We start from the raw sequence: 51,121 nt of genomic DNA, 5'->3' as shown, positions 1-51,121 counted from the left end.
TGCCCATCAGGAGAGAGATATACACCCGTCCTCCTGACCTTTGCAAGGCAAGCCCCGCCTCGGTTGACGTGGCCTGGGCCCCGTGTTATCTTGACCGCAAACAAAGCGGGAAGGAGGCGAACATGAAGCGCAGGGAGTTTTTGCGGAAAGTCGGTGTGGGTTCTTTGGCGGCCCTGGGCATGCCCTACATCGCCCTGGCCCAGGCCAGGCCGGTGAAGCTCGCCACCCTCTTGCCCCTCACGGGGCCTTTCGCCTTCGCCGGCAACGCCGGGCGGGAAGGCTTCGTGGACGGGGTGGACTACGTGAACGAGGTCCTGGGCGGCATCGGGGGCCGCAGGCTGGAGCTCATCGTGGAGGACACGGGCTACGACGTGGCCAAGGGCACCGCCGCCTTCAACCGCGTCCTCTCCCGGGAGCGGCCCGAGGAGCTCCTCTTCGTCTACGGGGATTCCACCGGGCTCTCCAAGGCCTTGGCCCCCGAGATCGCCCGCCTAGGCCTCCCCTACTCCGCCACCAGCTTCGCCAACGAGCTCGCCGACCCCAAGACCTACCCCACCATCTTCGTCTTCGGCCCCACCTACAACGACATGATGGAAGCGCTCTTGCGCCAAATCCGCCTGGAGAAGGCCCGGGCCCGCATCGCCCTGGTCTACTCCAACACGGAGTTCGGGCGCGACCCCATCCCCTACGTGAAGGAGCGGGCCAAGGCCTTGGGCATGGAGGTGGTGCACGAGGAGGTGACCCCCGCCGCCTTCACCGACGCCACCCCCGTGGTCCTGAACCTGCGCCGGGCCAACCCCGACCACGTGATCCTCCAGGGCTACGCCCTTTCCGCCGAACCCCTCATCCTGCGCACCGCCCGGGAGCAGGGCCTGCAGGCCCGCTTCATGGGCACCTACTACTCGGCGGAGCTCGCCCTCATCCAGCGGGCGGGTCCGGCGGCGGAGGGCTTCACCGTCACCTACCACAACGCCTACTGGTACGACACCCTGGTGCCCGCAGTGGAGGAAATGCGCAAGTTCCGCCAGCGAAAGGGGCGGGACACCTCTTACCGCCCCACCTACTATATGGGCAGCCTGGCCGTGGCGTTGGCGGTGGCGGAGGCCATGCGCCGGGCAGCGGCTGCGGGGAAGCTCACCCGGGCTGGGGTGGTGGAGTACCTGGAAAAGCTTGGGGACTATAACGGCTTGGGCCTGCAGCGGACCTACCAGTTCGTGAACCACCGCCTGCCCTACACCAAGCTCTACCGGGCAAGCACCCGGGACGGGCGCTTTAACGCCATCACCGACTGGATCAAGCTGGCCTAAAGGCCCGCACCCTTTTGGGCCCGCCTTCTTGGAGGAGCTGTGTCCGACCTCCTGCCCTACCTCATCGGCGGCCTGGCCAACGGCGCCCTCTACGGCCTGTTGGCCCTGGGCTTCGTCTTGGTCTACCGGGCCACCAGCGTGGTCAACTTCGCCATTGGGGAGTTTCTCCTGGTGGGGGCCTACCTCACCTACACCTTCGCCCTATTCCTGCCCCTAGGGCTTGCCATCCTGGCTGCCTTGCCCTTCGCCTTCCTCTTCGGCGTGCTGGTGGAGCGGGGCTTCGTGCGCCCCCTCTTGGGAAGGAACGTGGTGGCGGTGATCATGGCCACCATCGGCCTAGCGGCGGCCCTGGACGGCGCGGTGCAGCTCCTTTGGGGGCCGGACCTCAAGTACCTCTCGGGAAGCCTCCCCGACCTGGGCTTCCATGCGGGGGAGGTATTCGTTTCCTCCCGGGCGGTCTGGAACCTCCTCCTGGCCCTCCCCTTAGGCCTCGGCCTCCTTTGGCTCCTTAGGCGGAGCAAGTACGGCGTCCTGGTGCGGGCCATCTCGGAGCGGGAGGTGGCCGCCTTGGCCCTGGGCATCCCCACCGCCCGGGTCCTGGCCGGGGTCTGGGGGGTTTCCGCCCTCTTGGCCACCTTGGCCGGGGCGCTTTTGGCGGTGGCGAGCGGGGTGGGGCATAATCTGGTCTTTTTCGGCATGAAGGTCTTCCCCGTGGCCATCCTGGGGGGGCTGGACTCCGTGGGCGGGGCGCTTTTGGCCGGGTTTTTGCTCGGGGTGTTGGAGGCCCTATCCCAGCGCTACCTGGAGCCCCTCCTCCCCGGCTTCACCGAGGCGCTGCCCTTCTTGGTGGTGCTTTTGGTCCTCCTGGTCCGGCCCTATGGGCTTTTGGGCGAGCGGCAGATTGAGAGGGTGTGATGCTTTCCGTGGAGAACCTCAAGGTGGTCTACCGCGGGGTGATCCTGGCCCTGGACGGGGTTTCCCTGGAGGTGGGGGCGAAGGAAGCGGTGGCCCTCTTGGGCCCCAACGGGGCCGGGAAGAGCTCCTTGGTGCGGGCCGTGGCCGGGCTTCTCCCCAAGTTTGAGGGACGGGTGCTGGACGGGCACATCCGCTTCCTGGGCCAGGACACCACCCACCTGGACCCCGTGCGCCTTTCCCGCATGGGCCTCACCGCCGTCTTGGAAGGAAGGCCCCTTTTTCGCTACCTCACCCCGGTGGAGAACCTGGTGGCGGCAGGCCACCGCCTAAGCCCCAAGGAGCTCAAGGAGGGGATGGAGGAGGTCTTCGCCCGCTTTCCCCGCCTTTACGAGCGCCGCCACGAGCAGGCGGGCTACCTTTCCGGGGGGGAGCAGCAGATGCTCCTTCTGGGCATGGCCCTCCTCACCCGGCCGAAGCTCTTGGTGGTGGATGAGCCTTCCTTGGGCCTCGCCCCCAAGCTGGTGGAGGAGGTGATGGCCATCCTAGACGCCCTGCGGCGCGAAAAGGGGCTAAGCCTCCTCTTGGTGGAGCAAAACGCCCGGGCCGCCCTCAACATCGTGGACCGAGTCTACGTCCTGGAGCGGGGCCGGGTGGTCTTTGAAGGGGACGCCAGGGCCGCGAAGGAGGACCAGGACGTGATGGAGTTCTACCTGGGCAAGGAGGAGGTGGGCTTCCGCCAAGCCCGCCGCTACCGCAGGCGGAAGAGGTGGGTGTGATGGGGATGATCCTCGAGGCCAAGAACCTGCACCTTTCCTTCAAAGGGGTCAAGGCCCTGGCCGGGGTGGAGTTCGCCGTGAACGAGGGGGAGTTCTTTGCCGTCATCGGCCCCAACGGGGCGGGCAAGACCACCCTCCTTAACGTCCTTTCCGGGGTGTACGAGCCGGAAAAGGGGGAGGTGGCCTTCCTCGGGCAAAGCCTGAAGGGGAAAAGCCCCCAAGAAAGGGCCCGCATGGGCCTGGGGCGCACCTTCCAGGGCCTGGAGATCTTTCGGGGCATGAGCGTGCTGGACAACGTGAAGCTGGGGGCGGAGCTCGCCTCGCCCACCTACCCCCTGGGCCTGCCCCGGGCGGAGCGGGAGTGGCGGCTTCGGGCCTGGGCGGAGGAGGTGCTGGACTACCTCCACCTCGCCCCCTTCCGCCACGCCCCTGCGGGGATGCTCCCCTACGGTCTCCAAAAGCGGGTGGAGGTGGCCCGGGCCCTGGCGGGCCGCCCCAAGCTCCTCCTCCTGGACGAGCCCATGGCGGGGCTTGCCCTGGAGGAGAAGCAAGACCTGGCCCGCTTCCTCCTGGACGCCCGGGAGGAGTGGGGCGTCACCCTGCTTTGGGTGGAGCACGACCTGAGGGCGGTGCTGGAGCTTTCCGACCGGGTCTTGGTCCTCTCCTACGGGGAGGTCCTCTACTACGGCCCCCCGGAGGGGGTGCGCCAAGACCCCAAGGTGGTGGAGGCCTACTTGGGCCATGCCTGAGGTGCCATGGAAGGAACCCTTTTAGCACACCTGTACCGCCACGCCAAGGAGCGCCCCGAGGCCCCGGCCCTAAGAGTGAAGCGGCTTGGGGTGTGGCAGAAGACCTCCTGGCGGGAACTTTGGGAAAAGGTCTTGCGCCTGGCGGGGGGGCTCCACGCCCTGGGCCTCCGGGAAGGCGAGGTCCTCGCCATCTTAGGGCACAACGCTCCAGAGTGGGTGGAGGCGGAGCTCGCTGCCCAGGCCCTGGGCGCTTTGCCCATGGGCATCTACGCCGACGCCATGCCCGAGGAGGTGGGCTACTTTTTGCAGTTCACCGGGGCCAAGGGCATCGCGGTGTCCGACGAGGAGCAGCTGGACAAAGTCTACCCCCACCTGCACCTGGTGGACTTCGTCCTGGTATGGGAGGAGGCGGGCATGAGCCGCCACTTCCGCGGCAAGGTGCGCCGCTTTAGCCAGGCCTTTGGCGACAAGCGTCTGGGGGAGGAGGCGGTAAGGAAGCGCCGCCCGGAGGAGGTGGCCCTCCTCGCCCCCACCTCGGGCACCACGGGGCGGAGCAAGCTGGCCATGCTCTCCCACCGCAACCTCCTGGCGGGCCACGAGGCCGTGGGCCAGGCCCTGGGCTTCCAGAAGGGGGCCTGGGTCTTCAGCTACCTCCCCTTGCCCTGGATCGGCGAGCAGATGCTCACCGTGGTCCAGGGCCTGGTGGAGGGCTCCACGGTCCACTTCCCCGAGGACCCCACCACGCTTCGGGAAGACCTCAAGGAGGTGCAGCCCGATTTCTTCCTGGCCCCTCCCCGGCTTTGGGAGGACATGGCGAGCCTGATCCAAAGCCGCATGCAGGACGCGGACTTCCTGAAGGCCTTTATTTACCGGGTGGGGATGGACGCCTTGCTGGAAGGGGCGAGCCGGGAGTTTAGGGGCGAGCCCGTGGGCCTTTGGCTCAACCTCAAGCGGGCCCTTTTCTATCCCCTGGTGGCAAGGCCCCTAAGGGCGCGGCTGGGCCTCGCCGCCTGCCGCATTGCCGTCACCGGGGGGGCGCCTTTGGGAAACGAGGTCTTCACCTTCTTCCGCGCCCTGGGCCTGGACATCCGCCAGGTTTACGGCCAGTCGGAAACCGCCGCCGCCACCACCGCCCACACAAGCGGGGACGCCCCCCCGGAGACCGTGGGCCCCCCCTTGCCGGGCACGGAGGTGCGCCTAAGCCCGGAGGGCGAAATCCAGGTGCGGGGGCCGCAGGTCTTTTTGGGCTATTTCAAGCAAGAGGAGGCCACCCGGGAAAGCTTCACTGAGGACGGCTTCTTCCGCACCGGGGACGCCGGCTTCTTTGACGAGCGGGGGCACCTGGTGATCCTGGGGCGGGTGAAGGAGGTGGGGGCCTTGGTGGACGGCACCCGCTTCGCCCCACAGTTCCTGGAAAACCGCCTGAAGTACTCCCCCTACATCCGCGAGGCCGTGGTCCTGGGCCACGGGAAGCCCTTTGTGACCGCCTTGGTGGAGCTGGACCCCGAGAACGTGCAGAACTGGGCCCGCAGGCGGGGCATCCCCTTCACCACCCACCTCTCCCTCACGGAGCGCCCCGAGGTGCGGGCCCTCATCGCCGAGGAGATCCGCATGGTGAACAGGACCCTGCCGGAAAAGCTCCGCATCCAGCGCTTCGCCATTTTGCCCAAGGAACTTCACCCCGACGACGAGGAGATCACACGCACCCGCAAGGTGCGCCGCCAGGTGGTGGAAAGCCGCTACGCCCCCGTGATCCAGGCCCTTTACGGGGAGGGGGGGCGGGTGGAGGTGAGCCTCCCCATCCGCTACCTCGAGGGCGAGGGGCGGCTGGAGGCGGTCCTCGAGGTCCAGGAGGTCTAAGGTGTACGCCCTTTCCAAACGCCTCACCGACGCCTATAGCCGCCGCTTCGCCCGGGCGGTGCGGGAAACCTACCGGGAGGACGAGGCTTACGCCAGCACGCCGCTGGGGCGGCTCGCCCTTTGGGCCTTCCTCCTTTTGCTCCTTCTTCTCCCCTTCCTCCTCGGGCCCTACCCCATGTACGTGGCCACCCTGGTGGCCATCGGGGCCCTTTCCGCCTTGGGCCTCCACCTCTTGGTGGGCGGGGCGGGGCAGATCTCCTTGGGCCACGCCGCCTTCATGGGGGTCGGGGCCTACGCCGCAAGCCACCTCTTCGGCCCCTTGGCCCCCTTGGGCATCCTCCTGGGTGGCCTTATCGCCGCCCTCTTGGGCCTGGTCCTCGCCCTCCCCTCCTTGCGCATCAAGGGGGTGTATCTAGCCATCGCCACCTTGGCCTTCCAGTTCCTGGCGGACTACGTGTTCAAGAACTGGGAGGCGGTGACCGGGGGGATCCGGGGCCGGACCCTGCCCCCGCCCCAGGTCCTCGGCCTAAGCCTGGACACCCCGGAAAGGCTATGGTACCTGGTCCTCCTCTTCGCCCTTCCCCTCTTCTTCTACGGCAAGCGCCTCCTCATGACCCGGGCCGGGCGGGCCTTCAACGCTGTGCGGGACAACGACCTCTCCGCCCGGGTGGCGGGGGTGGACCTGACCCGGGTGAAGCTTTTCGCCTTCGCCCTTTCCGCCTTTTACGCCGGGGTGGCCGGGGGGCTTTTGGCCCAGCTTTACAAGGCGGTGACCCCGGAGTACTTCCCCTTGAGCGTGAGCATCCAGTACCTGGCCATGGTCATCGTGGGCGGGGCGGGGACGGTATTGGGGGCGGTCTTGGGGGCCTTCTTCGTCCTCCTCATCCCCGAAGTCCTAAATAGCTTCGTGGGGGCCCTGGGGCCGGAGTACGCGGCCACCTTGGCCGCCTGGCGCAACGTGGCCTTTGGCTTCCTCATCCTCCTTTTCCTCATCCTGGAGCCCCTGGGCTTGGTGGGGTTGTGGGGCCGGATACGGAACTACTTCCGCACCTGGCCCCTCCCCTACTAGCGGTCCCAGTCCTTGAGGTGGCGCAAGGCCACGGGAAGGCCCACCCCGAGGCCGAACAGGAGGTGGGTCGGGGTCTTGCCAAAGAAGGCGGCCAGAAGGGGCAAGGCCAGGGCCACGGCCAAGGCGGCCCGGTAGGGCCTTCGGCTTAGGGCCCAAAGCAGGGCGAAGAGCAAAAGGGCCCCCAGGAAGAGCCTGGGGTCCACGGCAAAGAGCACCCCCACCCCTGGGGCTATGGCCTTGCCCCCGCGAAAGAGAAGCCACGGGGAAAAAGCGTGCCCCCACACCGCCCCCATGCCCCCCAAAAGCCCCCCCACCGGGTTCCCCGTGATCCCCTCGCCGAGGGCCACGGCAAGGACCCCCTTGAAGAGGTCCAGAAGGAGGACCAAAAGGCCGGGGACGGGGCCCAAGACCCGGTAAGCGTTTAAGGCCCCCGGGTTGCCCGAGCCCTCCACAAGAAGGTTCTTCCCCCGCAGGGCCCCAAACCAGTAAGCCACGGGAAGCCCGCCAACGGCGTAGCCGAGGAGGAAGGCCCAAAGCATCAGAGCGCCCGGCGCACCTGCTCCTGCAGGCGCAAAAGCGCCGCCTCCAGGCCCCGAAGCCTAAGGGGGGTGAGGATCTCCTCAAGCCCCGCCCCCCGGTAGAAGGACGGGGGCACGGCCAGGACGGCCTCGGGGGGTTCGCCCTCGAGGCCCTCCTTCAGGATCCCGGCGAAGGCCTTCACCGTGGGGGCCTCGTCGGGGACCATGAAGTGGAGGCGCACCTTCCCCCCCTCCACCTCGGCCTTAAGGAAAAAGGGGGTCTGGCACTCGTGCACCCGCTCCAGCTCCACCCCCTGGGGGGGTGGAGGGACCTTCTTGGCGTAGTCCAAGAGGACCTCGGTCTTGAGCTCCTTGGGGAGGGAACGGATGAGGTCCAAGGCCGCTTGAAGCTTGGAAGGCAGCATGCCCTAAGCTTATCCTCCCTTGGCGGGGGGCTGGGTGGGCCTAAGCTCTATCTCGCTCACCAGGGCCCTTTCCGGCATCTCCAGGGCGAAGAGGATGGCCTTTGCCACGTCCTCGGGAGCGAGCTTCCAGGCCGCACCCGGGGTATTCCCGGCGAAGCCCGTGTCCACCGAGCCCGGCAGGACGTTCACCACCCGCACCCCCTCTTCCCTGAGCTCCAGCATGGCCGCCCCCATGAGGCCCAGAAGCCCGAACTTGCTGGCGTTATAGGCCGCACCCCCCTTGAAGGGGTTCTTCCCCGCCAGGCTCCCCACGTTCACCACCACGCCCCGCGCGCGCTTGAGGGCGGGAAGGGCGGCCTTGAGGCCCAAAAAGGGCCCCACGAGGTTCACATCCAAGACCTCCCGCACCTCCGCCTCGGAAAGCTCGGCGAGGGGCTTCAGGATGCCGATGCCGGCGTTGTTGACGAGGGCAGAAACCCCGCCGAAGGCCTCCTCCAAAGCGGCCACCGCCCTTTCCCAGTCCCCAAGCCGCCGCACGTCCCCGGGAAGGGGCAAGGCCCCTTCCCCAAGCTCTCGGGCCAAGGCCGAAAGCCTCGCTTCGTCCCGGGCGAAAAGCCCCACCCGGTAGCCCTGGGCGTGGAGGAGGCGGGCCGTGGCCTCGCCAATGCCCCGGCTCGCCCCCGAGATGAGCGCCACCCGCATGCCCCTACCTTACCCCAAAGCGCCCCTGGATGTCGGCGAGAACCCCCCTTAGGGACCGCTCCAGGTCCTCCAGGCTTCCCGCGTTCTCCACCACCCAGGTGGCCCGCCTGCGCTTTTCCGCTTCGGGCATCTGCGCCCGCTCCCGGGCCAAAACCTCCTCTGGGCTTAGCCCCGAGCGGGCCACCACCCGCCTAAGGCGCTCCTCCCAAGGGGCCGCCACCAGGAGGGTGCCGTCCAGGCGCGCCTCCCACCCCTTTTCAAAGAGGAGGGGGATTTCCAGGAAAACCAAGGGCGCCTCCAGGCGGGCGAGCTCCGCCTCGAGGAGGCGGCGGATCTCGGGGTGGAGGAGGTCCTCCAGGGCCTTTAACCGCTCGGGGTCGCTGAAGACGAGCCTGCCCAAGGCCCTCCGGTCCAGTTCCTCCCCAAGGAAGGCCTCGGGGAAAAGCCGCTTGAGCTCCTCCTTCTTGTTCTCCCTGGCCCGTTCCGCCAGGAGGTCCAGGTCCAAGACGGGGTAGCCCCATGCCCTAAGGAGGCGGGCCACGGTGCTTTTGCCGCTCCCGATATTGCCGGTAATGCCGATAATGATGGGGTGCTTCGCCTGGTGCGCCATATGGACTTCCCCTTTTATACCCCCGAGGGGGCCTTCCCCGTGGGGGGGGCGGTGCGGGACCTCCTTATGGGCCTGAGGCCCAAGGACCTGGACTACGTGGCCTTGGACCCGGAAAGGGCAGCGAAAGAAGCCCAAGGCCGCCTTGGGGGAAGCCTCTTCCCCTTGGATGCCGCCCGGAGCCACCACCGCCTGGTGGCGGGGGGGCTCACCCTGGACTTCACGCCCTTGGAGGGAGGCCTCGAGGCCGACCTCCTCCGACGGGACTACCGCCTGAACGCCCTCCTTTGGAAGGAGGGCAGGGTCTTTGGCCTCCCCGGGGTGGAGGAGGACCTAAGGAAGCGGGTTTTGGTCCCGGTGCGGGAGGAAAACCTCTACCTGGACCCCTTGCGGAGCCTAAGGGGGGTGCGCCTGGCGGCGAGCCTGGGCCTCGGCCTGCCCCAGGCCACCCGGGAGGCCCTAAGCCGCCACGCCCATTACCTCCAGGCCCATCCCGAGGCCCTCCCGGCGCGGGAAAGGGTGCGGGAGGAGCTGGAAAAACTCCTCCTCTCCCCCTGGGCCGCCTTCGGCCTGGACCTCCTGGCCCGGCTCGGGCTCCTTGCGGTTTACCTCCCCGAGCTCTTCTTCCTCCTGGGCCTCGTCCAGGGGGGCGTCCACCACCTGGACGCCTGGCGGCACACCCTCTCCGTCCTCTCCCACCTCCTTTGGCTCTGGCCCGAGGCCCCCCTCGAGGCCCGCCTCGCCGCCCTCTACCATGACGTGGGGAAGCCCCTCACCCGTCGCCACGATCCCGAGGTGGGGCGGTACCGCTTCCTGGGCCACGCGGAGGTGGGGGCGGAGGTGGCCAAGGCCGCCCTCGCCTGGCTCCGCTTCCCCAAGGCGGTCCAGGAGAAGGCAAGCGCCCTGGTGCGCCGCCACATGGACCGCCCCCCGGAGGAGAAGGGCGCCCTCCGCCGCTTCCTCCTAAAGCGCCAGGACCTCCTCCCCCACCTCCTCTACCTCATGGCGGCGGACCGCCTGGGGGCCAAGGGGGTGGAGGGGGAGGCTTGGGAACTCCTAAGGCGCTTCCAAGAAGCCCTGGCGGAGCCCCTGCCGCAGAGGCCCCTCCTCTCGGGAAAGGAGGTCATGGCCCTCCTGGGCCTGAAGCCTGGGCCCGAGGTGGGGAGGGCCCTCGAGGCCCTCCTCCTGGCCCAGGCGGAGGGAAAGGTGGGCACCCGGGAGGAGGCGGAGGCGTTTCTCCTATATTGGAAGGAGCATGGAAGGCCGGCTTAGGTTGCGCACCCCCGAGATCACCCCCGTGGAGGGAGGCTTCCTCCTCCGCGACCCCTACGGGGTCTACGAAAAGCCCTTGGCCCTCACGGAAGGGGGGCTTCTCCTCCTCTCCCTCATGGAGGGCAGGACCCTGGAGGAGGTGCGGGAGGAGGTGTTCAAGACCCATGGGGTCATCGTGCCCCTAAAGGAGTTGGAGGACCTGGCCAAGGCCCTGGAGGAAGCGGGCCTCCTCCTCACGCCCCAGGTGGAAGCGAGGCTCAAGGAGGAGGAGGAAAAGCTCAAGCGGGAAAGGCCCATGCGCCTCGCCGGGCTTTCTTACCCGCAGGGCGAAAGGGAAGCCCGAGCCTTTTTGGATGCCTTCCGGGCAAGCTTCTTTGGGGAAGCCCCTCCCGCCCAAGTGCTCCTCCTTCCCCACCTGGAGCCGAGCCGGGTGCCCGAGGCCTACGGGGCCGCCCTGGCCGCCCTGGAGAAGACCCCGCCCCCGGAAAGGGTCTACGTGGTGGGAGTGGCCCACAGGCCCCTCATGGAAGGGGCCGCCGCCCTCCCCGTGCCCTTCCACACCCCTTTCGGCCCGGCGGAGCCCGACCTCCCCGCCCTTCAGGCCCTGGACGCCCTCCTGCCCTTTGAGCTCTTCAACACCCCCCTGGCTTTCCGGGAGGAGCACAGCCTGGAGCTTCCCCTCTTCTTCCTCAAGGGGACCTACCCAAAGGCCCGCTTCATCCCCCTCCTGGTGGGGCGGAGGACTTCGGCCTTGGGGGAGGCGCTCCGGGTGGTCCTGGCGGAGCACCCCGGGCTTTTGGCCCTGGCGGTGGACCTCTCCCACGTGGGGCCTAGGTTTGGGGACCCACCCTTTTCCCGCCCCCTGGCGGAGGAGGCGCGGCGGAGGGATGTGGGCTTTTTGGAGCGCCTGGCCCAAGGGGAGCCCCAAGCCGCCCTGGCCCACCTGGGGGCCAACCCCACCCGGGTGGACGCCACCGAGGTGGTGGCGAGCCTAAGCCCCTTGCTCCAGGGGAAAAAGGGCGAGGTCCTGGCCTACCGCCTGGACCTCGAGGCCCCCACCTTAAGCGCCGTGGGGGCGGGCACCTTGGCCTATCCCTAGCGGCGCCGGCGCCGCCTTCTGGCCCGGCTGTCTAGGGGGCGGGCTTCCCGGCCTTCCTTGGGCGCCCACTCCCCGAAGTACACCGTTTCCACCGTGGCCCGCTCAGGCCGCGTGTCCCGCGCCTTTTCCTTGGGTGGTCCTACCACTTTGCGCATATCCACCTCCTTTCCCATAGCCCCCTTCTTGGGGGCCTCCTCTTCCCGGTAGGGCAGCAGGTCAATCTGCCGAAGCCTGGGGTTGGCGGCGGCGATCACCACCTCCATCTCGTCCGCCAGGCGAATGCGCTTCCCCTTGGGGCCCACAAGGGCGAGGGCCTCCTCGCTATAGGTGTAGGGCCCAAGGGCCTCGAGGCGCACCAGCCCCTCCACCCCATTCTTCAGCATCACGAAGGCCCCGAAGTTCGCCACCCCCGTCACCTTGCCCAAAAAGCGCTCCCCCACATGGAGCTCCGCCCACTTGGCCATGTAGTACTTGGTGAGTTCCCTTTCCGCCGCCTCCGCCTTCCGTTCCATCTCCGAGGCGTGCTCGGCGATGGCGGGAAAGGTTTCCAGCCAGCGGGCCTTCCTGGCCGGGGTGAGGGTGCGGCGAAGGGCCGCCTTCAGCACCCGGTGGACCACCAGGTCGGGATAGCGGCGGATGGGGCTCGTGAAGTGGAGGTAGTGCTCCATGGCCAGGCCGAAGTGGCCCAGGTTCTCCGCGGCGTAGCGGGCCAAGCGCAAGGACCTGAGGACCAGGTTCGCCACCACCGGCTCCTCCGGGCGGCCCTTGGCCTGGAGCAAGGCCCGCTGCAAGGCCTGGGAGGACACCTCCTCGGGCAAGGCGTACCCAAGCCGGGCCAAGGCCAGGCGGAGCTTGCCGTAGGCCTCCTCCAAGGGCTCCTCGTGCACCCGGAAAAGGCCCGGAAGGCCCTTTTTCACCAGGTGCTCCGCCACGGCTTGGTTGGCGAGGAGCATGAGCTCTTCAATGAGGCTCCGCGCCCGGGGCTCCTCCTGGGGGATGAGGTGGGGGGTGCCCGCTTCCACCTCCACCTTCACCTCGGGAAAGCTAAAGTCTAGGGCCCCAGCGGCCAGGCGCTTTTCCCTAAGCCGCCCCGTGAGGTCCAAGAGAAGCCTGAGGTCCTCCGCCAAAAAGGCGTGCGCCTCCGGCAGGCCAAACCCCTCGGCGAAGGCCTCCACCTCCGTGTAGGTGAGGCGGGCCACGCTCCGGATCACCCCCTCGGCGAAGCGGACCCTTCGCACCTTTAAGTCCTCCGTGAGGTCAAAGAGGACGGAAAGGGTGAGGCGGTCCTCCCCTGGCCTCAACGAGCAGACCCCGTTGGAAAGCCTCTCGGGAAGCATGGGCAGGACCCGCCCGGGCAGGTAGACGCTCGTTCCCCGAAGGAAGGCCTCCTGGTCCAGGGCGCTTCCCTCCTTCACGTAGTGGGAAACGTCGGCGATGTGGACGCCCACCCGGTAGCCCCGGGGAAGCCTTTCTATGTGGATGGCGTCGTCAAAGTCCTTGGCGTCCACCCCGTCTATGGTGAAGACCCGAAGGGCGCGGAAGTCCTGCCGCCTTTCAAGCTCCGCCTCGGGGATCTCCAGGGGAATGGCCTCCGCCTCCTTTAAGACCTCCTCGGGGAACTCGGCCCGCAGGCCGTACTTGGCGATCACCGCCTCGGTTTCCGTTTCCGGGGTGTCCCCTTCCCCCAGATATTCCAAAAACGTCCCGTAAGGGCGCTTCTCGTAGTGGACCTGGGCCACGATGCGGCTACCCCGCTTGAGGCCCTCTAGCCCCTCGGGAAGAAGCCTAAGCTCGGGCAGGCCCGGCTCGTCGGGAACGAGGACGGCGTAGCCCCGCCGGAAGTCCAAGGTCCCCACCACCCGGTCCCGCGCCCGCTTGATCACCCGCTCCACCACGCCAAAGGGCCTCCCGTCCCGCCCCGGGGGCATGAGGCGGGCCTCCACCACGTCCTCGGGCCAGGCGTCAAGGGTGTACCCAGGGGGGATGAAGAGGTCCTTCTCCGGCAAGCGCACGAAGCCGTACCCGTCCCGGTGAAGGCTAATGGGGCCCACCACCTTGGGGGGGAGAAAGTACTGGCTTCCCCTTTTCTCCAAAAGCCCTTCCCGCACCAAGGCCTTGAGGTAGGCCTTGGCCTCGCGCTTTTCCAGGCCGAAACGCCTGAGGATCTCTTCCAAGCGGTGAGGTTTGCCCGTCTTTTTGAAAAACTCCAGGAGCGTTTCGCGCATTCTAACCCAGGAGGCCCTCCAGGGCCTTCTCCGTGGCCTTTAGGCTCTCGGAGAGGGCGGATAAGGCCTCGTCCACGTGTTCCTTGCCAATGATAAGGGGGGGTTCCAAGCGCACCACCTTGGGGTTGTTGAGGCCAAAGGCGGTGATGACGCCCCGCTCCGCCAGCTCCGCCACCACCAGGGCGCCGATATCGGCGTCGGTGAACTCTATCCCGAGCATGAGCCCCCGGCCCCGCACGTCCTCTATGAGGTGGGGGAACGCCCCTTGCAGGGCCTTGAGGCCTTCCATGAGGTAGCTTCCCACCTCCAGGGCCCTTTGCGGCAGGTTCTCCTCCAGGGTCACCTCAATGGCCGCCAAGGCCGCCGCCGCCGCCAAGGGGTTGCCGCCGAAGGTGGAGGAGTGGTAGAGGGGATTTTGCTTGAAGACCTCAAAGACCTCCCGCCGGCCCACGCAGGCCCCGATGGGCATAACCCCGCCCCCCAAGGCCTTGGCCAGGGTCATGAGGTCGGGGGAAACCCCCTCCCAGTCCACCCCGAAGAGCTTCCCCGTGCGGCCGAGGCCCGTCTGCACCTCGTCGGCGATCATGAGGACCCCCTTCGTGCGGGTGATCTCCCGCACGCCCCTCAGATACCCCTCCGGGGGCACCCGGATCCCCCCTTCCCCCTGGATGGGCTCCACGATGACCGCGGCGGTGTCCTCGTCTATGGCCGCCTCCAGGGCTTGTAGGTCCCCGTAGGGGACCACCTTGACCCCGGGCACGAGGGGCTTGGCGGGGTCCTGGTACTCCGGCTTGGGGGTGAGGGAAAGCGCCCCCAGGGTCTTACCGTGGAAGCCCCCTTGGGTGGTGACGATCCCGGGCTTGCCCGTGTAGGCCCGGGCCAGCTTGATGGCCGCCTCCACCGCCTCGGCCCCGGAGTTGCCGAAGAAGACCATCTCCAGACCCTCCGGGGTGATCTCGGCGAGCCTGGCGGCCAGGCGGGCGGTGGGCTCCGACACCAGGACGCGCACGGACATCGGCATGCGCTTAAGCTGCTCCTCCACCGCCGCCACCACCTTGGGGTGGCGGTGGCCTAGGTTCAGGGTCCCGTAAAGCCCCAAAAAGTCCAGGTAGCGCTTGCCCGTGGTGTCCCAGACGTAGGGGCCTTCGGCGTGGGATTCCACCCGGTCTAGCCCGGTGAAGCGGAGAAGCCCAGCGAGCCCAGGGTTGATGTGGCGTTCAAAGAGGGTGAAGGGGTCCATGCCCAAAATGCTACCCTAAGTGTAGCACACTCAAGGCTTGGTAGAGGTCTTCCGGAATCCGCGCCGCCTTCTCCCCCACCTGGCAGAGGTGCCGGGTGTAGCCTTCCGCCAGGAGGAAGCCTTCCCGCTCCACCCGGTAGACGAATCGGAGGTCGCGCCGGCTTAGGCCCGCAAGCCGGGTCCTCACCTCCACCACCTCGCCAAAGCGGGCGGGGGCGCGGAAGGTGAGGCCAAGCTCCACCACGGGGAAGTAAACGCCCCGGGCCTCCACCTGGTGGTAGGGAAGGCCGGCCGCCTCTAAAAAGTCCACCCGCGCCGCCTCCAGGTAGACGGCGTACACGGAGTGGTGCACCACCCCCATCTGGTCGGTTTCGGCGTAGCGGACCTTTAGGCGGGTCGTGGTCTCCATGGCAAGAACTCCAGCCGGGGCAGGCGACGCAGGCGCACCCTACCCGCCAAGGCGGCAAGGAGCCTATTTTTGGCGTGCTCCAGAGCGGCCAAGGCCTTTTCCTCCTCGGCGAAGGCCTCCACGTAGATGGTGAGGACCCGCCCGTCGGGGGAAAGCCGCACCGCCTCCACGGTGAGGAGGAAGAGCCTGGGGTCCTCGAGGCCCTGGATGGCCTCCGCCAAGACCCGCTTTAGGCGCTCTTCCAGGTGAGCCCTGCCGTACATGCGCTTAGCTTACTTCCCAGGCGCTTGCCAAAAGGGAGGCTAGCGCCCAAAGAGAGGGCATCCGGGCGCATCCCTTAGTCCAGCATGGAGATGCCAAAAAAGCAAGGACGAGCCCCACGCCCTACCCCTGGTCCAGGGCCCGGACCAGGGTGGCGAGCTCCTCGGCCAAGCCCTCCGCCCCCTCTTCCGCCTCCACCATGACCCGCACCAAGGGCTCGGTGCCGGAGGGGCGCACGTTCACCCGGCCCTTGCCCAAAAGCCTGGCCTCCACCTGGGTCAAGGCCTCCTGGAGCCGGGGGTGGCCCACCACCCTGGCCTTGTCCGTCACCTTCACGTTGCGGAGGACCTGGGGGTACAGGGGAAGGGCCTCGTACCAGTCGGCCAGGTCCCCGCCCATGGCCTTCAGGGCCTTCAGCACCATGAGGGCGGTGAAGAGCCCATCCCCCGTGGTGTGGTGGCGGCGGAAGATCACGTGGCCCGAGGGCTCCCCCCCGAGGTGGAGGTCCTTCTCCTTGAGCATCTCCAGCACGTAGCGGTCCCCCACCGCCGCCCGGTGGAAGGCGATGCCCTTTTGCCGCAGGGCCACCTCGAGGCCCATGTTGCTCATTACCGTGCCCACCACCCCCTTCTCCCCAAAGGCCAAGGCCGCCAGGTAAAGGACGTGGTCCCCGTGGAAAAGCCGCCCCTTTCGGTCCACGAAGAGGGCCCGGTCCCCGTCCCCGTCAAAGGCCACCCCCAGGTCCAGCCCGAGCTCCACCACGAAGCGGCTTAGGGCCTCCGGGTGGGTGGAGCCGCACCCCTTGTTGATGTTGCGGCCATCGGGGGTGTTGAAGAAAGCCATGACCTCGGCCCCCGCCCTCTGGAAGAGCTTCGGCCCCACCCGGTACGTGGCCCCGTGGGCCAAGTCCAAGCCCACCTTGAGGCCCGAGAGGTCCGGGGCGTGCTCCAGGAGGAAGTCCAGGTACATCCTTTCCGCCTCGCGGAAGTCCCCCACGGTGCCGATGCCCCGGGTGGGGTGGACTTCCTCCAAAAGGGCCTCTATGGCCTCCTCCGCCTCGTCGGGAAGCTTCTCCCCGGTGGGGCCGAAGAACTTGATGCCGTTGTCCTGGTAAGGGTTGTGGCTCGCCGAGATCATGGCCCCGGCGGTGGCCCCAAGCCGCCTCGTGAGGTGGGCCACCCCCGGGGTGGGAAGCACCCCCAGGTGCTCCACCCGCACCCCTTGGGAGAGGAGCCCCGCCGCCAGGGCCGCCTCCAGGAGGTCGGAGGACTCCCGGGTGTCCTTGGCGAGGAGGACCACCGGCCTCTCCGCCTCCCGGCGGAAGTAGGCCCCCGCCGCCTGGCCTAGCCTCAGGACGAACTCCGGGGTAAGGGGGGGCTTCCCCGCCTCCCCCCGCACCCCGTCGGTGCCGAAGTAGCGCCTCATCCGGCCCACTATACCCCATCCTCTTTATAATCCCCCCATGGCCGCTCTTCCCTCGCCCACGCCAAGCCCCCTGCGCCAGGGGCTCCTCGCCGCCTGGCCCGTGGCCTTGGGCTACTTCCCCGTGGCCGTGGCCTTCGGCATGGCCGGGACGGGCGCGGGGCTTGCCCCTTTGGCCGTGCAGCTCCTTTCCCTCCTGGTCTTCGCCGGGGCGAGTCAGTTCGCCTTCCTCGGCCTCCTGGCGGAAGGCGCCTCGCCCTGGCTCGCCGCAGGGGTGGCCCTTCTCCTCAACCTGCGCCATGCCTTTTACGGACCCGCCCTAAGGCCTTACCTGAAGGGCCATCCCCTCCTGGCCTTCTTCCTCACCGACGAGGTCTTCGCCGTAGCCTTAAAGTCCCTTCCCGGCCTGCCCCAAGCCGCCCGCGCCGGGTTTTTCCTGGGCCTGGGCCTCGGCGCTTACCTGGCCTGGAACCTGGGAACCTCCTTGGGCGCCTTCGGCGCCGCGCGGCTCAAGGGGCTTCCCGGGGCGGGGGAGGCCCTTTCCTTCGCCTTGCCCGCCCTCTTTTTGCTCCTCGCCCTGCCCCATTTGCGAAACCCCGTGGCCCTGGGGGCTGGGCTCTTGGCCTTCGCCCTCCACCTCCTGGGCCAGACCGCCTGGGGGCTTGTCCTGGCGGGGGTCTTGGGCTTCTTGTGGAGGCGGCCTTGACCCCCATCCTGGTTCTGGCCCTGGGCACCTTTCTCCTCCGCTACCTGCCCTGGCTGGGGGAAAGGGGCCCTTCCCCGGGCCAGGCGGGGCCCGCCTTGGTGGTGGCGCTCTTTTTGGTTTCCGCCTTCGGGCCGCCCCCTTCTTGGCTGTGGGCCAAGACCCTGGCCGCCCTGTGGGTGGTCTTCCTCACCTGGCGGCTTTCCCGCCACCTGGGGCTTAGCGTCCTCCTGGGGATGGCGGCCTACGCCCTTTTCTAGCCCTTGGCGGCAAGCCAATCCTCCCCGATGCCCACCTCCACCTCCAAGGGCACCGCCAGGGGCCAAACGCCCTCCATCACCTCCTTGGCCAAGGCGGCCACCTCCTCCGCCCGCTCCTTGGGGGCCTCCAGCAGGAGCTCGTCGTGCACCTGGAGGAGCATCCTGGCCCCCGCCTCCCTAAGTTGCGGGAAAAGCCGCACCATGGCCAGCTTCATCAGGTCGGCGGCGGTGCCCTGCACGGGCATGTTGAAGGCCATGCGCTCCGCCGCCTCCCGCACGCTCTTCACCCGGGCGTTGAGGTCGGGCACGTAGCGCCTGCGGCCGAAAAGGGTTTCCACGTAGCCCCGGGTCCGGCCCTCCTCTAAGGTCCTTTCAATCCAGGCCTTCACCTTGGGGTAGCTTTGGAAGTAGCGCTGAATGAAGGCCGCCGCCTCCTCGTAAGGGATCCCCAGCTCCTGCGAAAGGCGGTGGGCGGACATGCCGTAAAGGACGCCGAAGTTGATGGTCTTGGCCGCCCGGCGCATGAGGGGGTCTATGGCCTCCGCCGACAGGCCGAACATCCAGCTGGCCGTTTGGGTGTGGATGTCCCGGCCCTCCTGGAAGACGCGGATGAGGTTCTCGTCCCCCGAGAGGTGGGCGAGGACCCTAAGCTCAATCTGGCTGTAATCCAAGGCCACCAGGCGCCAGCCCTCCTCCGCCACGAAGGCCTTGCGGATCTTCTGGCCAAGGGGGGTGCGCACGGGGATGTTCTGCAGGTTGGGGTCGGAGCTGGAAAGGCGGCCCGTGGCCGTGGCCGTCTGGTTGAAGCGGGTGTGGAGCCGCCCCGTCTTGGGGTGGACCAAGGCGGGCAGGGGGTCAATGTAGGTACCCTTGAGCTTGGCCAGCTCCCGGTACTGAAGGATCTTGTCCACGATGGGGTGGACCTCCCGCAGGGCCTCCAGCACCGCGGCGCTGGTGGAGCGCTTTCCCGTCTTCTCCGTCTTGCCGATGGGGGGAAGCCCGAGCTCGTCAAAGAGAACCCTTTCCAGCTGGTCGCGGGAGTTCAGGTTGAAGGAATGGCCCGCCAGGCGGAAGACCTCCTCCTCCAGCCGACGCATCTCCGCCGCCACCTCCAGGGAAAGGGCCTCCAGGTAGGCCACGTCCAGCTTGACCCCCGTGGCCTCCATGTGGGCCAGGACCCGGGAGAGGGGCTTTTCCACCTCCTCGTAGAGCCAAAGGAGCTTTTGCTCGCCCTGGAGGCGCTCAAGGAGGTTGGCGTGAAGCCGCTCCGCCAGAAGGGCCCGCTCCCCGGCGTCCTCCGTCCACTCCCCCCCGTAGCGCCGGGCCACGCCCTCGGGGGTGGTGTTGGAGGGGTCCAGGAGGTAGGCGAGGAGCATGGGGTCGTCCGTGGGGGGAAGGTCCAAGCCCTCCCGCAGGGCCACGACGGCGAGGTCCTTAGCCAAAAGCCCCCGCACCTCCTTTAGGCCCCGCAAGGCCCCGTGAGGGTCCTCCGCCCGGTAGACCCGGCCTTGGGCGCTGGCGGCCAGGGCTAAAAGCTCCGCCCACATGGGCTCGGGCCGGGAAAGGCGGTAGCCCAGGAAGGCCCCTTCCGGGGGGGGCCATGGGGCCTCCTCCGCCGGGAGAGGGCTTTCTAAGAGGCCGAACTCGTGGAGGAGGCTTCCAAACTCCAGCCGCTCCAGAAAAGCCTTGAGCCCTTCCCAATCCGGCTCCCGCCGACCTCTGAAGTCCACCTCCAAGGGGAGGTCCGTGCGCACCCGGGAAAGCTCCCGGGAAAGCTTCAGGTCCTCCAGATGGGCCAGGATCTTCTCCCGCACGGAGGCGGGCTTCACCTGGTCCAGGTTCTTGAGGAGATTTTCCAGGCTTCCCCACTCCTTAAGGAGCTTAAGGGCGGTCTTCTCGCCGATCCCCTTCACCCCGGGGATGTTGTCGGACGGGTCGCCGGCCAGGGCGCGGAAGTCCACCCACTGCTCCGGGCGCAGGCCGTACTTCTCCCAAAGCCACTCCGGGGTGATGCGGTGGCCCTCGGGGTGGAGGACGGAGATCCGCGGGGAAAGGAGCTGGAAGAGGTCGCGGTCGGCGGTGAGGATCTGGACCTCGTAGCCTTCCCGTTCCGCTTTTTTGGCCAAGGTGGCCAGGACGTCGTCCGCCTCAAAGCCCGGGACCTCGAGGCGCTCCAAACCCAAAAGGTCCACCAGCTCCTTCATGAGGGCGAGCTGCCGGGGAAAGTCCTCCGGGGTGGGGGCCCGGCCCGCCTTGTAGGCCTCGTAAGCCTCGTGGCGGAAGGAAGGGGCCTTGGCGTCAAAGACCACGATCACCACGTCCCCATCCTCCTTGAGCGCCTTGAGGAGGCTTTTGGCGAAGCCGTAAACCCCTTGCACCGGCTCGCCCCGGCTCGTGGTGAGCCCTTTTAGGGCGAAGAAATTGCGGTAGGCCAGGTGGTGCCCGTCCACCAGGAGCACCCGGCCCTTGGGCTCAAAGAGGGGAAGCATCCCTCACATTCTACGGGCCTTCCCCCGGGTGGCCTCCCGAAGCGCCTCCTCCAGGGAAGGGAGGGCCTCCTTGGGAAGCCGGAGGCGAAGGAGGACCCCTTCGGGGGCGTGGCTTTCCCCCACCACCTTGTCCCGCACCAAGGGGTAGGCCCGGCCGAGCTCGGGGAAGGGGACGAGGAAGGTGGCCTCCACCCACTCCACCCAGGGCACCTTCGTCCCCCGCCTGAGCGCCTCCGCCGCCACCCCCCCGTAGGCCCGCACCAATCCCCCGGCCCCCAGCTTTACACCCCCGAAGTAGCGCACCACCAAGACCACCACCCCGTCTAGCCCTTGGGCCTCGAGGGCGTGGAGGATGGGCTTTCCCGCCGTTCCCGCGGGCTCCCCGTCATCGGAAAAGCGGTAAAGGGGGCCGATTTTGTAGGCGAAGCAGTTGTGGGTGGCCGCCTCTTCCTGGTTCCTTTCTAAGAACGCCCGGGCCTCCGCCTCCGATGCCACCGGGGCCGCCTTGGCGATGAAGCGGCTTTTCTGTATGGTTTCCTCGTACACCACGGGTTCAGCCAGGGTCAGGCGCACGGCTCCCCCAAGGCCCTCAAGGCCGCCTCCTCCATCCCCTTGGGGTCGGGGAGGAGGCCGGTCCAGATGTGGAAGGCCAGGGCCCCCTGCCAGGCCAGCATGGGAAGCCCGGTCTGCACCTGTAGCCCCCGGGCCTGGGCCTCCTTTAAAAAGCGGGTCCAAAGGGGCCGGTAGACCAGGTCCACCGCCGCCCCCTCCTCGGGGAGGTACTCCGGGGGCAGGGGGGAAGCCTCGGGCTCGTCCAGGCCCACCCGGGTGGCGTTCACGAGAAGCCTCGCCTTCTTGGCCCACGCCAGGGGCACCGCCTTCAGGCCGAAGGCCTCCGCCAAGGCCTCGGCCCGCTCCGGGGTTCGGTTCCAAACCCAGACCTCCAGGCCCGCCTCCTTTAGCGCCCAGGCCACCCCTCGCCCCGCGCCCCCCGCCCCCAGGACCAGGGCGGGACCCTTTAGGGGGATCCCCCCCGCCTCCAAGGCGGCGAGGAAGCCGGGGGCGTCGGTGTTGAAGCCGAAAAGCCGCCCCTGAAGGTTCAGCACCGTGTTCACCGCCCCGATGGCGCGGGCCTCCGGCGAAACCCAGTCCAAAAGGCCCAAAGCCGCTTCCTTAAGCGGAATGGTGACGTTCACCCCGCGAAAGTCCCGCCGCACCTCCTCCAAGCGGCGGGGCAAGGCCTCCAAGGGGGTGTCCAGGGCCTCGTAACTCCCCCTTAGCCCCAGGCTTTCCAGGGCGTGGCGGTGCATGGCCGGGGAGAGGGAGTGGGCCACGGGGTGGCCCAGGACAGAGAAGCGCAGCATCCTTTTTAGGATAGCCCACACCCGCCCGCCAAGCCCGTATAGAATGAGGGCGGTGAAAAGGCTTTTGGCCCTAGCCTTACTGCTCCCCCTGGCCCTGGGGAAGACCTACCTCATCCCCATCCAGGGGGAGATTGACCCGGCCTTGGCGGTCTTCGTGGAAGAGGCCCTCTCCCGGGCGGAGCGGGAAGGGGCGAGCGGGGTAGCCTTCCTCATAGACACCCCCGGCGGGCGGGTGGACGCCGCCATCCGCATGGCCGACCGCATCCTGCAAACCCCCCTTCCCACCCTGGCCGTGGTGCAAAACGCCTTCTCCGCCGGGGCCCTCATCGCCCTCGCCTGCCGCCAGATGGCCATGCTCCCCGGCTCGGAGATCGGGGCCGCTTTGCCCCTGATGGCCCCACCCCTGGGCCAGCCCCAGGCGGCGGACCAGAAGGTGATTTCCGCCCTCAAGGGCAAGTTCCGCGCCGTGGCCGAGGCCAGGGGGCGGCCCGTGGAGCTGGCCGAGGCCATGGTGGACCCAAGCGTGGAGGTCCCGGGGCTTGCCGCCAAGGGCGAGCCCCTCACCCTCTCCGCCGACAAGGCGGTGGAGCTCAAGGTGGCGGACTTCAAGGCGGCAGGCCTGGCGGAAGCCCTCAGCCAAGCGGGTTTCAGCCGGGAAGTGGAGCACCTGGAACCAGGGCCCAGGGTGCAGGTGGCCCGCTTCCTCACGAGTTCCACCGTGGCGGGGCTCCTCCTCGCCCTAGGGCTTCTTCTCCTCCTCCTGGAGCTTTTCACCCCGGGGTTTGGCGTCATGGGGGCCTTGGGCCTGGCCTTCTTGGCCCTCTACTTCGCCGGGGGGTGGCTGGCGGGGCTTTCCGGGGCCTTTGAGCTCCTCCTCTTCTTCCTGGGGGTGGCCCTCCTTCTGGCGGAGGCCTTCCTCTTCCCCGGCTTCGGCCTGGCCGGGGCCTTGGGGGTGGGGTCCATCCTGGCCTCCGTCTACTTCACCTTCGGGGAAAACGCCCTATTGGTCATCGCCATCGCCGTGATCGCCCTGGGGCTTGGCCTTCTGGTGGTCTTCCGCTACCTGCCGAGGACCCGGCCCGCCCGGGCCTTGGTCTTGGAGAGCGCCATCGCCGAGCACGCCACGGAGGAGGTGGTGGAGGTGGGCTCGGTGGGAATCGCCCTCACCGACCTCCGCCCGGGGGGCGTGGGGCGGTTTGGCGTTAAGCGGGTGGACGTGGTGGCCCACCGCGGCTTCATCCCCAAGGGGACGAGCATCCGGGTGGTGGAGGTGCGGGGGCCCACGGTGCTGGTGGAGCCATTGGAGGAATAGCATGGAAGGACTCGGCGTGCTCTTTCTGGCCTTTCTGGTCCTCGTCTTCGTCTTTTTGTTCTTTAGCTTCATCCCGGTAGGGCTTTGGATCTCGGCTTGGGCGGCGGGGGTGCGGGTGCCCCTTTTGACCCTGGTGGCCATGCGCCTGAGGCGGGTGCCCCCGGCCAAGATCATCTATCCCCTCATCAAGGCCACCAAGGCGGGGCTGGACGTGCGGTTGGACCGCCTCGAGGCCCACTACCTGGCGGGGGGCAACGTGGACCGGGTGGTGGACGCCCTCATCGCCGCCGACAAGGCGGGCATCAAGCTCACCTTTGACCGGGCGGCGGCCATAGACCTGGCGGGGCGGGACGTGCTGGAGGCGGTGCGGGTTTCCGTGAACCCCAAGGTGATCCAGACCCCCATGGTGGCCGCCGTGGCCAAGGACGGCATCCAACTCCTGGCCACCGCCCGGGTCACGGTGCGGGCCAACATTGACCGCCTGGTGGGCGGGGCCGGGGAGGAAACCATCATCGCCCGGGTGGGGGAAGGCATCGTCACCACCATCGGCAGCGCCAACTCCCACAAGGAGGTCCTGGAAAACCCCGACCGGATCTCCAAAACCGTCCTGGAAAAGGGCCTGGACGCCGGCACCGCCTTTGAGATCCTCTCCGTGGACATCGCCGATGTGGACGTGGGCAAGAACATCGGGGCGCAACTCCAGATTGACCAGGCGGAGGCGGACAAGAAGATCGCCCAGGCCAAGGCGGAGGAGCGCCGGGCCATGGCCGTGGCGGCGGAACAGGAAAACCGGGCCCTGGTGGAGGCCATGCGGGCCAAGCTGGTGGAGGCCCAAGCCCAGGTGCCCTTGGCCCTGGCGGAGGCCCTGCGCAAGGGCAACCTGGGGGTCATGGACTACTACCGCCTGAAGAACATTGAGGCGGACACGGACATGCGGGAGTCCATCAGCCGCGCCGCCAAACCCGAGGGTGAGGAATGAGCCTGGACGACCTTCTGGGCCTCCTTTTCCTCCTCTTCTTCGTCGTGATCCCCGCCCTGCAGGGCTTGAGGCGCGCCCCCGCCACCCCCCCAAGCTTCCCCGAGGACCTGCCCCTGCCCGAGCCCCTTCCCCGACCCAAGGCCAGGCCCAAACCCAAGCCGAAGCCCAAACCCGCCCTCCCCCCAAGCCCCCCTCCTTCCCAGGAAGGGCAAAGCCTGGAACGGGCCCCAAGCCCCGAACGGGAGCGCCTGGAAGCCCGCTTCCGCGAGGAGGTGGGGGAGGCAGCCAAGGCAAAACCCGCGAAGAAACGCCTTCTTACCACGGACCGCGAGAGCTTGCTCAAAGGGGTGATATGGCACGAAATCCTGAAGAAGCCCAAAGGCTTGTAGTTCCCCTAAAACCCGAGGAAACCCTGGCCTTCCTGGGCCAAGCGGACAGGAACTTGAAAAAGTTAAGGGCCCTTTTCCGGGAGGCCTTTGGCGACCGGCTCAAGCTCGTGGCGCGGGGGGAGCAGGTGGAGCTCTCCGGCGACCCCGAGGCGGTGGCGGTGGCGGAGCGGGTCGTAAGGGACCTCTTGGCCCTCCTTCGGCAAGGGGCCGAGCTGGACGAGCCCACCCTGGAACAGGCGGTGGCCCTGGCGCAAGGGGGGGAGGGCCTTTACCAGGCCACCACCCCGGAAACCGAGCTCGCCCTCCCGGGGCGCCTCCGCCCCAAGACCCCGGGACAAAAGCGCTACGTGGAGGCCATCGCCACGCACGACATCACCTTCGGCATTGGGCCTGCGGGCACGGGCAAGACCTATCTGGCGGTGGCCATGGCGGTGAGCCACCTCAAGGCGCGGCGGGTGAAGCGCATCGTCCTCACCCGGCCGGCGGTGGAGGCGGGGGAAAAGCTCGGCTTTTTGCCGGGGGACATCCAGGCCAAGGTGGACCCCTACCTCAGGCCCCTATACGACGCCCTCTTTGACATGATCGATGCCGAGCGCTTTGAGCAGTACCTGCAGGCCGGCATCATTGAGGTGGCCCCTTTGGCCTTCATGAGAGGGCGTACCCTGAACGACGCCTTCATCATCCTGGACGAGGCGCAAAACACCACCCCGGAGCAGATGAAGATGTTCCTCACCCGCATGGGCTTCTCCTCCAAGATGGTCATCACCGGGGACGTGACCCAGATTGACCTGCCCAAGCACCAAAAGTCGGGCCTCATTGAGGCCACCCGCATCCTCCGGGGGATTGAGGGCATCGCCTTCATCTACTTCAAGGAATCCGACGTGGTGCGCCACCCCCTGGTGGCCCGCATCATCAAGGCGTACGAGGAAGCCGAGCGTGGTGGAGATCGTAGCCAATAAGCGTCCCCCCAAGGGCCTTAGGCCCAGGCTCCGCCGCGCCCTCGCCGCCCTCATGGAGGAGCTCGGTGTGGGGGACAAGGCGGTGACGGTAATCCTCTCCGGGGACCGCCGCCTTAGGGCGCTCAAGCGCACCTGGTGGGGGGAAGACGAGGCCACGGACGTCCTCTCCTTCCCCCACTACGAGCCCGGGGACCCCTTCATCCCTCCCCACCTGGGGGATATCTGGATCAGCCTGGACACCGCCAGGCGTCAGGCGGAGACCCGGGGCGCCCCCCTGGAGGAGGAGGTCTTGGTCCTGGCGGCCCATGGGCTATGGCACCTTTTGGGCCACGACCACCAGAAGGAGGAGGATTGGGAAGGGTTCCGCCGCGTCCAAGAGAGGATCCTCGCCCTCTAAAGGGGGTGGTGCGCTCCTTTCGCTACGCCTGGGAGGGCCTGGCCTACGCCTGGCGGGTGCAGCGGAACTTCCGCATTGAGGTCCTCTTGGGCCTTTTGGCGGTGGGCTTGGCCCTCTGGCTTGGGGTGAACCCAGTGCCCGTCCTCCTCCTCGTGGCCCTGGTCCTCTCCTTGGAGCTCGTGAACACCGCCCTCGAGGCCCTCACCGACCTGGCAAGCCCCGTCTACCACCCCTTGGCCAAGCGGGCCAAGGACACGGCGGCGGCGGCGGTCCTCCTGGCCAGCCTCCTCGCCCTCCTCGTGGGGCTATGGCTCTTCCTGCCCCCCCTCCTCGCCCGCCTTGGGCTAAGCTAAGGCCATGGACCACGAAGAGCGGGAGATGATCCTGGAGCTCTTCCCGGGCACCTCCCCTGAACTCCTCCCCTTGGGGGAGATCCTCTACTACCGGGACGCGGAGGGCCGGGTGGTGATCCTGGAAAAGGGCCCCCCGGAGCTCCGCCTGGAACTGGAACCCCTCCCCGGCGCCGCCCACGGCCCCCAGGTGTGCGAGGCCTGCCACCGCCACCTCTCGGGAAGCGCTTTGGGCTTCTTCCGCCACCCGGTGGGGGGCAAGGACACCCATTTGCGCTACCTGGTCCTCTGCCTGGACACCGCCTCCTGCGCCAGCCACGCCGAACCGGAGCGTTTGAGGGAAATCCTCCTTCGCGGTATACTCACCTGAGAAGGGGGCCCTTGGGCCAAGGAGGTCGGCTTTGGCCGGCCTCCATGACTTACGAGGTGAGCTATGGCGCGCGAGGTGAAGCTAACCAAGGCCGGCTACGAGCGGCTCATGAAGCAGCTGGAGCAAGAGCGACAGCGCCTGCAGGAGGCCACCAAGATCCTGCAAGAGCTCATGGAATCCTCCGACGATTACGACGACTCTGGCCTCGAGGCGGCCAAGCAGGAGAAGGCCCGCATAGAGGCCCGCATTGACTCCCTGGAGGACGTCCTTTCCCGGGCGGTGATCCTTGAGGAGGCCACCACCGAGGTCATCGGCCTGGGCTCCGTGGTGGAGCTGGAAGACCCCGTGACCGGGGAGCGCCTGGAGGTGCAGGTGGTCTCCCCCGCCGAGGCCAGCGTCCTGGAAACCCCCATGAAGATCTCCGACGCCTCCCCCATGGGCAGGGCCCTCCTGGGCCACCGGGTGGGGGACGTGCTGGCGCTGGAAACCCCCAAGGGCAAGAAGGAGTTCCGCGTGGTGGCGGTACACGCATGAACGAGCAGACGCGTCAGCGCCTTCTCAACCTGGAAGCCCTGGTGGAGGCGGGCTTCGCCCCCTACCCTTACCGCTACCCCAAAACCCACAGCGCCCAGGAAATCCTAAAGGCCAAGACCGGGGCTCCCCCGGAAACGGAGTGGCCGGAAGAGGTCTCCCTGGCGGGGCGCCTCGTGGCCCTGAGGCGGATGGGCAAGGTCACCTTCGCCCACCTCCTGGACGAAACCGGAAAGATCCAGCTCTACTTCCAAAAAGACCTCACTCCCCAGTACGAGCTTTTGAAGAAGCTGGACGTGGGGGATATCCTGGGAGTGAAGGGCACCCTCTTCACCACCAAAACGGGGGAGGTCACGGTCAAGGTCCACTCCTGGACCCCCCTGGTGAAAAGCCTCCACCCCCTCCCGGACAAGTGGCACGGCATAAGGGACAAGGAGGTGCGCTACCGCCAGCGCTACCTGGACCTCATCGTGAACCCCGAGGTGCGGGAGGTCTTCCGGCGGCGCACCGCCATGGTGCGCTACATCCGCCGCTTCTTTGAGGAAAGGGGCTTCCTGGAGGTGGAAACCCCCATCCTCCAGCCCACCACGGGGGGCGCCGAGGCCAGGCCCTTCAAGACCTACCACAACGCCCTAGACCACGAGTTCTACCTGCGCATCTCCCTGGAGCTCTACCTCAAGCGGCTTCTGGTGGGAGGCTTTGAAAAGGTCTTTGAGATCGGCCGCAACTTCCGCAACGAGGGGATTGACCACAACCACAACCCCGAGTTCACCATGCTGGAGGCCTACTGGGCCTACGCCGACTACCAGGACATGGCCAAGCTGGTGGAGGAACTCCTTTCCGGCCTGGTCCTCCACCTCTTCGGCAGCTACCAGGTCCCCTACCAGGGGCGGGTGCTGGACTTTACCCCGCCCTTTAGACGCATCTCCTTCGTGGAGGCCTTGAAGGAAAAGGCCGGCCTGCCCTTTGACCCCTTGGACCTGGAAAGGCTTAGGATCTTCGCCGACGCCCACCACCCCGAGCTCGCCCAGGTTCCCAGTTACAAGCTTCTGGACAAGCTTTTTGGCATCTACGTGGAGCCCGAACTCCAGAACCCCACCTTCGTCTTCGACTTCCCCCTGGCCATCAGCCCCTTAGCCAAGCGGCATCGGGAAAAGCCCGGGCTCACGGAGCGCTGGGACCTCTACGCCGGGGGGATGGAGCTTGCCCCCTGTTACTCCGAGCTCAACGACCCCCTGGACCAGAGGGAACGCTTTTTGGAGCAGGCCAGGCGCAGACGGGAAGGGGACGAGGAGGCCCCCGAGCCCGACGAGGACTTCCTCCTGGCCCTGGAGTACGGGATGCCTCCGGCGGCGGGGCTTGGCCTCGGCTTGGACCGCCTCGCCATGCTCCTCACCGACCAGCCCTCTCTAAGGGACGTCCTCCTCTTCCCCCTCCTCAAGCCCAAGAAGGAGGCGGTGGAAGGAGGGGTTTAGATGGCCGAAAACGCCGCCCGGTTGAGCCTCGTCGTCGCCCTCCTCGTCTTGGGGATCAAGGCCTTCGCCTACCTTCTCACGGGCTCGGTGGCCCTGCTCTCGGACGCCCTCGAGTCCCTGGTGAACGTGGCCGGGGCGCTTCTCGCCCTCCTGGCCATCCGCTTCGCCCAGCGTCCTCCCGACGAAACCCACCCCTTCGGCCACAGCAAGGCCGAATACTTCTCCGCGGTGCTGGAGGGAGTCCTGGTGGTGCTGGCCGCCTTTCTCATCGCCAAGGAATCCATCCCCCGCCTCCTTCATCCCAGGCCCCTAGGGGACCTGGGACCGGGCCTCCTGGTCAGCCTCTTGGCCTCCCTGATCAACGGCCTTCTCGCCTGGCACCTCCTCCGCCAGGGGAGGCGCCTGCGCTCCCCCGCCCTCACCGCCGACGGCTACCACGTGCTTTCCGACGTGCTCACCTCCGTGGGGGTTCTCGCCGGGGTAAGCCTTGCGTGGGCCACGGGGTTATGGGTGCTGGATCCCTTGCTGGCCCTTTTGGTGGCGGGGGACATCCTCCTCATGGGCTTCCGCCTGGTGCGCCAGTCCGTGGGAGGGCTTATGGATGAGGGGCTCTCCCCGGCGGAGGTGAGCCGGATCCGAAAAACCATCGCCGAGGCCTTGGGGGGAAGGGCCCTCGAGGTCCACGACCTCAAAACCCGCAAGGCGGGAAACCGGGCCTTTTTGGAGTTCCACCTGGTGGTGCCGGGGTCCATGACCGTGGAGGAAGCCCACCGGCTCTGCGACGAGCTGGAACGGGCCCTGGAAAAGGAGTTCCCCGGCCTGGTGGTCACCATCCACGTGGAGCCCGAAAAGGAGCGCAAAGAGTTGGGCAACTAAGGGCCCGTCCCCCAGCGCCCCCGCCCTTTGGCAGGGGTTCATGACGCTCTTTTCCAAAGGCGCATAAAAGCGTAAACTATGGCCCAAGGGAGGACCCATGCGCAAGAAGCACGACTGGCTCAGGGAGACCTACCGGAAGAGCCTGGAGAAGATGCCCGAAAGGCCCATCGCCCACCGCACCCTTTCGGACATCGCCCCAGAACCCCTCTACACCCCCGAGGACATCGGGGTCCTGGACCCGGAGTACGAGGAAAAGCGGGGCTACCCCGGGGAGTACCCCTACACCCGCGGGGTCTACGGCTCCATGTACCGGTCCAAGCTCTGGACCATGCGCATGTTCGCCGGCTTCGGCACCGCCGAGCAGACCAACGAGCGCTTCAAGAAGCTCCTGAAGGCGGGCCAGACCGGGCTTTCCGTGGCCTTTGACCTCCCCACCCTCATGGGGTACGACTCCGACCACCCCCTCGCCAAGGGGGAGGTGGGGAAGTGCGGGGTGGCGGTCTCCAGCCTGGCGGACATGGAGATCCTCTTTGACGGGATCAACCTCGAGGAGGTCACCACCTCCATGACCATCAACAGCCCCGCCAACGCCATCTGGGCCATGTACCTGGCGGTGGCCAAGAAGAAGGGCTACGACTGGAAGAAGCTCGGGGGGACCATCCAAAACGACATCCTCAAGGAGTTCATCGCCCAGAAGGAGTTCATCTTCCCTCCCGAGCCCAGCGTGAAGCTGGTCATTGACACCTTTGAGTGGGGGCCCAAGAACGTCCCCAAGTGGAACTTCATCTCCGTTTCCGGCTACCACATCCGGGAGGCGGGGAGCACCGCCGTGCAGGAGCTGGCCTGGACCCTGGCGGATGGCTTTGCGTACGTGGAGGCGGCTATTCAGCGGGGCCTGGACGTGGACGAGTTCGCCCCCAGGATCAGCTTCTTCTTTGACGTCCACAACGACTTCTTTGAGGAGATCGCCAAGTTCCGCGCCGCCCGGCGCATCTGGGCCAAGGAGATGCGCCACCGCTACGGGGCCAAGAACCCGCAAAGCTGGATGCTCCGCACCCACGCCCAGACGGCGGGCGTCTCCCTCACCGCCCAGCAACCCCTGAACAACATCGCCCGGGTGGCCATCCAGGCTCTGGCGGCGGTCCTTGGGGGGACCAATAGCCTCCACACCGACGCCTACGACGAGGCCCTGGCCCTGCCCACGGAGGAGAGCGCCACCATCGCCCTAAGGACCCAGCAGATCATCGCTTACGAAACGGGGGTCACCCACACCATTGACCCCTTGGCGGGAAGCTACTACGTGGAGTGGCTCACCGACGAGATGGAGCGCCAGGCCATGGCCATCATTGAGGAGATCCGGCGCATGGGCGGCGTGGTGCGGGCCATTGAGGAGGGGTACTTCCTTAGGGAGCTCGCCGAGGCCAGCTACCGCTACCAGCAGGAGGTGGAGCGCAAGGAGCGGATCATCGTGGGGGTGAACGCCTTCACGGACGAGATCCCCCTCAAGGTTCCCATCCAGCTGGTGGACCCGGAGGTGGAAAGGGTGCAAGCGGAGCGCCTGGCCCGGGTGCGGCGGGAACGGGACCCCAAGCGGGTGGAGGAGGCCTTGGCGGGGTTGCGTCGGGCGGCGGTGGAGGGGCAAAACACCATGCCCCACTTCGTGGAGTGCGCCCTGGCCTACTGCACCCTGGGGGAGATGATGGACGTGCTAAGGGAGGTCTACGGCACCTACCAGGAGCCCGCTTACGTGTAGGAGGCTTGCCATGCAGGGAATGGACAGGCGTATACGGGTACTCATCGCCAAACCGGGCCTGGACGGGCACGACCGGGGGGCCAAGGTGGTGGCCCGGGCCCTTAGGGACGCGGGGATGGAGGTGATCTACACCGGGCTTCGCCAAACCCCCGAGATGATCGTCTCCGCCGCCATCCAGGAGGACGTGGACGCCATCGGGCTCTCCATCCTGTCCGGGGCGCACATGCACTACTTCCGCGAGGTGAAGCGCCTTTTGGACGAGGCTGGGGCTTCGGACATCCTCCTTTTCGGAGGGGGCATCATCCCCGACGAGGACGTGCCCAAGCTCAAGGAGCTCGGGGTGGCGGCGGTCTTCGGCCCCGGCACCAGCACCCAGGACATCGTGGATTTCCTGAAGCAAAGGGTGCCCGAGCGCTGGCGGGCCCAGGGGTTCGCATGAAGGCCATCCAGCTCTACTACCCTCCGGAGTGGGCGCACTGCTACGGGTGCGGCTACCTGAACGCCCACGGCCTCCACATCAAGACGTACTGGCAGGCGGAGCGCGGGGAAGGCGAAACCCGCTTCACCCCAAGCCCCCACCACACCGCCATCCCCGGCTTCGTCTACGGGGGGCTTCTCGCCTCCTTGGTGGACTGCCACTCCACCGCCACCGCCGCGGCGGCCAAGGCGGCGGCGGAAGGCCTTAGCCTCGAGGCCCACCCCTTGCGCTTCGTCACCGCAAGCCTCAAGGTGGACTACCTGAAGCCCACCCCCTTAGGCCCCGAGCTCCTCCTGGTGGGCAGGCCCATGGAGGTCAAGGGCAAGAAGGTGGTGGTGGCCACCGAGCTCTACGCCGAGGGCGTCCTCACGGTTCGGGGGGAGGCGGTTTTGATATTGATCGGCGAGGATTTCGGGCGTTCCAAATCCGCTCCAGGTGGTGGATGAGCTGGCTCACCTCGGAGGCCCGCTCGGAGCCCATGAGGCTAAGTTCCAACCAGGCCTCCTCCAGCACCCTTTTGGCCCAAAGGAGTTCCTTCTCCGGGAAGGCCTGCCCGAGCAGGTACTCCCGCACCTGCCAATGGAGAGCTTCCTTGTCCTTCTGGAGATGCTGCACCAACTGCTTTAGCCGCCACACCTCCAGCTGAAGTTTGTGAATCTCTTCCCTCAAGGGCTTCTCCCAGGCCTCCCGCCGCGCCAACTCGGCCCGCATCCGGCGCTCCAGCTCGTCGTCCCAGTGAAGCATGGCCTAAGGTTAAACCCCTTCCGTTTTGGGCCGTGTGAAATCTGCACACCGCCTAGAACTCAAAGAAGACGGGGACGAAGGTGTACCCCTCCCCTTCCCGCCGGAGGTGGCCCACGGCGGGCCAGGGGAAGTGGTAGGCGGTGATGAGGGTCTTCTCCTCGCTCACCTTCTGGAACAGCCGGGCCCGGGTGCGCACCACCAGCTCCTTGTCCATGTCAAAGCCCAGGTAGGCCTGGGGGAAGCGCAGGGAGAGGAGGTAGTGCCCAGCGGCGTCGCCGAAGATGAAAAGCTTCTTCCCCTCCGAGAGGGCCTCGAGGCTCATGTGCCCCGGGGTATGCCCGTAGGAGGCCACGGCCCTCACCCCGGGCAGGACCTCCTCCCCGTCCTCCACGGGGCGGATGCGGTCCCGTAGGGGCAGGAGGGCTCGCTCCACCGCGGGGGTGGGGTTTTTGAGCCAGTAGTCCAGGTCCACCCGGCCCATGAGGTGGGCCGCCCGGGGGAAGACCGGCCTTCCCTGGCCATCCACCAGCCCCCCGATGTGGTCGGGGTGGCCGTGGGTGAGGAAGACGTGGGTGATGTCCTCGGGGGCGTAGCCCGCAAGCTCCAGGTGGGCCAGCAGCCTCCCCCCCGCCGCCGCCCCTCGGCCCGTGTCCACCAAGAGCCTAGCCTCCCCCAGGTCCAGGAGAACGGGGTTGAAGTTGTTGCGGGTGGCATCCGGGTTGAGGAAGTTTTCCTCCAGGGTGCGGCGGAAGGTTTCCTGGAGCTCGGGGTTCGCCCCCCAGTTGGGGAGAAGGGGCCCCGGGGCCGACTGGCCGTCGGAGAGGACGGTGACCGCCATGCGCCCCAGGGCGAAGCGGTAAAACCCGCCCCCGTTCACCCCCTTGGGGGAGCGGCCCTGCCCCCAAGCGGGGGAAAGCCCGGCCATAAGAAGCCCGGCCGAAACCCCAATAAACCGCCTGCGGTCCATACTGACCTCCTTCCCTGTCAGGCTAAGGGAGGCTTCCCTAAGGGAGTGTGGCCCGGCTCACCCGGGCCTCCCAAACCCGCTCCAGGAGGAAGAGGAGGAGGGCGGCAAGGAGGAGGTAGGGCCTTAGGGGAAGGGGCCTTTTGGGCGGGAGGGCGAGGTCTTCCGCGCCAAGAAGCCTTCCCCCGCTCGCCTCCGCCATGGCCCTCAAGGTGGCCTCCCCGTCCCGAGGGGTCCACTCCCCGGGCAGGGGAAGGGCCAGGGGAATGCGCCGCTTGCCGTCCAGGAGGACCCCGGGAGCTTCCACATGGGCCTCAAAGCGCAGGGCCCCCGTGGGCACCATGGGCACCTCCATCCCCTCCACCAAAAGCCTGGGGGCTTCCAGCCGCCCCAAGGCCACCACCCGCACCCCCTCCCCCTCGGGGTAGGTGTGAAGGGCCAGGACCCGCCCCACCCCCATGAGGTAGCGGGCAAGCCCCCCGAGGAAGGCGGAGGCTTCCTCAAAGTCCCGCCAGGAGCGGGAGAGGTCCGTGGCCAGGGCCGCCACCCGCCCCTCGCCCCTTTCCCCCACGGCCAACACCACCCGCTCCCCGCTTTTTAAGAGCACCTCGGCCCACGGCTCGGCCCGGGCTGGGAGGAGCACGGAAAGGGGCGGGAAGGCGAAGCCCTCCGTGAGGGGGTGGGGAAGGGCCTCCAGGGGAAACCGCCCCTCCACCGCCCCCTTCCCGAAGACCTCCTGCCCCTCCCGGAGGAAAAGGCGGGGAAGCTCCCGGGCCGTGGCCGCCCGGTAGAAGCGGCCCCCGCCCCGTGTGGCGAGGTCCTCCAGGAAGGGGGCGTCGGCGTCGGCCCCGAGGGCGATGGCGGAGACCTCGAGGCCAGCCCTTTCCGCCAGGGCCAAGATGGGCTCCTTGGGGTCGGAGAGGAGGCCGTCCGTGAGGACCAAAACCCCCTTGCGCCCCACGGGCACCCCCTCTAGAAGCCGCACCGCCTCCCGGAAGGCCCCGCCGAGCACGGTGCCCCCGCCCGCCCTCAAGGAGAGGAGGAGGCTTTCCGCCTCCTTCTTGGCCCGGTCGGTCATGGGCCTGGGGGGGAAGAGGACCCTGTGTCCCGAGGCGAAGACCACCACCCCCAGGTAGTCCTCGGGGGCGGCGCTTTTCACCAGCTCCAAGGCCGCCGCCACCGCCAGGGCCAGCTTCTCCCCCTCCATGCTCCCCGAGGTGTCCAGGACCAGGACCAAGGCTGCCCCTTGCCGCCCTAGGGGCTTCAGGGGAAGCTCGTCGGGCAGGGCCCGGTCCCAGCCCCCGAAGAAAAGCCCCCTAGGGGTGGCGGTGAAGAGGAGGCCCCCGCCCCGCCGCAGGTAGTCCCGAAGGGCCTCAGGCGCCCCCTCGGGCAGGTCCAAGACCCCGAGGCCCACCGCCACCAGGTCCGCCTCCAGGGGAAGGCGAAACGGGCCCTCCGAAACCTGGAAGCCCTGGGCCCGGAGGCGGCGGGCCAGGGCCGGGTCCCCCAGGACCAGGGCCCGGGCCTGATCAGCGGGCACCACCCCCACCCGGGCCTCGCTCCTCCCCCAAGGGCCCTCCGCCTCCGCCCGCACCTCCGCCCTTTCCCAGAGGGGAAAGGTGTAGGTGAGGACCCGCACCCCCTCCACCCGCACCTCCCGTTCCCACACCCCCCCGGGCCCCTCCACAAGGAGGCGGGCCGCCGCCGGGACGGGCGCCTCGAGGACCACCCGCACCCCCACGGTCTCCCCCAGGAGGGGAAAGGGGGGCGGAAGGAGGCTTACCGCCACGAAGGGCTTTGGGGGAACGTAAAGGGCGTCCAGGGGAAGGGGGGAGGGCACCGGGGGGAAAAGCCCGTCGGACACCAGAACCACCCGGTCCACCCCCAGGCGGAGAGCCGCCTCCAGGGCCCGGCGCACGTCCGTCCCCTCCCCCAGGTCCAGCCGCCGGGCCAAGGGCGAGGGAAGCCGGGCCACCTCCCCGGCGAAGGCCAGGTAGACCCCATCCTTGGGAAGCCTGGGGGCCAGGGCGAAGACCCCTTCCCGGGCCGAGGGGGAGAAGTCCAAAAGGTACGCCACCCGCCCCCTTAGGGGCAGGCGTGGGTCTAGGAAGGCAAGGAGGAGCAGGAGGATAACGGAAACCCTTAAGAGGAGCACCCCCCGGGGCATCCTAGTCCATCCAGTGGCCCAACTTCTCCTTTTTGGCCTGCAGGTAGCGCTCGTTGAAGGGGTTATCCCCAGCCCGCAAGGGCAGGCGCTCCACGATCTCTATGCCGAAGCCGGAGAGGGCCTTTACCTTGCGGGGGTTGTTGGTTAAAAGGCGCATCTTCCGCACCCCAAGGTCATAGAGGATCTGCGCCCCCACCCCGTAGTCGCGGAGGTCCGGGGGAAAGCCCAGGGCCAGGTTGGCCTCCACCGTGTCCAGGCCCTGGTCCTGAAGGTGGTAGGCCCGGATCTTGTTGATGAGGCCAATCCCCCGCCCCTCCTGGCGCAGGTAGACCAAGACCCCCTTCCCCTCCTGGGCGATGCGCTCCAGGGCCAGGTCCCGTTGAAAGCCGCAGTCGCACCGCAGGGAGTGGAGGGCGTCCCCCGTGAGGCACTCGGAGTGCATGCGCACCAAGACGGGCTCCTCCGGCTCCCAGCTCCCCATCACCAAGGCGGCGTGTTCCTCCCCCGTGAGGGTGTCCCGGTACCCCAGAATGCGGAACTCCCCGAAGCGGGTGGGAAGAAGGGCCTCCGCCTCCCGGCGCACGTACAGGTCCCCCTTCTCCAAGCGGTAGCGGATGAGGTCGGCGATGGTGCCCACCTTGAGGCCGTGCGCTTGGGCGAAGCGGAGCAGGTCCGGAAGCCGGGCCATGGTGCCGTCCTCCTTGAGGACCTCAATGAGGCTCCCCACCGGGGTGAGCCCGGCGAGGCGCAGGAGGTCCACCGTGGCCTCGGTGTGCCCGGCGCGGCGCAACACTCCGCCGGGGCGGGCCACCAGGGGAAAGATGTGCCCCGGGCGGCGGAAGTCCTGGGCCGTGGCCTCAGGGTCGGCCAAAAGCCTTATGGTGGCCGCCCGCTCGTGGGCGGAGATGCCGGTGGTGGTGCCCCGGGCGTCCACGCTCACCGTGAAGCGGGTGCCCTGGGGGTCTTGGTTCTTCTCCACCATGAGGGGCAGGTCCAGGGCCTTGGCCCTTTCCTCCGTGAGGGCCACGCAAAGGAGGCCCCGGCACTCCCGAAGCATGAAGTTTACCCACTCCGGGGTCACGTGCTCCGCCGCCATGATGAGGTCGCCCTCGTTCTCCCGGTCCTCGTCGTCCACCAGGATCACCGGGCGGCCCTTTCGGAGTTCTTCCAGAAGCTCTTTGACGCTTGCCAGCCCTTCCATCACGCCCTCCCAAGAAGCCGCTCCACGTAGCGGGCGATGAGGTCCACCTCCAGGTTCACCTTGTCCCCCACCCGAAGGCTTCCCAGGTTGGTCACCTTAAGGGTGTGGGGGATGAGGGTGACCCAAAAGGCTTCCCCCTCGAGGCCCGCCACGGTGAGGGAAACGCCATTTAAGGCCACGCTCCCCTTTTCCGCGATGTACCGGGCGAGGGGCCCAGGGGGACGGAAGAAGAAGTCCTTAGCCCCCGGGGCCTCCCGCACCCCTACCAGCTCCGCCACCCCGTCCACGTGCCCGGTGACGAAGTGCCCCCCAAGCCGGTCCCCCACCCTTAGGGCCCTTTCCAGGTTGGGCCGATGCCCCACCCGCCAGGTGGGGGCGGTGCGGCGCAGGGTCTCCTGGGCGAGCTCCACCCAAAACCCCTCCCCATCCACCGCCACCGCGGTGAGGCAGACCCCGTCCACCGCCACCGAGTCCCCCACCTTCAAATCGGTGAGGACCTCCCGGGCGGCCACCCGGACCCGGAGGAAAGGGCCTTCCTCCACCCGCACGATCTCGCCAGTTTCCTCCACCAGTCCCGTGAACACTCACACCTCCAGGTAGCCTTCCAGCCAAAGGTCTTCCCCAAGCCACTCCCGCCGCGCCAAGCGGAGCCGAAGGGCCTCCTCCACCCTGGAGGCGGCCACCCCTTCCAAAAGGCCCCTCCCCTCCCCCAGGAGCTTGGGGGCCAGGAAGAGGGCCACCTTGTCCACCAGGCCCCGGGCGAGGAAGGCCCCGGCGAGCCTCGGCCCCCCCTCCAGGAGGACCCCGTCTATCCCCTCCTCCCACAAGAAGGCCAAGGCGGCCTCCAGGCTCACCCGGCCCCCTTCCCGGGGAAGCTCCGCCACCCGCGCCCCCGCCCGCTCCAAGGCCATGACCCGCTCCTTGGGGGCGCCTTGGCCCACCAGGACCAGGACCCGGGCGGGCTCGCCTCGAGGGCCCGGGGCGAAGAGGCGGGCGGTGGGGGGGGTGCGGGCCTCCGTGTCCAGGACCACTTTTAAGGGGTCCCGAAGGGGCGGGGGCTCCAGCATGTGGGGGAAGGGGCGGAAGTCGGGGTGGCGCACGGTGAGGGCGGGGTCGTCTTGGAGCACGGTGCCCACCCCCACCGCCACTGCGGGGAGCCACTGGCGGTAGGCGTGGGCCACCCGGCGGCTCGCCTCGGAGGAAACGTAGCGGGCGTCCCCGGACAGGGCCGCCACCTTCCCGTCCAAGGTCAAGGCCGCCTTTAGGAGGACAAAGGGCCTCCCCTTCCTCTGCCCGGTAAAGAAGGCCTCGTTTTGGAGGCGGGCCTCCTCCGCCAAAAGGCCCTCCTCCACCTGGACGCCGGCTTGCCTTAACCGCTCCACCCCCCCCCGGGCGATGGGGTTCTCGTCCCGCGCCGCCACCACCACCCGGGCCACCCCCGCCTGCAGTAGGGCCAAGGAACAAGGGGGGGTGCGGCCGAAGTGGTCGCAGGGCTCGAGGGTCACGTAGGCCGTGGCCCCCCGGGCAAACTCCCCCGCCTGCCGTAGGGCGAAGACCTCGGCGTGGGGCTCCCCCGCCTTGGGGTGGTACCCCTCGCCCACGATCCGGCCTTCCCGCACCAGCACCGCCCCCACCAAAGGGTTAGGGCTGGTGTGGCCGCGGGCCCGTTCCGCCAGTTGCAAGGCTCTACGGAGAAAGCGCTCGTCCAGTTCGCGCAAACGGCCCTCCTTCTCCCATCCGGACTTTCACCGTCGGCCCCGGAATTCCACCGGGTCGGGCCCCAAGGGGGCTTCGCGGGCTTTCACCGCCGGTGGGGACTTCCACCCCGCCCCGAAGGAGGTGCCCAAGGCACCCCCCTCACTTTAGCAAGACCCGCCGGTAGGCGTGTCCTCTGCCACCCAATAAGGATGGGGCGCCCCTTGGGGCGCCCCCTTTGGTGGAGGTGGGGGGAGTTGAACCCCCGTCCGAAGGTCCCTACGGCGGGCGTCTACGCGCGTAGTCCGCGCTTTAGATGTCCTCCTGGCTTGGCCCGCGGACGGGCGGCCAGGAGCGAGCCCCGTTAAAGTTCGCCTCGGGCTACGGGGCCTTGCCCTCGGCTAGCCGGGTTTCGTGTCCCCGCTTCCGGCGAGCCCCCGGCGGGGCTTCCGGGCGAGGTCGCGGTCATTAAGCCGCGAGGGCGTAAGCAGGCTTGTTGGCCTTTATTCTTTTGCGGGTTTTTACGAGGCCACCCGCACCTCGGCGCGCAGCCACGCCCTCGGCGACCCCCGTCGAGACCGTTCACCCCCACGATGGGCCGGGTTCGGACCGGCAACCTTGAGTGTACCAGGCTAAAGGGGTTGTAGTCAAGCGCCCCTTGGGTGTAAACTGAGCCCAGTGCTCCCAAGGGAGGGGGGTGGGTGTAAGCCCACCCTTCCTTTGTGAAGGGAGGTGGGGAGGTGCCTGTGGACCTTTGGCGGTTGGTGGAAGAGGCGGTGGAGGCCTTGGGCCTCCAGGTCCTGGAGGTGAGGGAAGCCCCGGGGGAGGTCCTGGTGCGCCTGGAACGCCTGGACGAGAAGCCCATCACCGTGGCCGACCTGGAACGGGCAAGCCGCCACATTGAGGCCGCCTTGGACCGGGAAGACCCCATCCCTGGAAGCTACCGGCTTTTGGTGGAGTCCCCCGGGCCCAAGCGCCCCCTCTTCACCCGCCGCCACTTTGAGCGCTTCCAGGGCCTGAAGGCCAAGGTGCCCGGGCCCGAGGGCTTCGTGGGGCGGATCCTCAGGGTGGAGGGGGAAGAGGTGGTCTTCCAGGTGGGCCCGGAGGAAAAGCGCCTCAAGATCGGCACCTTCCGCGCCAACCTTGCCGAGTGGCCCGAGGAGCCCAGGTAACAGCCGAGATTCAGGGAGGAGAGATGAACCGGGAATTCATAGACGCCATGCAGCAGCTGGCCTTGGAGCGGGGGGTCACCACCGAGGAGGTCCTCGAGGCCTTCAAGGAAGCCCTGCGCAAGGCCTACATCAAGCGGCAGAAGGGCTACCGCAAGGAAGAGGTGGACGCCGGCAAGGGCCCCGAGGTGGACGTGTACATTGACCCCCAGACGGGGCGCATTGAGATGGTGGAGGTCCGCAAGGTGGTGGAGAAGGTGGAGGACCCGGACAAGGAAATCGCCCTTTCCGAGGCCCTCCAGTACGACCCCGAGGTCCAGGTGGGGGACGAGATGGAGTTCCCCATTGACCCCGAGGGGCTTTCCCGCATGGCCATCCAGGACCTGCGGCAGATCCTCACCCAGCGCCTCAAGGAGTCCGAGCGCAACCGCATCTACAACGAGTACAAGGACAAGGAGGGCCAGGTGCTCACCGGGGTGGTGACCCGGGTGGACAACCGGGGCAACGTCTTCGTGGAGCTGGGCCGGGGCGAGGCCTACCTGCCCAAAAGCGAGCAGATCCCCACGGAGAAGTACTACCCCGGGCAACGCCTCAAGGTCTACTTGAAGAAGGTGGACCGCTCCGCCAAGGGGCCTTCCCTCATCGTGAGCAGGGCCCACGAGAAGCTGCTGGAGCACATCCTGAAGCAGGAGGTGCCCGAGATCGCCGAAGGCATCGTGGAGATCAAGGCCATCGCCCGGGAGCCGGGCCGCCGCAGCAAGGTGGCGGTGATGAGCCACAACCCCAACGTGGACCCCATCGGGGCCTGCATCGGCCACAAGGGGCAGCGGATCCAGGCGGTTTCCGCGGAGCTGGGCCGGGAAAAGGTGGACATCATCCTTTGGTCCAAGGACCCCAAGGAGTTCATCCGCAACGCCCTCTCCCCCGCCGAGGTGGGCTCCATTGAGCTGGACCCCGAGGCCAAGAAGGCCCGGGTGAAGGTGACCAAGGACCAGCACTCCCTGGCCATCGGCACCGGCGGCCAGAACGTGCGCCTGGCCTCCAAGCTCACCGGCTACGACATCCACTTTGAGGAGGCGGAGATCTCCGACCTGGACGAGGCCATTCGCCGGGCGGCGGAGGAGGAAGCGGCGGCCCCAAGCCGAGCCCGGGAGGAGTTTGAGAAGCTCTTCAAGGACCTTTCCGAGTGATGCGGCACGTCCCCTTGCGCATGTGCGTGGCCTGCCGCAGGAGGCGGCCTAAAGGGGAGCTTTTGCGCATCCTCATGACCCCCGAGGGGTTCCAGCTGGACCCCACGGGCAAGCTCCCGGGCCGGGGAGCCTACGTCTGCCCCGACAACCCGGACTGCTGGACGGAAAAGAAGCTCCGGCGCTTCGCCGGGGCCCGGGCTAAGGCGCTTGCCGAAGCCCTTTGGGCCCGTTTAGGAGGTAAAGATGGCCAAAGTACGCATCTACCAGCTGGCTAAAGAGCTGGGCATGGAAAACGAGGAGCTTTTGGAGCTCCTGGACCAGATGGGGGTGCCCTACAAGTCCCACGCCTCCACCTTGAGCGAGGAAGACGCCGAGGCGGTGCGGGAGCTGGTGCGGGAACAACGGGGACTCCAGGAAAAGCTGGCGGAGGAGGAGCGCAGGAAAAGCCTCCCCAAACGCCCCCCCGTGGTGGTCATCATGGGCCACGTGGACCACGGGAAGACCACCCTCCTGGACTACCTGCGCAAAAGCCGCATCGCCGAAAAGGAGGCGGGGGGGATCACCCAGCACGTGGGCGCCTTTGAGGTCAAGACCCCCCAGGGCACCGTGGTCTTCATTGACACCCCGGGCCACGAGGCCTTCACCACCATCCGGCAACGGGGGGCCAAGGTGGCGGACATCGCCATCATCGTCATCGCCGCGGACGACGGCATCATGCCCCAGACCGAGGAGGCCATCGCCCACGCCAAGGCCGCCGGGGCGAAAATCATCTTCGCCCTGAACAAGATGGACCTGCCCCAGGCGGACCCCGAAAAGGTGAAGCGCCAGCTCATGGAGCGGGGCTTCGTCCCCGAGGAATATGGCGGGGACGCCATCATCGTCCCCATCAGCGCCAAGACGGGGCAGGGGGTGCAGGACCTCTTGGAGATGATCCTGCTCCTGGCCGAGCTGGAGGATTACCGGGCCGATCCCAACGCCGAGCCCAAGGGGGTGATCCTGGAGTCCAAGCTGGACAAGCAGGCGGGGATCATCGCCAACATGCTGGTCCAAGAAGGCACCTTCCGCGTAGGGGACTACGTGGTGGCCGGGGAGGTCTACGGGCGCATCCGGGCCATGATGGACGCCGACGGCAACCAGCGCAAGGAGGCGGGCCCGGGAAGCGCGGTGCAGGTTCTGGGCTTCCAGGAACTCCCCCACGCCGGGGACGTGGTGGAGTGGGTGCCGGACCTCGAGGCCGCCAAGGAGATCGCCGAGGAGCGGAAAGAGGAGCGCCGGGCCCGGGAAGAGGCGGAGAAGGAGCGCCGCCCCAAGACCATGGCCGACCTCCTGCGGGCCTTGCAGGAGGAGGGCAAAAAGGAGGTCAACCTCATCCTGCGAGCGGACACCCAAGGCTCCTTGGAGGCTATCCAGCACATCCTGGCTAAGGAGAGCACTGAGGACGTGAAGATCAACGTCCTCCTGGCCCAGGTAGGCGCCCCCACGGAGTCGGACGTCCTCCTGGCCCAGACGGCGGGGGCCGCCATCCTGGCCTTTGGCGTCAATCCCCCGGGCTCGGTGAAGAAGGCGGCGGAGCAAAAGGGCGTCCTCCTCAAAACCTTCCGCATCATCTACGACCTCATTGACGAGGTCCGGGCCATGGTCAAGGGGCAGAAGGAGCCCCAATACAAGGAAGAAGTCCTGGGCCGGGCCGAGGTGCGCGCCGTCTTCCGCCTGCCCACGGGCAAGCAGGTGGCGGGGTGCATGGTGACCCAGGGCAAGATCCCTCGGAACGCCGAGGTGAGGGTCCTGCGCAAGGGGCAAGAGATCTGGAAGGGCCGCATCGCCAGCCTCAAGCGCTTCAAGGAGGACGTGCGGGAGGTGGCCCAGGGGTACGAGTGCGGGATGGGCCTCGAGGGCTTTGACGATTTCCAGGAAGGGGACATCATAGAGGCCTTCCAGATGGTGGAGGTGCCCGCCTAAGCCATGCGAGGCCTGAGGCTTCTGGCCGCCCTAGGCCTCCTCTTGCCGGGGTTCGCCCTCTCCCCTTCCCCGGGCAAGGGGGAGGCGGGGCTTTTGGCCAAGGGCCCGGTGCTGGTGCTGAAGGAGGACCGGGGCGGGGGCTATGCACCGCCCCTTTGGGGGGGCGTCAACCGACCCACCCCGCCCCGCCCGTCCCGCACCCACCACCATCCCCTTCCCCCTTTAGGGGAAGTCCTTCCCCGGCCAGGCCTCTACCTCCTTTACGGGAAGCTCCAGCTGGAAGGTGGCTAAGCCCCACCACCCCACCTTGGCGCCTTACGGGAAGGGGGTGCCAAGATTAGGGGCTTCTAGGCCTTCCCCCGGCTACAGGAGCCTTGTCGTAGGCTGAAGGAGTAGGCATGAACCGCAAACTACTTAACGGACTTTTCCACCTCTCCCTTTTCCTCCTTTCCTTGCTCTTTGTCTGGAAGCCTTGGGCCCCAAACGAACCCAAGATCAAGCTAGGCCTGGACCTCAAAGGGGGATTGCGCATCGTCCTGGAAGCGGACGTGCAAAACCCCACCCCCGATGACCTGGAAAAGGCCCGCACCGTCCTGGAAAACCGCATCAACGCCCTGGGGGTGGCGGAACCCCTAATCCAGATCCAGGGCCAGAAGCGCATCGTGGTGGAGCTTCCCGGACTCTCCCAAGCGGACCAGGACCGGGCGCTTAAGCTCATCGGCCAGCGGGCGGTGCTGGAGTTCCGCATCCTTAAGGAAGGGGCCACCGGCACCACCGTGGCCCAGATCAACCAGGCCCTGAGGGAAAACCCGCGGCTTAAGCGGGAAGATTTGGAGAAGGATCTCATCAAGCCCGAGGACCTAGGCCCACCCCTCTTGACGGGAGCGGATCTGGCGGACGCCCGGGCGGTCTTTGACCAGTTCGGCCGCCCCCAGGTGGCCCTCACCTTCACCCCGGAAGGGGCCAAGAAGTTTGAGGAGGTGACCCGAGCCAACGTGGGTAGGCAGCTTGCCATCGTCCTGGACGGCAAGGTCTACACCGCCCCCGTAATCCGCCAAGCCATCACCGGGGGGCAGGCGGTGATCGAAGGCCTTTCGGGCCTGGAGGAGGCCAGCGAAATCGCCCTGGTCCTGCGCTCGGGTGCCTTGCCCGTGCCCCTTAAGGTGGCGGAAATCCGGGCCATCGGCCCCACCTTGGGCCAAGACGCCATCCAGGCAGGCATCCGCTCAGCCCTTATCGGGACGCTCGCCATCTTCCTCCTCATCTTCGCCTACTACGGGGCAAGCCTCGGCATGGTGGCCTCCTTGGGCCTTCTCTACACCTCCGCCCTTATCCTCGGCCTCCTCTCGGGGCTTGGGGCCACCCTGACCCTGCCCGGCATCGCCGGCCTCGTCCTCACCCTGGGAGCGGCGGTGGACGGGAACGTCCTCTCCTTTGAACGCATCAAGGAGGAGATCCGGGCAGGAAAGAGGCTTCGCCAGGCCATTCCCGAGGGCTTCAAGCACTCCACCCTCACCATCCTGGACGTGAACGCCGCCCACCTCTTGGCAGCAGCGGCCCTTTACCAATACGCCACCGGCCCCGTGCGGGGCTTCGCCGTGGTCCTGGCCATAGGGGTGGTGGCCAGCGTCTTCTCCAACCTGGTCTTTAGCCGCTACCTCCTGGAGCAGTTGGCGGAGCGCCGGGAGATCCGCCCCCCCATGTGGCTGGTGGACCCTCGCTTCAACTTCATGGGCCCTGCCCGATATGTCACCGCAGCCACCTTGCTCCTGGCGGTCTTGGCCGCGGGGGTGGTCTTCACCAAGGGCTTCAACTACTCCATTGACTTTACCGGGGGAACCGCCTACACCCTGCGCGCCGCCCCCGCGGTGAGCGTGGACGCCCTAAGGCGCTTCCTGGAGGAAAAGGGCTTCCCCGCCAAGGAGGCGGTGATCACCGAGGTGCAGGCCCCCGTGGCGGACCACAAGGAGTTTTCCGTCAAGCTCCCGCCCCTTCCCGACGCTAAGCGCTTGGAGCTGGAAAGGCTTCTGGTCTCAGAGCTCAAGGCCACGGTCCTGACCTCGGAAACCGTGGGGCCCGCCATCGGCTCGGAGCTTCGCCGCAACGCGGTGATGGCGGTGCTGGTGGGCCTTGGGCTCATCCTCATCTACGTGGCCTTCCGCTTTGACTGGACCTTTGGGGTGGCGAGCGTCCTCGCCGTGGCCCACGACGTGGCCATCGTGGCGGGGATGTATAGCCTTTTCAACCTGGAGTTCTCCATCCCCACCATCGCCGCCCTCCTCACCGTGGTGGGCTACTCCATCAACGACTCCATTGTGGTTTCCGACCGGATTCGGGAAAACCAGAAGCTCCTTAGGGGCCTGCCCTACGCGGAGCTGGTGAACCGCTCCATCAACCAGACCCTCTCCCGCACCCTCATGACGAGCCTCACCACCCTTTTGCCCATCCTGGCCCTCCTCTTCCTGGGGGGTAGCGTCCTCCGGGACTTCGCCTTGGCCATCTTCGTGGGGATCTTCGTGGGCACCTATAGCTCCATCTACGTGGTGAGCGCCTTGGTGGTTTTCTGGAAGAACCTCAGGCACAAGGAGACGAAGAAGGCGGCCTAGGCTCCTGATGAGCTCCCGGGCCCCGAGGGGCCCGGGAGCCCGTTTAGAGTTCGGCTGAGGCCTCTTGCCAAAGGCGTTGTGCCTCCCAGTACATGGGCTAACACGTCGTGCGCCAAGCGCCGCTGCTACTGTCACGGTGAACGCCATCGCCCCCGCCCACGTGCGCACCCCCTTGGTGGAGAACCAGGTGGCCGACCAGGCCCGCACCCTGGGCATCCCGGAAGAGGAAGTGGTGGAAAAGGTCTTCCTGGCCCAGGCGGCGGTCAAGCGCCTCATTGAACCCGAGGAGGTGGCGGCCTTGGCCCTCTATTTAGCCTCGGAGAAAGCGGGGGCCATCACGGGCGCGGTCTTCCCCATTGACCTGGGTTGGACCGCCCGCTAAGGGGCCCTCTTTAGGGCTTCTTCCGCCAGCTTCCGCCCCGTGGGGGTGTCGGCCAGGCCCCCAAGGCCCGTTTCCTTTAGCTCCAAGGGGAGGAGGCGGCCGATCCCCGCCATGGCCAGGACCACCTCGTCCGGGGGGATCACGCTTCTTATCCCCGCCAGGGCCATGGAGGCGGCGCTCACTGCGTGCACGGCGTAGAAGCCATTTCGCATCACGCAGGGCACCTCCACGAACCCCCCCACGGGGTCGCAGACCAGGCCCAAGGTGTTCTGGAGGGCAAGGGCGGCGGCGTGGGCTGAAGCCTCCGGGCTTCCGCCAAGAAGCTCCGTCACGGCCGCGGCGGCCATAGCGGCGGAGGCACCGATCTCCGCCTGGCACCCCCCGCTGGCCCCGGCGATGTGGATGACCCGACTGATCATCTTGGCCACCCCACCCGCCAGAACCAGGGGCATGAGGAGCTCCTCCTCGGGAATGCCCAGGTGGTCCGCCACCCCCAAAAGGGCCCCGGGGAGGGTGCCGGCGCTTCCCGCCGTGGGGGCAGCCACGATGCGCCCCATGCGGGCGTTTTCCTCGTTCACCGCCATGGCGTAGGCCTGGACCCGCTTCAATAGGGGGTCCTTTAGGGGGTCTTCCGCCTCCCAAAGCGTCTTGGCGTTCTTGCCCACCATCCCCGCCACGCTGGGGGCGTCGGAGGCGAGGCCCCGGCGGATGGAGTCCCGCATGATGGAAAGGCGCTCCGCCAGCTTAGCCAAAATAGCCTCCGGGGCTAGGCCGGTTTCCTCCACTTCCTCCTTAAGCACGTGCTCCGAAGCCCGGCCGGAAAGCTCCGACAGGCGGTTTAGCGTGAGGGCCATGCCTCCAGTATAGTCTTGGGAAAGGTGCGGCTCCTCATCGCCGACGACCACCCCCTCTTCCGCCTGGGCCTGAGGGCGGGCCTCGAGGCCCAAGGCCTGGTGGTGGTGGCCGAGGCCCAAGACGGCCTCGAGGCCTTGGAAAAGACCCTGACCCTAAACCCCGAAGCGGTCTTGTTGGACCTCAAGCTTCCCGGCCTGGACGGGCTGGAAGTGACGCGCCGGCTTAGAGAGCGGGGCTATCGGGGCCTTCTCGCCCTCCTCACCACCTATCAGGAGCCCGCCTTGGTGAAGGAAGCCTGGCTGGCGGGGGCCGACGCCTACTTCTCCAAGGAACTTTCCGCCCCCGAGCTCAAGCACCGCCTTCTCAAGGTGGCGCGGGGCGAGGAAAAGCTAACCCCCCCAGACCTTCCCCCCCTCACGCCCCGGGAACGGGAGGTGCTCCACCTCCTGGCCCAAGGACTATCCGTGAAAGAGATAGCCCGCCTCCTCCGCCTCTCCCCCGACACGGTTAAGGACCACCTGGAAAGCCTTTATGGCAAGCTCCTGGCCAAAAACCGGGTGGAGGCGCTAGAGCGGGCAAGGTCCCTCGGCTTTCTCAAGTGAAAGGGGGCGGCCAAGCCGCCCCCTGGCCGCAAAGTCCCTTACTCCTGAGCCTCGCTCTGGGCCACCTCCTTGGCGGCCTTGGCCCGTTCCTGGTCCTGGCCGATGCGCTTGCGGTCGGCCCGGAGCTTGCGCCGGATCTCCCTTTCGGAAAGCTCGCGGATGAAGTAGAGCTTGGCCCGCCGGGCCCGGCCCCGCTGCACGATCTCCACCTTCTCAATCAAGGGAGAGTTCATGGGGAAGATGCGCTCCACCCCTACCCCGTAGCTCACCTTGCGCACGGTGAAGCTGGAGTTGTAGCCGTTCCGCTTAACCTTGATGACGATGCCCTCAAAGTTCTGGATACGGGTGCGGTTACCTTCCTTCACCCGGTAGGCCACCCGCACGGTGTCGCCCGGACGAAACTCGGGCAGGTCGGTGCGGGCGTAGCGGGACTCCACCACCTTAAGCAGCGCTCCACGGTTCATGCTTGGCCTCCCGTCCCAGAGGAACCCTTCAAGGGTTCGTGGGCAACAGCCTCTAGTCTATTCCTCCCGGTCCAGTTCCGCAAGCCAGGCGGCCTCCAACGCCCCAAGCCTCGCCTGGCGCAAAAGCTCTGGCCTAAGGAGTAGGGTGCGCCTTAAGGCCTCCCGCCGGCGCCACCTCTCCACCTCCTGGTGATGGCCGGTGAGGAGCACCTCCGGCACCCTAAGCCCCTGGAACTCCGGGGGACGGGTGTATTGGGGATAGTCCAAAAGACCCCGCACAAAGGAGTCCTCCCGGTGGCTTTTGGGGTCGCCGATGACCCCGGGAATCAGGCGGGCCGTGGCCTCCAGCACCGCCAAGGCCGCCACCTCCCCCCCCATGAGGACGTAGTCCCCGATGGAAAGCGTGCGGGTGACGAAGGCCTCCACCCGGGCGTCAAACCCCTCGTAGCGGCCCGAAAGGAGGACCACGTGGGACTTAATCGCCAGCTCCTCCGCCACCTTTTGCGTGAATGGCTCCCCCGCCGGGCTCAGGAGGATGATTTCGTCGGCAGGTAAGACCGACTCAATGGCGGCCACGGCCACGTCAGGCCGGATCACCATCCCCGCCCCACCCCCGTAGGGGGTGTCGTCCACGCTCCGGTGCCGCCCCAGGCCAAAGGCCCTGAGGTCCACCACCTCCACCGATAGGAGCCCCCGCTCTATCGCCTTGCCGATAAGGGACTCCCGGAGCCATGGCCGGACGAGCCCGGGGAAAAGGGTGATGAGGGTGTAGCGCACGGCTAGTCAAAGAGGCCGGGGATGGGCTCCACGTGGATCCCTTCCGCCTCCACCCGCACATAGGGGGCTTGCAGGGGAATGAGCCGCTCCGCCCGATCGCGAAGCCGCTCCCCCACCCCCCGCACCACCAAGACGTCCTGGGCCCCGGCGTCCAGGATGTCCACCACTTCCCCCACCTGAACGCCTCCCACGAAAACGGGAAGGCCCATGAGGGCGAAGTAGTAGTACTGCCCTTCCTCCAAGGGGGGAAGGTCCTCCACCTCGGCGTAGACGCGAAGGCCCACCAAGGCCTCCGCCAGCTCCCGTGTGGTAACCCCCGCCAGGTGGACCACCACGTCCCCCGCCACCTGGTAGAGGTCCTCCACCGCCCGCCAGCCTTGCCCTTCCACGTACACCCGTTCCAGGTGGGCCACCACCGGCTCCCCCCGGAACTTCAGGCCGCCTTGGAGGGCGTAGGGGGCGCCAAAGCGACCGATCTCCACCAGGCGCATACTCTTAGTTTAGCGCACCTCCACCCCCACCTTGCGCTTGGCGTAGGCCCGCACCAGGGTGCGGATGGCCTCTATCACCCGGCCCTGCTTGCCAATGAGCCGCCCTTTGTCCTCCTGCGCCACCTCCACCAGGTAGACCAGGCCCTCCCGGGTGCGCCGCTCTTGCACCCGCACCGCCTCGGGGTGGTCCACCACGCTTTTGGCCAGGTACTCCACCAGGTCCTTCATGCCTCCATGGTAAAGGAAGAAGGCGGGGCCCCCGCCCCGCCCAACGCCAGGGAAAGGGCCTAGACCTCCTGCCGGAAAACCCCCGCCTGGCGCAAGAGCCGGCGAGCGGTGTCCGTGGGCTGCGCCCCCACGGAAAGCCAGTACTTGGCCCGCTCCACGTCCACCTTGAGCCAGTCGGGGGTGGTCTTGCGGGGGTCGTAGTAGCCGATCTTTTCAATGTACGCCCCGTCCCGCTTCCTGCGGCTATCGGTGACCACGATGCGGTAATGGGGGTTGTGCTTGGAGCCGAACCGGGAAAGCCTGATCTTAACCATGCCTCGTCTACCTCCTGAACATTCCCATGAGTCCCCGGCCCTTGCGCTTTTCCAGGGACTTCATCAGGGCCTTGGTTTCCTCAAAAGACTTGATGAAGCGGTTCACCTCCTGGACGGTGGTGCCGCTCCCCTTGGCGATGCGCTTGCGCCGGGAGCCGTTCAGGATGCGGGGGTCCTTGCGCTCCTCCGGCGTCATGGAAAGGACGATGGCCTCCAGACGCCTGATGGCCCTTTCGTCCACCTGGACCCCCTGAAGGGCCTTCCCCATCCCCGGGAGCATGCCCAGGATTTCGGAGAAGGAGCCCAGGCGCTTGAGATTTTGCAGTTGCTTGAGGAAGTCCTCCAGGGTGAGGTCTTTGGCGGCCTTGGGGGCTTCCGCCTCGAGGCCCGCCTGCCGCACCTTCTCCGCCAGGGTGGCCACGTCCCCCATGCCCAGGATGCGGCTGGCGAGCCGCTCGGGGTAGAAGGGCTCCAGGCCCTCCGGGCGCTCGGAAACCCCAGCGAAGTAGATGGGCTTGCCCGTGACGTGCCGCGCGGAAAGCGCCGCCCCACCCCGGGCGTCCCCGTCCAGCTTGGTGAGGACGAGGCCCGTGACCCCGATGCGCGCGTCAAAGGTCTTGGCCACGCCCAGGGCCTCCTGCCCGGTCATGGCGTCCAGGACCAGGAGGACCTCGTCGGGGCGCATGACCTCCTTGAGGCGGAAAAGCTCGGCCATGAGGGGCTCGTCAATCTGCAAGCGGCCGGCGGTGTCCACCAAGATCAGGTCCCGGGCCTCCAGGCGGGCCTTCTCCTCCACCCGCCGGCGGATGGACTCCGGGGACTCCCCGTCCATCACCTCCAGGACCGGCACCCCCACCTTCTCCCCCAAAAGCCGTAGCTGCTCCCGGGCGGCGGGGCGCTGGGTGTCGGCGGCCACCAGGAGGGGACGGCGCCCCTTGCCCTTGTAGTAAAGGGCGAGCTTGGCGGCGGTGGTGGTCTTGCCCGAGCCCTGAAGCCCCACCAGGAACCAGAGGTTCTTGTCCTTGAGGACGGGGAGCTTGGCCTCGCCCCCCAGGGCCTCCTTGAGGGCCTCGTACACCGTGGCCAGGATGACCTCGGCGGGGGTGAGGCTTTCCAAGACCTTTTGGCCCAAAGCCCTTTCCCGCACCCCCTCCACGAAGCTCCGGGCCACCTCCAGGTTGACGTCGGCATCCATGAGGGCCCGGCGGATCTCCCGCAGGGTGGCCTTCAGGTCCTCCTCGGTGATCCGGCCCCGGCCCCGGAGCCGGTCTATGGCTTCTTGTAGGCGCGCCGCTAGCTGGGCAAACATGGTGTGCACGGCCCCCAGGCCGGGCTCCAGGATAGGCCATGGCCCTTGAGCGTGTCAACCTCAATTTTTCCTACATTTCTAGCGGGCGAGGTTGACGGGGCCCAGGCCAGGGAATACCCTGGAAAAGGTTATGTTAGGGCCCTTGCCCTCGAGTCCTAAGCGCTGAGGGCCGCCCGCAGGCGGCCTTCAGCCAGAAAGGAGGCCGCCTGTGGAAACCACCCTTTCCCCCCTTCTCCAAGCCCTGGAAGACGGCGACACCCTCAAGCTCAAAAGCCTCCTGGAAGAGGTCCACCCCCAGGACCTCCTGGAGCTTTGGGACGAGCTTAAGGGCGAACATCGCTACGTCCTCCTGACCCTGCTCCCCAAGGACAAGGCGGCGGAGGTCTTCTCCAACCTCCCCCCCGAGGCCCAGGCGGAGTACCTCAAAACCCTGCCCCCCTGGCGCACCCAGGAGCTTCTGCAG

General features: G+C 67.5%; 56 protein-coding genes, 1 other RNA gene, 2 pseudogenes and 1 riboswitch (1 of these 60 cut by a window edge). Of the genes and pseudogenes, 33 read left to right on the top strand and 26 right to left on the bottom strand.

Going from position 1 to position 51,121, the window contains the following annotated elements:
- Positions 1-122: 122 nt before the first annotated feature.
- From L0D17_RS03140 to L0D17_RS03115, 7 genes and pseudogenes are all read left to right on the top strand, one after another.
- Positions 123-1,307, top strand: a complete 1,185-nt coding sequence (locus L0D17_RS03140; RefSeq protein ID WP_243093835.1) for an ABC transporter substrate-binding protein — start codon at positions 123-125, stop codon at positions 1,305-1,307.
- Between the two features lie 39 nt (positions 1,308-1,346).
- The gene (locus L0D17_RS03135; RefSeq protein WP_039458716.1) at positions 1,347-2,222 is read left to right on the top strand and encodes a branched-chain amino acid ABC transporter permease; all 876 of its coding nucleotides are present in this window, start codon (positions 1,347-1,349) and stop codon (positions 2,220-2,222) included.
- The gene (locus tag L0D17_RS03130; RefSeq protein ID WP_039458713.1) at positions 2,222-2,998 is read left to right on the top strand and encodes an ABC transporter ATP-binding protein; all 777 of its coding nucleotides are present in this window, start codon (positions 2,222-2,224) and stop codon (positions 2,996-2,998) included. Before L0D17_RS03135 ends, L0D17_RS03130 begins: the two co-directional genes overlap by 1 nt.
- A pseudogene (locus L0D17_RS03125) lies at positions 2,998-3,513 on the top strand (ATP-binding cassette domain-containing protein); the annotation flags it as partial. The gene L0D17_RS03130 and the pseudogene L0D17_RS03125, both read left to right, overlap by 1 nt.
- 6 nt (positions 3,514-3,519) lie before the next feature.
- Positions 3,520-3,747, top strand: coding sequence for an ABC transporter ATP-binding protein C-terminal domain-containing protein (locus L0D17_RS13935; RefSeq protein ID WP_423247945.1), 228 nt, complete (start codon positions 3,520-3,522; stop codon positions 3,745-3,747).
- 6 nt (positions 3,748-3,753) lie between these two features.
- A complete protein-coding gene (locus L0D17_RS03120) occupies positions 3,754-5,607 on the top strand; it encodes an AMP-binding protein (protein WP_243093834.1) in 1,854 nt (617 codons plus the stop codon).
- Between the two features lies 1 nt (position 5,608).
- On the top strand, positions 5,609-6,676 hold the full coding sequence (locus L0D17_RS03115; RefSeq protein WP_039458704.1) for a branched-chain amino acid ABC transporter permease: 1,068 nt from the start codon (positions 5,609-5,611) through the stop codon (positions 6,674-6,676).
- Here L0D17_RS03115 and L0D17_RS03110 read toward each other — a convergent pair.
- The 4 genes from L0D17_RS03110 to coaE are packed head-to-tail and all read right to left on the bottom strand — an operon-like array spanning position 6,673 to position 8,931.
- Complete coding sequence (locus L0D17_RS03110; protein ID WP_243093833.1) at positions 6,673-7,215, bottom strand: glycerol-3-phosphate acyltransferase; 543 nt, start codon at positions 7,213-7,215, stop codon at positions 6,673-6,675. The genes L0D17_RS03115 and L0D17_RS03110 overlap by 4 nt on opposite strands.
- Entirely contained in the window at positions 7,215-7,619 is a 405-nt protein-coding gene (locus L0D17_RS03105) for a SufE family protein (RefSeq protein WP_039456046.1), read from the bottom strand. The genes L0D17_RS03110 and L0D17_RS03105 overlap by 1 nt, the downstream gene beginning before the upstream one ends.
- Before the next feature lie 9 nt (positions 7,620-7,628).
- Positions 7,629-8,321: an SDR family oxidoreductase gene (locus L0D17_RS03100; protein WP_039456043.1), complete on the bottom strand. Its 693-nt coding sequence runs from the start codon at positions 8,319-8,321 to the stop codon at positions 7,629-7,631.
- 4 nt (positions 8,322-8,325) lie between these two features.
- Complete coding sequence (gene coaE / locus L0D17_RS03095; RefSeq protein WP_243093832.1) at positions 8,326-8,931, bottom strand: dephospho-CoA kinase; 606 nt, start codon at positions 8,929-8,931, stop codon at positions 8,326-8,328.
- Here coaE and L0D17_RS03090 point away from each other — a divergent pair, their 5' ends adjacent.
- Positions 8,932-10,200, top strand: coding sequence for an HDIG domain-containing metalloprotein (locus L0D17_RS03090; RefSeq protein ID WP_243093837.1), 1,269 nt, complete (start codon positions 8,932-8,934; stop codon positions 10,198-10,200). It abuts the gene before it with no gap.
- Positions 10,184-11,299 carry an AmmeMemoRadiSam system protein B gene (gene amrB, locus L0D17_RS03085; protein WP_243093831.1) on the top strand — a complete coding sequence of 372 codons (1,116 nt, stop codon included), beginning with the start codon at positions 10,184-10,186 and terminating at the stop codon, positions 11,297-11,299. Before L0D17_RS03090 ends, amrB begins: the two co-directional genes overlap by 17 nt.
- Here amrB and rnr read toward each other — a convergent pair.
- The 5 genes from rnr to glmM form a co-directional block, all read right to left on the bottom strand.
- A complete protein-coding gene (gene rnr, locus L0D17_RS03080) occupies positions 11,296-13,524 on the bottom strand; it encodes a ribonuclease R (protein WP_243093830.1) in 2,229 nt (742 codons plus the stop codon). The two genes, amrB and rnr, sit on opposite strands and share 4 nt — an antisense overlap.
- Before the next feature lies 1 nt (position 13,525).
- Positions 13,526-14,770: an aspartate aminotransferase family protein gene (locus tag L0D17_RS03075; protein WP_243093829.1), complete on the bottom strand. Its 1,245-nt coding sequence runs from the start codon at positions 14,768-14,770 to the stop codon at positions 13,526-13,528.
- Positions 14,771-14,774: 4 nt separating this feature from the next.
- Positions 14,775-15,173, bottom strand: coding sequence for an acyl-CoA thioesterase (locus L0D17_RS03070; RefSeq protein ID WP_039456026.1), 399 nt, complete (start codon positions 15,171-15,173; stop codon positions 14,775-14,777).
- Positions 15,152-15,436 (bottom strand): ribosome-binding factor A, encoded by a 285-nt coding sequence (locus L0D17_RS03065; RefSeq protein ID WP_243093828.1) that lies wholly within the window; start codon positions 15,434-15,436, stop codon positions 15,152-15,154. Before L0D17_RS03065 ends, L0D17_RS03070 begins: the two co-directional genes overlap by 22 nt.
- 121 nt (positions 15,437-15,557) lie before the next feature.
- Positions 15,558-16,859, bottom strand: coding sequence for a phosphoglucosamine mutase (gene glmM / locus L0D17_RS03060; protein ID WP_243093827.1), 1,302 nt, complete (start codon positions 16,857-16,859; stop codon positions 15,558-15,560).
- 70 nt (positions 16,860-16,929) lie between these two features.
- Here glmM and L0D17_RS03055 point away from each other — a divergent pair, with 70 nt between their 5' ends.
- Positions 16,930-17,562 carry an AzlC family ABC transporter permease gene (locus L0D17_RS03055; RefSeq protein ID WP_341474673.1) on the top strand — a complete coding sequence of 211 codons (633 nt, stop codon included), beginning with the start codon at positions 16,930-16,932 and terminating at the stop codon, positions 17,560-17,562.
- Complete coding sequence (locus L0D17_RS03050; RefSeq protein WP_243093825.1) at positions 17,559-17,819, top strand: AzlD domain-containing protein; 261 nt, start codon at positions 17,559-17,561, stop codon at positions 17,817-17,819. Before L0D17_RS03055 ends, L0D17_RS03050 begins: the two co-directional genes overlap by 4 nt.
- On the opposite strand, the gene polA is transcribed toward L0D17_RS03050, so the two are convergent.
- The 3 genes from polA to aroE are packed head-to-tail and all read right to left on the bottom strand — an operon-like array spanning position 17,816 to position 21,672.
- Positions 17,816-20,308 (bottom strand): DNA polymerase I, encoded by a 2,493-nt coding sequence (gene polA / locus L0D17_RS03045; protein WP_243093824.1) that lies wholly within the window; start codon positions 20,306-20,308, stop codon positions 17,816-17,818. The two genes, L0D17_RS03050 and polA, sit on opposite strands and share 4 nt — an antisense overlap.
- A gap of 3 nt (positions 20,309-20,311) precedes the next feature.
- Positions 20,312-20,881 carry an IMPACT family protein gene (locus tag L0D17_RS03040; RefSeq protein WP_243093823.1) on the bottom strand — a complete coding sequence of 190 codons (570 nt, stop codon included), beginning with the start codon at positions 20,879-20,881 and terminating at the stop codon, positions 20,312-20,314.
- Positions 20,872-21,672, bottom strand: a complete 801-nt coding sequence (gene aroE / locus L0D17_RS03035) for a shikimate dehydrogenase (RefSeq protein WP_243093822.1) — start codon at positions 21,670-21,672, stop codon at positions 20,872-20,874. Before aroE ends, L0D17_RS03040 begins: the two co-directional genes overlap by 10 nt.
- Before the next feature lie 43 nt (positions 21,673-21,715).
- Here aroE and L0D17_RS03030 point away from each other — a divergent pair, with 43 nt between their 5' ends.
- The 13 genes from L0D17_RS03030 to L0D17_RS02970 all read left to right on the top strand — a co-directional run bounded on the left by L0D17_RS03030 (position 21,716) and on the right by L0D17_RS02970 (position 31,987).
- Positions 21,716-22,984, top strand: coding sequence for an NfeD family protein (locus L0D17_RS03030; RefSeq protein WP_243093821.1), 1,269 nt, complete (start codon positions 21,716-21,718; stop codon positions 22,982-22,984).
- A gap of 1 nt (position 22,985) precedes the next feature.
- Positions 22,986-23,963 carry a flotillin-like protein FloA gene (gene floA / locus L0D17_RS03025; RefSeq protein ID WP_039456008.1) on the top strand — a complete coding sequence of 326 codons (978 nt, stop codon included), beginning with the start codon at positions 22,986-22,988 and terminating at the stop codon, positions 23,961-23,963.
- Complete coding sequence (locus tag L0D17_RS03020) at positions 23,960-24,352, top strand: hypothetical protein (RefSeq protein ID WP_243093820.1); 393 nt, start codon at positions 23,960-23,962, stop codon at positions 24,350-24,352. The genes floA and L0D17_RS03020 overlap by 4 nt, the downstream gene beginning before the upstream one ends.
- A complete protein-coding gene (locus L0D17_RS03015) occupies positions 24,316-25,311 on the top strand; it encodes a PhoH family protein (RefSeq protein WP_039456002.1) in 996 nt (331 codons plus the stop codon). Before L0D17_RS03020 ends, L0D17_RS03015 begins: the two co-directional genes overlap by 37 nt.
- The gene (gene ybeY, locus L0D17_RS03010) at positions 25,289-25,708 is read left to right on the top strand and encodes an rRNA maturation RNase YbeY (RefSeq protein ID WP_243093819.1); all 420 of its coding nucleotides are present in this window, start codon (positions 25,289-25,291) and stop codon (positions 25,706-25,708) included. The genes L0D17_RS03015 and ybeY overlap by 23 nt, the downstream gene beginning before the upstream one ends.
- Complete coding sequence (locus tag L0D17_RS03005) at positions 25,663-26,061, top strand: diacylglycerol kinase family protein (RefSeq protein WP_152607315.1); 399 nt, start codon at positions 25,663-25,665, stop codon at positions 26,059-26,061. Before ybeY ends, L0D17_RS03005 begins: the two co-directional genes overlap by 46 nt.
- Before the next feature lie 4 nt (positions 26,062-26,065).
- Entirely contained in the window at positions 26,066-26,428 is a 363-nt protein-coding gene (locus L0D17_RS03000) for a hypothetical protein (protein ID WP_039455994.1), read from the top strand.
- 63 nt (positions 26,429-26,491) lie between these two features.
- Entirely contained in the window at positions 26,492-26,962 is a 471-nt protein-coding gene (locus tag L0D17_RS02995; RefSeq protein WP_039455992.1) for a GreA/GreB family elongation factor, read from the top strand.
- Entirely contained in the window at positions 26,959-28,434 is a 1,476-nt protein-coding gene (lysS, locus tag L0D17_RS02990) for a lysine--tRNA ligase (RefSeq protein WP_243093818.1), read from the top strand. Before L0D17_RS02995 ends, lysS begins: the two co-directional genes overlap by 4 nt.
- Entirely contained in the window at positions 28,435-29,310 is an 876-nt protein-coding gene (locus L0D17_RS02985; protein ID WP_039455986.1) for a cation diffusion facilitator family transporter, read from the top strand.
- 97 nt (positions 29,311-29,407) lie between these two features.
- Positions 29,408-31,063, top strand: a complete 1,656-nt coding sequence (locus L0D17_RS02980; RefSeq protein ID WP_243093817.1) for an acyl-CoA mutase large subunit family protein — start codon at positions 29,408-29,410, stop codon at positions 31,061-31,063.
- Between the two features lie 10 nt (positions 31,064-31,073).
- The gene (locus tag L0D17_RS02975; RefSeq protein WP_152607314.1) at positions 31,074-31,502 is read left to right on the top strand and encodes a cobalamin B12-binding domain-containing protein; all 429 of its coding nucleotides are present in this window, start codon (positions 31,074-31,076) and stop codon (positions 31,500-31,502) included.
- Positions 31,499-31,987 carry a PaaI family thioesterase gene (locus L0D17_RS02970; protein WP_243093816.1) on the top strand — a complete coding sequence of 163 codons (489 nt, stop codon included), beginning with the start codon at positions 31,499-31,501 and terminating at the stop codon, positions 31,985-31,987. The genes L0D17_RS02975 and L0D17_RS02970 overlap by 4 nt, the downstream gene beginning before the upstream one ends.
- On the opposite strand, the gene L0D17_RS02965 is transcribed toward L0D17_RS02970, so the two are convergent.
- The 7 genes from L0D17_RS02965 to ssrA form a co-directional block, all read right to left on the bottom strand.
- Complete coding sequence (locus L0D17_RS02965; RefSeq protein WP_039455979.1) at positions 31,908-32,285, bottom strand: hypothetical protein; 378 nt, start codon at positions 32,283-32,285, stop codon at positions 31,908-31,910. The genes L0D17_RS02970 and L0D17_RS02965 overlap by 80 nt on opposite strands.
- A 52-nt stretch (positions 32,286-32,337) precedes the next feature.
- A complete protein-coding gene (locus L0D17_RS02960; protein WP_081995756.1) occupies positions 32,338-33,252 on the bottom strand; it encodes an MBL fold metallo-hydrolase in 915 nt (304 codons plus the stop codon).
- A gap of 37 nt (positions 33,253-33,289) precedes the next feature.
- A complete protein-coding gene (locus L0D17_RS02955; protein WP_243093815.1) occupies positions 33,290-35,416 on the bottom strand; it encodes a VWA domain-containing protein in 2,127 nt (708 codons plus the stop codon).
- 1 nt (position 35,417) lies between these two features.
- On the bottom strand, positions 35,418-36,617 hold the full coding sequence (locus L0D17_RS02950; RefSeq protein ID WP_243093814.1) for a bifunctional 3,4-dihydroxy-2-butanone-4-phosphate synthase/GTP cyclohydrolase II: 1,200 nt from the start codon (positions 36,615-36,617) through the stop codon (positions 35,418-35,420).
- The gene (locus L0D17_RS02945) at positions 36,617-37,201 is read right to left on the bottom strand and encodes a riboflavin synthase (RefSeq protein ID WP_039455975.1); all 585 of its coding nucleotides are present in this window, start codon (positions 37,199-37,201) and stop codon (positions 36,617-36,619) included. The genes L0D17_RS02950 and L0D17_RS02945 overlap by 1 nt, the downstream gene beginning before the upstream one ends.
- Positions 37,202-38,335 carry a bifunctional diaminohydroxyphosphoribosylaminopyrimidine deaminase/5-amino-6-(5-phosphoribosylamino)uracil reductase RibD gene (gene ribD, locus L0D17_RS02940; RefSeq protein WP_243093813.1) on the bottom strand — a complete coding sequence of 378 codons (1,134 nt, stop codon included), beginning with the start codon at positions 38,333-38,335 and terminating at the stop codon, positions 37,202-37,204.
- Between the two features lie 3 nt (positions 38,336-38,338).
- Positions 38,339-38,459: riboswitch (FMN riboswitch) on the bottom strand.
- Positions 38,460-38,551: 92 nt separating this feature from the next.
- Positions 38,552-38,902: a transfer-messenger RNA gene (gene ssrA / locus L0D17_RS02935) on the bottom strand.
- A gap of 156 nt (positions 38,903-39,058) precedes the next feature.
- Here ssrA and rimP point away from each other — a divergent pair.
- The 7 genes and pseudogenes from rimP to L0D17_RS02900 all read left to right on the top strand — a co-directional run.
- Positions 39,059-39,484: a ribosome maturation factor RimP gene (gene rimP / locus L0D17_RS02930; RefSeq protein WP_039456231.1), complete on the top strand. Its 426-nt coding sequence runs from the start codon at positions 39,059-39,061 to the stop codon at positions 39,482-39,484.
- 23 nt (positions 39,485-39,507) lie between these two features.
- Entirely contained in the window at positions 39,508-40,671 is a 1,164-nt protein-coding gene (gene nusA, locus L0D17_RS02925; RefSeq protein ID WP_243093812.1) for a transcription termination factor NusA, read from the top strand.
- Positions 40,671-40,946 (top strand): YlxR family protein, encoded by a 276-nt coding sequence (locus tag L0D17_RS02920; protein ID WP_243093811.1) that lies wholly within the window; start codon positions 40,671-40,673, stop codon positions 40,944-40,946. Before nusA ends, L0D17_RS02920 begins: the two co-directional genes overlap by 1 nt.
- A complete protein-coding gene (gene infB / locus L0D17_RS02915) occupies positions 40,915-42,630 on the top strand; it encodes a translation initiation factor IF-2 (RefSeq protein ID WP_243093810.1) in 1,716 nt (571 codons plus the stop codon). The genes L0D17_RS02920 and infB overlap by 32 nt, the downstream gene beginning before the upstream one ends.
- Before the next feature lie 3 nt (positions 42,631-42,633).
- The gene (locus L0D17_RS02910; RefSeq protein ID WP_039455964.1) at positions 42,634-42,921 is read left to right on the top strand and encodes a hypothetical protein; all 288 of its coding nucleotides are present in this window, start codon (positions 42,634-42,636) and stop codon (positions 42,919-42,921) included.
- Positions 42,922-43,028: 107 nt separating this feature from the next.
- Positions 43,029-45,236: a protein translocase subunit SecD gene (secD, locus tag L0D17_RS02905; RefSeq protein ID WP_243093809.1), complete on the top strand. Its 2,208-nt coding sequence runs from the start codon at positions 43,029-43,031 to the stop codon at positions 45,234-45,236.
- Between the two features lie 127 nt (positions 45,237-45,363).
- Positions 45,364-45,618 (top strand): annotated as a pseudogene (locus L0D17_RS02900) (SDR family oxidoreductase); the annotation flags it as partial.
- Here the strand turns inward: L0D17_RS02900 and sdaAA are convergent.
- Entirely contained in the window at positions 45,615-46,472 is an 858-nt protein-coding gene (gene sdaAA / locus L0D17_RS02895; RefSeq protein ID WP_243093808.1) for an L-serine ammonia-lyase, iron-sulfur-dependent, subunit alpha, read from the bottom strand. The pseudogene L0D17_RS02900 and the gene sdaAA sit on opposite strands and share 4 nt — an antisense overlap.
- A 24-nt stretch (positions 46,473-46,496) precedes the next feature.
- Here sdaAA and L0D17_RS02890 point away from each other — a divergent pair, with 24 nt between their 5' ends.
- Positions 46,497-47,075, top strand: a complete 579-nt coding sequence (locus L0D17_RS02890; protein ID WP_243093807.1) for a response regulator transcription factor — start codon at positions 46,497-46,499, stop codon at positions 47,073-47,075.
- A gap of 38 nt (positions 47,076-47,113) precedes the next feature.
- Here L0D17_RS02890 and rplS read toward each other — a convergent pair whose 3' ends face one another.
- The 6 genes from rplS to ffh are packed head-to-tail and all read right to left on the bottom strand — an operon-like array spanning position 47,114 to position 50,658.
- Positions 47,114-47,539 carry a 50S ribosomal protein L19 gene (gene rplS, locus L0D17_RS02885; protein WP_243093806.1) on the bottom strand — a complete coding sequence of 142 codons (426 nt, stop codon included), beginning with the start codon at positions 47,537-47,539 and terminating at the stop codon, positions 47,114-47,116.
- Between the two features lie 57 nt (positions 47,540-47,596).
- Entirely contained in the window at positions 47,597-48,316 is a 720-nt protein-coding gene (gene trmD, locus L0D17_RS02880) for a tRNA (guanosine(37)-N1)-methyltransferase TrmD (RefSeq protein ID WP_243093805.1), read from the bottom strand.
- Between the two features lie 2 nt (positions 48,317-48,318).
- Positions 48,319-48,807, bottom strand: a complete 489-nt coding sequence (gene rimM, locus L0D17_RS02875) for a ribosome maturation factor RimM (protein WP_243093804.1) — start codon at positions 48,805-48,807, stop codon at positions 48,319-48,321.
- Positions 48,808-48,816: 9 nt separating this feature from the next.
- Positions 48,817-49,035, bottom strand: a complete 219-nt coding sequence (locus L0D17_RS02870; RefSeq protein ID WP_039456790.1) for a KH domain-containing protein — start codon at positions 49,033-49,035, stop codon at positions 48,817-48,819.
- Between the two features lie 59 nt (positions 49,036-49,094).
- Entirely contained in the window at positions 49,095-49,349 is a 255-nt protein-coding gene (rpsP, locus tag L0D17_RS02865; RefSeq protein ID WP_039456787.1) for a 30S ribosomal protein S16, read from the bottom strand.
- A 7-nt stretch (positions 49,350-49,356) separates the two neighbouring features.
- Complete coding sequence (ffh, locus tag L0D17_RS02860) at positions 49,357-50,658, bottom strand: signal recognition particle protein (protein WP_243093836.1); 1,302 nt, start codon at positions 50,656-50,658, stop codon at positions 49,357-49,359.
- Between the two features lie 208 nt (positions 50,659-50,866).
- Between ffh and mgtE the strand changes: the two genes are divergently transcribed.
- Positions 50,867-51,121, top strand: partial view of a magnesium transporter gene (gene mgtE / locus L0D17_RS02855; RefSeq protein WP_243093803.1) — the beginning only. It continues 1,095 nt past the right edge of the window; 255 of the gene's 1,350 nt are visible here — the first part of the coding sequence; the start codon lies at positions 50,867-50,869; the stop codon falls past the right edge of the window.

Origin of the sequence: Thermus thalpophilus, from assembly GCF_022760915.1 — a bacterium.
Taxonomy (GTDB): domain Bacteria; phylum Deinococcota; class Deinococci; order Deinococcales; family Thermaceae; genus Thermus; species Thermus thalpophilus.
Note: the sequence above shows the minus strand (reverse complement) of the source record. Positions and strands in the feature narration are given on the sequence as shown.

Bases quoted from the DNA above. Each gene is read 5' to 3' on its own strand.
- L0D17_RS03140 (WP_243093835.1), top strand. From the start codon at position 123: ATGAAGCGCAGGGAGTTTTTGCGGAAAGTCGGTGTGGGTTCTTTGGCG.
- L0D17_RS03130 (WP_039458713.1), top strand. From the start codon at position 2,222: ATGCTTTCCGTGGAGAACCTCAAGGTGGTCTACCGCGGGGTGATCCTG.
- L0D17_RS13935 (WP_423247945.1), top strand. From the start codon at position 3,520: ATGGCGGGGCTTGCCCTGGAGGAGAAGCAAGACCTGGCCCGCTTCCTC.
- L0D17_RS03120 (WP_243093834.1), top strand. From the start codon at position 3,754: ATGGAAGGAACCCTTTTAGCACACCTGTACCGCCACGCCAAGGAGCGC.
- L0D17_RS03110 (WP_243093833.1), bottom strand. From the start codon at position 7,215: ATGCTTTGGGCCTTCCTCCTCGGCTACGCCGTTGGCGGGCTTCCCGTG.
- L0D17_RS03105 (WP_039456046.1), bottom strand. From the start codon at position 7,619: ATGCTGCCTTCCAAGCTTCAAGCGGCCTTGGACCTCATCCGTTCCCTC.
- L0D17_RS03100 (WP_039456043.1), bottom strand. From the start codon at position 8,321: ATGCGGGTGGCGCTCATCTCGGGGGCGAGCCGGGGCATTGGCGAGGCC.
- coaE (WP_243093832.1), bottom strand. From the start codon at position 8,931: ATGGCGCACCAGGCGAAGCACCCCATCATTATCGGCATTACCGGCAAT.
- L0D17_RS03090 (WP_243093837.1), top strand. From the start codon at position 8,932: ATGGACTTCCCCTTTTATACCCCCGAGGGGGCCTTCCCCGTGGGGGGG.
- amrB (WP_243093831.1), top strand. From the start codon at position 10,184: ATGGAAGGCCGGCTTAGGTTGCGCACCCCCGAGATCACCCCCGTGGAG.
- rnr (WP_243093830.1), bottom strand. From the start codon at position 13,524: ATGCGCGAAACGCTCCTGGAGTTTTTCAAAAAGACGGGCAAACCTCAC.
- L0D17_RS03070 (WP_039456026.1), bottom strand. From the start codon at position 15,173: ATGGAGACCACGACCCGCCTAAAGGTCCGCTACGCCGAAACCGACCAG.
- L0D17_RS03065 (WP_243093828.1), bottom strand. From the start codon at position 15,436: ATGTACGGCAGGGCTCACCTGGAAGAGCGCCTAAAGCGGGTCTTGGCG.
- glmM (WP_243093827.1), bottom strand. From the start codon at position 16,859: ATGAGGCGCTACTTCGGCACCGACGGGGTGCGGGGGGAGGCGGGGAAG.
- polA (WP_243093824.1), bottom strand. From the start codon at position 20,308: ATGCTTCCCCTCTTTGAGCCCAAGGGCCGGGTGCTCCTGGTGGACGGG.
- aroE (WP_243093822.1), bottom strand. From the start codon at position 21,672: ATGCTGCGCTTCTCTGTCCTGGGCCACCCCGTGGCCCACTCCCTCTCC.
- L0D17_RS03030 (WP_243093821.1), top strand. From the start codon at position 21,716: ATGAGGGCGGTGAAAAGGCTTTTGGCCCTAGCCTTACTGCTCCCCCTG.
- floA (WP_039456008.1), top strand. From the start codon at position 22,986: ATGGAAGGACTCGGCGTGCTCTTTCTGGCCTTTCTGGTCCTCGTCTTC.
- L0D17_RS03020 (WP_243093820.1), top strand. From the start codon at position 23,960: ATGAGCCTGGACGACCTTCTGGGCCTCCTTTTCCTCCTCTTCTTCGTC.
- L0D17_RS03015 (WP_039456002.1), top strand. From the start codon at position 24,316: ATGGCACGAAATCCTGAAGAAGCCCAAAGGCTTGTAGTTCCCCTAAAA.
- L0D17_RS03000 (WP_039455994.1), top strand. From the start codon at position 26,066: ATGGACCACGAAGAGCGGGAGATGATCCTGGAGCTCTTCCCGGGCACC.
- L0D17_RS02995 (WP_039455992.1), top strand. From the start codon at position 26,492: ATGGCGCGCGAGGTGAAGCTAACCAAGGCCGGCTACGAGCGGCTCATG.
- lysS (WP_243093818.1), top strand. From the start codon at position 26,959: ATGAACGAGCAGACGCGTCAGCGCCTTCTCAACCTGGAAGCCCTGGTG.
- L0D17_RS02985 (WP_039455986.1), top strand. From the start codon at position 28,435: ATGGCCGAAAACGCCGCCCGGTTGAGCCTCGTCGTCGCCCTCCTCGTC.
- L0D17_RS02980 (WP_243093817.1), top strand. From the start codon at position 29,408: ATGCGCAAGAAGCACGACTGGCTCAGGGAGACCTACCGGAAGAGCCTG.
- L0D17_RS02975 (WP_152607314.1), top strand. From the start codon at position 31,074: ATGCAGGGAATGGACAGGCGTATACGGGTACTCATCGCCAAACCGGGC.
- L0D17_RS02970 (WP_243093816.1), top strand. From the start codon at position 31,499: ATGAAGGCCATCCAGCTCTACTACCCTCCGGAGTGGGCGCACTGCTAC.
- L0D17_RS02965 (WP_039455979.1), bottom strand. From the start codon at position 32,285: ATGCTTCACTGGGACGACGAGCTGGAGCGCCGGATGCGGGCCGAGTTG.
- L0D17_RS02960 (WP_081995756.1), bottom strand. From the start codon at position 33,252: ATGGACCGCAGGCGGTTTATTGGGGTTTCGGCCGGGCTTCTTATGGCC.
- L0D17_RS02955 (WP_243093815.1), bottom strand. From the start codon at position 35,416: ATGCCCCGGGGGGTGCTCCTCTTAAGGGTTTCCGTTATCCTCCTGCTC.
- L0D17_RS02950 (WP_243093814.1), bottom strand. From the start codon at position 36,617: ATGGAAGGGCTGGCAAGCGTCAAAGAGCTTCTGGAAGAACTCCGAAAG.
- nusA (WP_243093812.1), top strand. From the start codon at position 39,508: ATGAACCGGGAATTCATAGACGCCATGCAGCAGCTGGCCTTGGAGCGG.
- L0D17_RS02920 (WP_243093811.1), top strand. From the start codon at position 40,671: ATGCGGCACGTCCCCTTGCGCATGTGCGTGGCCTGCCGCAGGAGGCGG.
- infB (WP_243093810.1), top strand. From the start codon at position 40,915: ATGGCCAAAGTACGCATCTACCAGCTGGCTAAAGAGCTGGGCATGGAA.
- L0D17_RS02910 (WP_039455964.1), top strand. From the start codon at position 42,634: ATGCGAGGCCTGAGGCTTCTGGCCGCCCTAGGCCTCCTCTTGCCGGGG.
- secD (WP_243093809.1), top strand. From the start codon at position 43,029: ATGAACCGCAAACTACTTAACGGACTTTTCCACCTCTCCCTTTTCCTC.
- sdaAA (WP_243093808.1), bottom strand. From the start codon at position 46,472: ATGGCCCTCACGCTAAACCGCCTGTCGGAGCTTTCCGGCCGGGCTTCG.
- rplS (WP_243093806.1), bottom strand. From the start codon at position 47,539: ATGAACCGTGGAGCGCTGCTTAAGGTGGTGGAGTCCCGCTACGCCCGC.
- rimM (WP_243093804.1), bottom strand. From the start codon at position 48,807: ATGCGCCTGGTGGAGATCGGTCGCTTTGGCGCCCCCTACGCCCTCCAA.
- L0D17_RS02870 (WP_039456790.1), bottom strand. From the start codon at position 49,035: ATGAAGGACCTGGTGGAGTACCTGGCCAAAAGCGTGGTGGACCACCCC.
- rpsP (WP_039456787.1), bottom strand. From the start codon at position 49,349: ATGGTTAAGATCAGGCTTTCCCGGTTCGGCTCCAAGCACAACCCCCAT.
- ffh (WP_243093836.1), bottom strand. From the start codon at position 50,658: ATGTTTGCCCAGCTAGCGGCGCGCCTACAAGAAGCCATAGACCGGCTC.